Origin of the sequence: Psychrobacter sp. DD43 (assembly GCF_904846555.1) — a bacterium.
Lineage (GTDB): Bacteria > Pseudomonadota > Gammaproteobacteria > Pseudomonadales > Moraxellaceae > Psychrobacter > Psychrobacter cryohalolentis.
This window is the reverse complement of record NZ_CAJHBE010000008.1, coordinates 1-55,854: the sequence shown is the minus strand read 5'-3', so window position 1 is coordinate 55,854 and position 55,854 is coordinate 1. Positions and strand designations below refer to the sequence as shown.

Genomic DNA, 55,854 nt, shown 5'->3' with positions numbered 1-55,854 from the left:
AGGTAGGGGAATAAGTTATGGGACAAAAAGTACATCCAATCGGAATTCGTCTTGGTGTTGTAAAAAAGCATAACGCAAACTGGTATGCTAGCCCTAAACAATACTCAGAATACCTAATTAACGACATTCAGGTTCGTGAATATCTGCGCAAGAAACTTGATAGTGCTATGATTAGCAAAATCATGATTGAGCGTCCTACTGGTGCTGCTAAGATTACCATCGCCACTGCGCGTCCTGGTATTGTTATCGGTAAGAAAGGCGAAGATATTGAAAGACTTCAAAAAGAATTGACCAAAATTATGGGCGTACCTGCTCAGGTCAACATTGAAGAAATCACCTCGCCTGATCTTGATGCTCATTTAGTAGCGGAAGGCATCGCAAGTCAGCTTGAGCGTCGTGTTATGTTCCGCCGTGCTATGAAGCGTGCGGTACAGAACAGCATGCGTTCTGGTGCTAAAGGTATTAAAGTTGAGCTGTCTGGCCGTCTTGGCGGTGCTGAGATTGCTCGTACTGAATGGTACCGTGAAGGTCGTGTGCCACTGCATACACTACGCGCTGATATCGACTATTCGTCAGTACGTGCGGAAACCACTTACGGCACCATCGGTGTAAAAGTTTGGATCTTCCGTGGCGAAATCCTTGACGGTATGAACAGTGTATACAATCCCGTTAAAGAAGAGCAGACTCGTGCGCCAAAACGCCGTGGTCGTGGAAACGGAAACCGTCGAAACACAGACAGAGGTTAAACTATGTTACAGCCAAAACGTACCAAGTTTCGTAAAATGCACAAAGGTCGTAACACTGGGCTAGCTCATCGTGGAAGCACCGTTGCATTCGGACAAATTGGTCTAAAATCTTTGACTCGTGGTCGTATGACTGCCCGTCAAATTGAAGCAGCACGCCGTACCATCACTCGTAAAATTAAGCGTGGCGGTAAGATTTGGATTCGCGTTTTCCCAGACAAACCAATTACCAATAAACCATTAGAAGTACGTATGGGTAAAGGTAAAGGTCCTGTAGAATATTGGGTATGCGAAATCAAACCTGGTAAAATACTATATGAACTTGAAGGGATTTCAGAAGAGCTTGCTCGCGAAGCGTTAACGCTTGCTGCAGCTAAACTGCCCTTTAAAACTACCATTGTTAAGCGGACGATAATGTAATGAAGATCAGTGAATTACGTGATAAATCATTAGAAGAACTGACCCAGTTACTTGATGAAAAGCAACTTGATGCTTTCCGTATTCGTATGGCTAAAGCAACTGGTCAGTTGGGGAATACCCATGAAGTACGTGTCAATCGTCGTGCGATTGCTCAGCTTCAGACTTTGATTAACGAGAAACAACGAGGCGACTCATGAGCGATAACAATCAAGCAACGACCAATGCTAGTGTTCTGACAGGACGAGTTGTCAGTGACAAGATGGACAAGTCCATCACGGTTTTGATTGAGCGTCTGGTTCGTCATCCTTTATATGGCAAGCAGCTTCGTCGTTCTACTAAAATCAAAGCACATGATGAGAATAATGTTTGCCAACAAGGCGATCTTGTCCGCATCAAAGAAACGCGTCCAATCTCAAAAACCAAGTCTTGGACTTTGGTTGATGTGGTTGAAAAAGTAGAAAAAATCTAAGTAAATTGCATTAAAAGCCAGAAGCTGTTAAAATAGCTGCCTTTTTAAGGATACTGATTGCGCCGAGCGTATATCACTCACATTAAGAGTAGCAGCGGTTATTAATATTAAAATGCCGACTACTCATACTGTGCTAGCGGCAGCAACTGGTTTTTATTGCTCATACGTGTGGAGTAACGCTATGATTCAGGTTGAATCTATGCTGGAAGTTGCAGATAATAGCGGTGCAAGACGAGTTCAGTGCATTAAAGTACTGGGTGGCTCTCATCGTCGTTATGCATCAGTTGGCGACATTATTAAAGTAACGGTTAAAGAAGCCATTCCTCGCGGTCGTGTTAAAAAAGGCGACGTGATGAATGCGGTAGTTGTACGTACCAAAAAAGGCGTTCGTCGTCCTGATGGTTCGGTATTACGTTTTGACGACAATGCTGCGGTATTGTTGAACCAAAACAAAGCGCCGATTGCAACTCGTATTTTTGGACCGGTAACTCGTGAACTACGTGGTGATCAGTTTATGAAAATTGTATCACTAGCACCAGAAGTATTGTGAGGTAATCCATGTCAAAATTACGTAAAGGCGATACAGTTATCGTGATTGCTGGGAAAGACAAAGGCAAGCAAGGTACTGTACAAGCTGTAAAAAACGATCGTATTAAAGTTGAAGGCATTAACATTGTCACTAAACATCAGAAGCCAAATCAGGCAACTGGCGTTGAAGGCGGCATTCTTAAGCAAGAAGCTTTTCTGCATATCTCAAATGTCGCAATCTTAAATGCGCAAACCCAAAAAGCTGATCGTATTACTTATCAGTTCGGCGAAGACGGCAAGAAACAACGCCTGTATCGTTCGAACGGTGAAGTAGTGGCGACTGCGTAAGACACTAAGGGTGTAATGGTAATGGCAAGATTAAAATCTTTATATAACGAAGAATTAAAACAGCAAATCAAAGAAGAACTTGGTTTGGCGAATGTGATGCAAGTGCCAAAAATCACTAAAATCACACTAAATATGGGTGTAGGCGGCGCGTCTCAAGACAAGAAATTGCTTGAAGGTGCTGTGGCTGATATGACTGCTATTGCTGGTCAAAAACCTGTAGTCACCAAAGCGCGTAAATCAGTTGCTGGCTTTAAAATTCGTGAAGAATGGCCAATTGGCTGTAAAGTAACGCTACGCGGTGAGCAAATGTACGAATTTTTAGATCGTCTCATTGCCATTGCAATTCCTCGTATTCGTGATTTCCGTGGTTTTTCTCCTAAAGCCTTTGACGGACGTGGTAACTACTCATTGGGTATCAAAGAACAAATCGTATTCCCAGAAGTAGACTTTGACAAGATTGATCGTATCCGTGGTATGGATGTGACAATTACTACGTCAGCTCAATCTGATGAAGAAGGTCGTGCGTTGCTTAAAGCTTTCGGCTTCCCATTTAAATAAGGTAAAGACGTTATGGCAAAGAAGAGCATGATTAACCGCGAATTAAAGCGCGAAAAAATGGTTGCTAAGTACGCTGATAAGCGTATCAAGCTAAAAGAAACTATCAGTGATATGACTGCAAGTGACGAAACTCGTATGGAAGCGATGCTAGAGCTACAAGCTTTACCACGTAACGCATCACCAGTACGTCTGCGCAATCGTTGTGCTATCACGGGTCGTCCTCACGGTTACTTCCGCAAGTTTGGCTTATCACGCAATATGCTGCGTGAGCGTGTCATGCAAGGCGATGTGCCTGGTGTTCGTAAAGCAAGCTGGTAAGGGGTAACTATATGAGTATGCAAGATACCGTTGGGGATATGCTAACCCGTATTCGTAACGCACAAATGGCTAATAAAGTATCGGTAGCAATGCCGAACTCTAAGCTACGCAAATCAATCGCTGATTTGTTGGTTAACGAAGGTTATGTTGCTAGCGCTGTTGTTACTGAAGAAAACAACAACAAAGCAACTTTAACCATCGTATTAAAATACTTCGAAGGCAAAGCTGTCATCGAAACGATTCAACGTTTTAGCCGTCCTGGTTTACGCCAGCATCGCGGTAAAGACGCTATCCCTACTGTTAAGCAAGGTATGGGTGTTGCTATTGTATCAACTAGCCAAGGCATCATGACTGATCGTGCTGCACGCGCTGCTGGTATCGGTGGTGAAGTCGTCGCATTTGTAGCGTAAGCTACACGACGATAAAGTCTATTTGACGCTGTTAGGCTTCTTTCAATGTGGTAATGATAAATTATTTAACATTGTTAGGTGTCTAACGCGGTCAACTATGCTAAACTAACACGCTTTTTAGCCTGTTAGTTTTTTCGCTAATATAAAGAAGTTAATTTTCTAAGGAATATTCCTATGTCTCGTGTGGCTAAAGCCCCAGTGACGCTGCCAAACGGTGTAAGCGTTACTTTGAACGATCGGCAGGTCGAAGTTAAAGGCAAGAACGGCAATATGTCTTTACGCCTGCATGAATTGGTCGAGCTGAAACAGGAAGATGATGCAATCATTTTCTCACCTACAGTCGATTCAAAAGAAGCGATGATGCATACTGGCACCATGCGCTCTTTACTAAACAATTTAGTAATAGGCGTTAACGAAGGCTTTGAAAAACGTCTTCAGTTGATTGGTGTTGGTTACCGTGCTCAAGCTGCTGGTAATAAAGTAACGCTAAACGTTGGTTACTCACATCCAGTAGAATATACGTTACCTGAAGGTGTATCAGCTGAAACTCCAACGCAAACTGAAATCGTTTTAAAATCAAACGATAAGCAGCAGCTTGGTCAAGCAGCAGCCGATATCCGCGGTTTCCGCCCACCTGAGCCTTACAAAGGTAAAGGTATTCGTTATAGTGACGAGCATGTGATTCGCAAAGAAGCCAAGAAAAAATAAGGTGAGTTGAAATGTTTGATAAAAAAGCAGCTCGTCTACGTCGAGCTAAGAAAACCCGCGCACATATCCGTTTTTTGGGCGTTCATCGTCTAACGGTTAATCGTACGCCAAGACACATCTATGCCCAGATTATCTCTCCGAACGGTGGTGAAGTGATTGCTCAGGCATCTACCTTAGACAGCAGCTTGCGTTCAGGCGCGACTGGTAACGCTGATGCAGCGACGTCTGTAGGCCAAATGATCGCAGAACGCGCAAAAGCAGCTGGTATTACTAAAGTTGCATTTGACCGTAGTGGTTTTAAATATCATGGTCGAGTAAAAGCTTTAGCTGAAGCTGCTCGCGAAAACGGATTGGAGTTTTAATCATGGCTAGAAATGATAAAAATGATAAAAATGAACAGACTGACGGTCTAGTAGAACGCTTAGTTACCGTTGATCGCGTTGCAAAAGTTGTTAAAGGTGGTCGTATTTTCTCTTTTACTGCACTAACTGTAGTTGGTGATGGTAATGGTCGTGTTGGTTTTGGTCGCGGTAAAGCACGTGAAGTGCCAGCTGCTATTCAAAAAGCACTAGAAGCTGCCAAACGTAATATGATTACTGTTGAGCTAAATGATGCAACTTTGTATCATCCGATCAAAGCACGTCATGGTGCTAGTAAAGTCTATATGCAACCTGCATCTGAAGGTACTGGCGTAATCGCTGGTGGCGCAATGCGTGCTGTATTAGAAGTTGCTGGTGTCAAAGATGTTTTGACTAAATGTTATGGTTCTACCAACACTGCTAACGTTGTTCGTGCAACGTTTAACGGTTTACGTGATATGTCAACTCCAGAAAAGATGGCAGCAAAACGTGGTAAATCTGTAGACGAAATCTTGGGTTAACTTAGACTAGGTGAGTTACGATGAAAAAAATGAAAGTCACTCAATTCAAATCGGGTGCCCATCGCCTCAAGAGCCACAAAGCATGCTTGAAAGGATTGGGTTTACGCCGTATTAATCATTCTGTTGTAGTAGAAGATACTCCTTCAACTCGTGGTATGGTCAATCGCGTTAACTACTTGGTAAAAGTGGAGGAAGCGTAATGGGTCTTAGATTAAATGAATTATCACCAGGTGTTGGCGCAAAGAAAACTGCCCAACGTCGTGGTCGTGGTATCGGTTCAGGCCTTGGTAAAACTGGTGGTCGTGGTGTAAAAGGTCAGAAATCTCGTTCAGGTTCTAGCATACGCTCAGGATTTGAAGGTGGTCAAATGCCTTTATATCGTCGTCTACCAAAATTTGGTTTTACTAGTAAAATGGCTATGACGACTGCTGAAGTTCGTCTGTCTGAACTGAGCCAAATTGAAGGCGATGTCGTTAGTATTGAAACTTTGAAAGCTGCTAACCTTATCCGTCGTGACATGAAGCGTGCGCGCGTTATGTTGTCGGGTGAAGTCACTAAAGCTTATACTTTTAAAGGTATCAAAGTGACTAAAGGCGCTAAGCAAGCAATCGAAGCTGCTGGTGGTAGCATCGAGGAGTAGTAACGTGTCAAAGCAATCAATGTCATCGACTGGTATACCGCTTAATCCTTTTGCCTTTATACGTAAGTATGATGAGCTATGGACGCGTTTGTTATTCTTAATCGGCGCATTGATTGTTTATCGTTTTGGGTCGCATATCCCAGTACCGGGTATCAATCCGGTTAACTTGGCTGATCTGTTTTCGCGCAACGAAAATACCATCCTGAGCATGTTTAATATGTTCTCAGGTGGTGCACTAGAGCGTATGTCCATCATGGCACTTGGTATTATGCCATATATCTCAGCATCGATTATTGTACAGATGATGTCTGCGGTATTGCCATCGCTTGAAGCTCTCAAAAAAGAGGGTGAAGCGGGACGACGTAAGCTAAACAAGTATACCCGTCAAGGGACACTTGCATTAGCTCTAGTACAGTCATTAGGGATGTGTGCTGGCTTAATCAGCCAAAATCTTACTTTATCTTCTGGTCTGACTTTCTATATTCCAGCGGTTACTTCATTGGTAGCTGGTGCTATGTTCTTAATGTGGCTTGGTGAGCAGATTACAGAGCGCGGCGTAGGTAATGGTATCTCAATGCTCATTTTTGCGAGTATTGTGGCTGGTACGCCAGGTATGATTTCGCAGTCTATTGAACAGGTCAACCAAGGTCAAATGAACTTGATTGTCCTCTTTATCTTTGCATTGTTAGGTGTCGCGGTTACTGCGGGTATCGTCTATATTGAACGTGCTCAGCGCCGTGTTCCTGTCAATTATGCGCAAAAACAACAGCAAGGTCGCAAGATTTACGCTCAGCAGCAATCACATTTGCCGTTGAAACTAAATATGGCAGGGGTTATTCCTGCTATTTTTGCTAGCTCATTGCTATTGTTTCCTGCAAGTTTAGGGCAGTGGGTTGGTCAATCGCCTGATCCTACCTTGACGCAAAAGATATTGCAAAATATGGCATTGGTGTTGTCCCCAGGACAGCCGCTGTATCTCGTTCTATTTGGTGCAATGATTATCTTTTTCTGTTACTTCTACACGGCATTGGTATTTAGTCCGCGTGAAGTGGCTGAAAACCTTAAACGTAGTGGTGCGTATATCCCAGGTATTCGCCCAGGACAACAAACTCAGCGTTACCTCGATCATGTATTAAACCGATTGACCTTCATTGGCGCGATATATATGACGGTTATTTGTTTAATGCCAATGGTCGTGCAGTCATCGTTTGGTGTGCCGTTTCAACTTGGTGGTACGTCGTTACTGATTATGGTGGTTGTGGTAATGGACTTCATCTCGCAGATTCAAGCGCATTTGATGACCCATCAATATCATGATCAGACGTTAATTCAATCGCCCACTCAATCTTAAATGAGCGGTACGATATCTCAAAGGAGTATGCTATGAAAGTTCAAGCATCAGTTAAAAAGATTTGTGGTAGCTGTAAAGTTGTGCGCCGTAAAGGCCGTGTACATATCATTTGTACCGCAGAACCTCGCCACAAGCAACGCCAAGGTTAATAATTTAAGCAAGTCAGTTTTAAGTGATTGGTTTGCTTATTAAATTAATACTTGAAAAATGACGGCGGATGCGATATCATCCGCCACTTGCCGTAGTTTATGCAAAATCTTTTATGAAATGATCAATGAATAGATTGGTTTACCAACTCGAAGCAGCGATAATAATTATAAAAGCTTTAGTATTGACAGCAACAAATCTGAAAAATAACACTTTATTTTAATCAATAAGGGTATTTTTCTTTAATGGAGAGAAATCAATGGCTCGTATTGCCGGCGTAAACATTCCGGATAATAAGCATGCTGTTATTTCACTAACTTACATCTTTGGTGTAGGTCGTACCACTGCTCAGAAAATCTTAGAAGCAGTTGGCATTGCCCCTAGTACTAAAGTCAGTCAGTTAGATGATACACAGTTAGATGCTATCCGTGCACAAGTTGCAGAATACATGACTGAAGGTGATCTTCGTCGTGAAGTGTCAATGAATATCAAGCGCTTGGTTGATCTTGGTTGTTACCGTGGCATCCGCCATCGTCGTAACTTACCAGTCAGAGGTCAAAACACCAAGAACAACGCTCGTACTCGTAAGGGTCCGACACGCCCTCTCAAAAGATAATTAACTTAGGAAGCTAAAAGATGGCAAAAGACACTCGCAGTCGCAAAAAGGTGGCTCGTCGTTCAGTATCGGAGGGCATTGCCCATATCCATGCGTCTTTTAATAACACCATTGTTACGATTACCGATCGTCAAGGTAATGCATTGGCTTGGGCCACTTCAGGTGGACAAGGCTTCCGTGGTTCACGTAAATCTACACCATTTGCAGCTCAGGTTGCAGCTGAAGTCGCTGGTAAAGCGGCTCAAGAATATGGTGTTAAGAACATCGATGTTTTGGTCAAAGGACCAGGACCGGGTCGTGAGTCTGCGGTAAGAGCACTAGGTGCATTGGGTTATAAAGTCAACAGCATCTCTGATGTAACCCCAATCCCACACAATGGTTGCCGTGCGCCGAAAAAGCGCCGCGTCTAATATTAAAGACGAAGCTTTTTATAATAGAAGCTTATAGGAGACATAACAATGGCCCGTTATATTGGACCAAAACTCAAATTATCACGTCGTGAAGGCACTGACTTAGGTCTTAAGTCTGGTGTTAAACCATACGACGTAAAAACGAAAAAATCGGCTCGTCCACCTGGTCAACATGGTGTTAGCCGTAACAAAAGCTCAGAGTACTCTCTACAGTTACGTGAAAAACAAAAAGTTAAGCGTATCTACGGTGTATTAGAGCGTCAGTTTGCAAACTACTACAAAGAAGCTGCTCGTAAGCGTGGCGCTACTGGTGAAAACTTGTTAGCAATGCTTGAGAGTCGTCTTGATAACGTAGTATATCGTATGGGCTTTGGCTCTACGCGCGCTGAAGCACGTCAGCTAGTTAGCCATCGTACTGTTATGGTGAAAAAAGCTGGCCGTGATGAGTTTATTCGTGTGAATATTCCATCAATTCAGTTGCAAGATGGTGATGTCATCGCTATCCAAGAGAAGTCTCGCGAGCAATTACGTATTAAAAACGCAATTGAGCTGGCTACCCAACGTGGTATTCCAGAATGGCTAGATGTTGATCACAGCAAGCTACAGGGCACGTTCAAAAAAGCGCCTGATCGTATTGATCTACCTGCTGAAATCAACGAAAGCTTAATCGTTGAGCTATACTCTAAGTAAGTAACGTACTGCTCGATGCTGTTCACATGGCATTGAGCAATTAACGTTAATTAAACCAGTTTAATAAATCGAGGTGACATCATGATGCTAAATGCAACTGAGTTTCTAACGCCGAACGCCATCAACGTGGATACGGTTAATGAAACGATTGCGAAAGTCACGCTCGAACCGTTAGAACGCGGCTTTGGGCATACCTTGGGTAATGCCTTACGTCGCATCTTGTTATCTTCATTACCTGGTGCTGCAGTCATTGAAGCTGAGATTGATGGTGTTGACCATGAATACTCAACGCTTGAAGGACTACAAGAAGATGTGCTTGATTTGCTTTTGAACTTAAAAGGCTTAGCAATCACCCTTCATGACCAAAATGAAGTATTTTTGACCTTGGATAAACAAGGTCCAGGCACTATTACTGCTGCAGACATCACGTTACCGCACAATGTGGACATCATCAATCCAGAATTGGTATTGGGTACATTGAGTGATCGTGGTCATCTAAAGATGCGTTTGCGCGTAGTAATGGGTCGTGGATATGAGCCAGCAAACCAGCGCCGTGAAGATGGTGATACTAAAGCGATTGGACGCTTAAAACTTGATGCAAGTTTTAGTCCTGTGCTTCGTGTTGCTTATCAGGTTGAGAACGCACGTGTAGAACAACGTACCGATCTTGATCGTCTTATCATTGAGCTTGAAACAAATGGCACTATAGATCCAGAAGAAGCAATTCGTAAAGCAGCCACTATATTACAACAACAGATTTCTATCTTTGTTGACCTAGAAGCTGAAGAAGCGCCTGAGCCTGTGAAAGAAAAAGAAGAGGTTGATCCGGTGCTATTACGCCCTGTGGACGATCTTGAACTAACGGTTCGCTCAGCCAACTGCTTAAAAGCTGAAAACATTTACTATATCGGTGATTTGGTACAGCGTTCAGAGACTGAACTTCTAAAAACCCCAAATCTTGGTAAGAAATCATTGACAGAAATCAAAGACGTACTAGCGTCTAAAGATTTGGAGCTTGGTATGCGCCTAGATAACTGGCCACCAGCTGATTTACGTGTTGATGATCGCTTTTCTTATCGTAGCCGTTAAACTTTAAGGATTTTTGACTATGCGCCATCGTAAGAGTGGAGTCAAGCTGGGTCGTACCGGCAGTCATCGTAAGGCAATGTTTCAGAACATGACCAACTCATTATTTGAGCATGAACTGATCAAAACAACTTTACCAAAAGCAAAAGAGTTACGTCGCGTTGCTGAGCCATTGATCACTATGGCTAAAGAAGACAGCGTTGCTAACCGTCGCTTGGCATTTAGCCGTATGCGTAGCAAAGCTATGGTAGGCAAATTATTTGGTACTCTTGGTCCTCGTTACCAAGCTCGTCCAGGTGGTTATTTGCGTATCGTAAAATGTGGTTACCGTGATGGTGACAATGCGCCTATGGCTTATGTAGAATTGGTTGATCGCGACTAATTTTACAATAACCAAAATATGTACATAAAAAAGCTCCAATTCAATTGGAGCTTTTTTTCGTTTAAATTTTTGTATGATCGTTAGGGAAGTGCATATTTACTCAATTGCAGTAAATATCTATCTACAGCAATGAGTTCACATCAGCAGCACCTTGCCGAATGATTTCTGGCTGGCTACTGGTCATATCGACGATGGTCGTGAGTTTGGTGGTTTTAATGCCAGCATTAATGAGCCCATCTATCTTATTGCCTAATAATTCTTCGATCTCGAAAGGGTCATCTAATATATCATCACGATTCGGTAGTATTAATGAGCTGGTCAAAATAGGTTCATCCATCGCTTCTAATAAAGCTTGGGCAATAGCATTACTTGGAACACGAATACCAATGGTTTTTTTCTTTGCATGTGCCAGCTTCTTAGGGACATCTTTAGTCGCGTTTAAAATAAAGGTAATCGGTGCTGGTGTATGCGCTTTGAGCTGTTTAAATTGGACATTGTCTACTGCAGCATAATTCGCAATCTCACTTAGATCACGGCAAAGTAGGGTGAATTGATGTTTATCATCAAGTGCGCGTATTTGTTTTAGTTTCTCCAAGGCATCTTTTGCGCCCAAGCGACAGCCGAAAGCGTAACTGGTATCAGTCGGATAAATAATCAATTGATCTTTACGTAATAAATCTGCTACTTGCTCAATCAGCCGTGGCTGTGGATTTTCTGGATGAATATAAAATACTTGCATAATAATTCCTTATTTTATAATTATTAGAATTTGATTGATGAACTTTGCTTTTTGTACTAAAGATTAAAATACGGCTTTATCAAGTAGTATAGCGTAAAGTAAATATAAGTTTATGGGCAAGGCGTTAACGTGAGTATAAAATCGTTAACAATAGCCAGTCGTGTAATGAGTTTTGATGACGATAATAAAAAATCTTACATTGTAGGTTTTAGCTAAGATACGGCGCAGATAGTGAGTAAAGCTTGTAGCAAGGTTTTAGCATCAGATGGTAAGGTATCTGGTTTAGTAATATATGCTTGAACTTGTTGATAAACATCTTGAGCAAAAGTACTACCACTGGTATCAAAATCTGCAGATAAATTATCTTGTGATACTTGAAAAGGTCGTCCACAAGCTAACGTAAACAAACACTCTATAGCTTGTGGCTTAACCTCAACACGTTCAAATGCCTGTTGTTGAGCCGGTGAGCGTCCGTCAGGTGCATACCAGTAGCCAAAGTCAGGTAGTTGTCTACGTCGTTCACCTGCCATACAAAAATGGCTGATTTCATGCAATGCACTAGCAAAAAATCCATGAGCAAACTCAATTCTTGCGGGTTGATTGTTCTGGGCAGGAAAGTATTCGGGCTCGCCAGTGCTACGAACCAAGATAACCTGTTTGCTGATAAATAAATGATTAAATAGATTAATAAGCCAATCAGTCAGTGCTTGCTCAATACCTTCAAACGATAATTCATTTTGAAAATTAAGATCGGTTAAACTGTTTTGAATAAATTCGCATACTTTGATAGGCTCAATGATCTTGATCTCTTTAGCAGAATGAATCAAATAGTTATTAGCCAAATATTGCCACTGTAATGCCAGTTTTTTTAATGAGGAATCTGCCTCAAGATTGATACTGTGTTCAGTAAGATTTGTTTTCTGACTTTGCAATTCATTCAAACGGTGTAATAAATTTTTGGCATCAATAGTAGATAATGAATTGGAAAAATCAGGAGAAAAGGTAGGCGATATCATAAATAAAACTTTAACCAAGTAAAGGATGATAGAGCAGGATGTCCTATCTCTTTAGGTAAACAATGACAAGGAAATTGCCAAAAAATATTAACATACTAGCGCTAGCGCAACAGGGCGCTTTCCGTTAGTATGGCAGGCAATATTATACACCGTTTTTGATCAATGAGGCCGCGTATGTCAAGCACCCAAGATAACAAGCCGTCAGCGCTTCATGCTAGTAAAGTACAAGTGCCTACGTCAACCAGCATGCCTGATAACATCTCTTTAAATAAGTGGGAAGACACTGGCTTTGAATGGGCAGGTGAAGAAGCTCCCAGCTCTTTTGAGCGTCTTGCGACTATTTTAGCTAGCGAGCATGAACAATCAAATATTGTGCTAAATACCACTCTGTATCGTCGCAACAATGTACTGCATTTGGCTTTCACATTGACTGGTGAAGTCTGGCTGACTTGCCAGCGCTGTCTGCAGCCGATTGCTATTGATTTGAGTGATGAGTATGATATTGCGCTTCTTGATAATGAAAGCCAAATACGCCTAGTTAATGAAGAGCAAGATTATTTATTGTTAGACGAAATTGTCACTGAGCAATCGCCAGAGCGACTATTACCATTCAAAAAATTGGTAGAAGATGAAATTTTGCTCAAAACGCCAATGGCGCCAAAGCATGATGACTGTGAAATGAGTGTTGAGCAGTTTGGTGAAATACCTGAAGAAGAAGAAACTGAAAATCCTTTTGCTGCTTTAGCATCTTTGAAAGGTAACTTATAACGCTATAAACGGCATTGATAAAAGATATGTTCTATTATATTTTTGCCAGCTTTATGCAGAAGAGTGAAAAGCAGGGCTTTATTAATCCGTTGAACATGCGTATAATGTCCCGTTTATTGCATTCTAGCAATCTGCCATTGGCAGAGAGAAGCTAACCTTGCAGACTAACTATAGATTTTAGACGTAATCAACACTTTAATACGTGGCAATCTATTTAACTAATGATGCGTAAGACTTAGGTTGTTGTGATTATATAGCCTCTGTCAGTGTCGATTAAAGCTGAATTTCAAGCTTATCCCTTTTAAGTATAGGAGCTATATCATGGCCGTTCAAAAAAGTCGTAAAAGTCGTTCACGTCGTGACATGCGCCGTTCACATCATCGCATGGAAATCGCTGAAATAAGCGTTGATGCTACTACTGGTGAAAAACATCGTCGTCATCACATGACCAAAGATGGTTTTTATCGTGGTCGTCAGTTGTTTAAAGTAAGTCAAGACGCTTAATTTATTGTTATTTGATGGCTGCTAAAGATGATGATGGTTTTTATGACTGTCGATGTTCTTTATCAGGCTATTATTCAGCAATTGGTTTGAGCTAATGAAAGCCAAGTTATTTCGCTATCATATATTATGTGGCTAGATAACTTGGCTTTTTGCTATGGGTTTTTTAGTAATAGTTTTCATTATTAGTTTTTAATACTGTTTATTGACTGTTTATTGACTGTTTATTGACTGTTTATTGACTGTTTATTGACTGTTTATTGACCGCTAGCTGTTGACGGCCGTTTTAACGCATCAGTTATGAAGAATTAGCTATTCTAGCTATCTAGTATAAGTCACATCATAGGATTTATCGAAGCGAGATAAATAATTAACTTTTTAGCAGCTTTGTTAATTACTGATGTCAGTGTATAGTTTCATAAGAGTATGCTGTCTTAAAGGACTAGTGACAGTAACGGCTCTATAAAATTAATATCCTATTATAGTCTTTAACTCTACGATTAGCCCCATTCACGCTAGGGGTGTTTCCAATCAAATAAGGAATATTGGTTATGGGCTCTGTACCCGATATGATAAAAAAACAACCAACCCGTATTGCAATACTGTTTCCTGGGCAAGGCTCACAAGTAGTCGGTATGACAAGCGAGCTTGCTGATACCTATCCTGAAATTCTTGAAACCTTTACTGAAGCAAGTGTGGCATTAGGCGAAGATTTGTGGGCAATCTGTCAAGATGAAGAAAAACTTAATCAAACGCAATATACACAGCCTGCGTTATTGACCGCTAGTATCGCTATTTGGCGCATCTTACAACAAAAAATAAAGGATAAGCCTTGTTACCTAGCTGGTCATTCCCTTGGCGAATATAGCGCCCTTTGCGCAGCTAACGTGCTGTCACTTGCTGATGCCGTGAAACTGGTACATAAGCGTGGTCAATTGATGCAAGACGCTGTAGTGGGTATTGATACGGCTATGGCAGCAGTACTAGGTTTGGAAGATCACCGAGTCGAAAATTTGTGTGAGCAAGCAACTGAGCATGTAGATGATGCGATTGTTGGTGCAGCAAATTTTAATAGCCCAGGGCAAGTTGTGGTTTCTGGTAATGCTGCAGGCGTTAATGCAGTCATTGATAAAGTACAAAATACTGGCAAAAAAGCCATTCCATTAAAGGTAAGTGTGCCGTCACACTGTGCTTTAATGGAGCCGGCCAGTAAAGCGTTGGCAGCAGAACTTGCCGCAATTAAGTTTGATCAAGCAACGATTCCTGTGATTCAAAATCGTCATGCACGTGTTGAAACCAGTGCGGCAGGTATCAAAGAGGCATTAACCGAACAACTAAGTCAGCCAGTACTATGGTCAAAAACCATGCAAGAGCTGGCAGATAAACAAATTAACATTTTAATTGAGTGTGGTAGTGGTAACGTCTTGAGTAATTTGGCGAAGCGTCAAGCGCATCCAATTATGAGCTATCCGACTGACAAGCCCGCTCGTCTAGATAAATTGCTGGAGGTATTATCATGAGCCGTACGATCACATTAGTCACAGGCGCAAGCCGCGGTATCGGCAAAGCCGTCGCCAAACGCTTTGCTAAAGAAGGACATTTCGTCATCGGGACAGCCACCACCGAAAAAGGTGCTGCACAAATTGATGACTATCTAAATGATAGTGGCGGTATTGGTCGTGTTTTAGATGTACGCGATACTGCGCAGATTGACAAGCTATTTGAAGAGATAGAAAGCGTCTATGGTGCTGTTCAAGTATTGGTAAATAATGCTGGTATCACTCAAGATGGCTTATTGATGCGTATGAAAGATGAAGATTGGGACAATGTCATAGATACCAATTTAACCTCTGTTTATCGTATGAGCAAACGTGCTATCCGTGGCATGATGAAAGCACGCCGTGGTCGTATTATCAACATCACCTCTGTGGTTGCCCAAATGGGTAATGCAGGTCAATCTAACTATGCGGCGACTAAAGCTGGCGTCGAAGGTTTTAGCCGTACGCTAGCGCGCGAAATTGGCTCACGTCAAGTTACCATTAATTGTGTGGCGCCAGGTTTGATTGAAACCGATATGACGGACGAGCTTGATGAGCGTTTATTGAACTCAATGTTAGATGCTGTACCTATCAGCCGTCTTGGTCAGCCAGAGGATATCGCTGCTGCTGTACTGTTTTTAGCAAGCGATGAAGCCAGTTATATCACAGGTGCTGTTTTGCCGGTCAATGGCGGCATGTATATGTAGCAGTTTGCTGTCGGATTTTTCCTACATGCGATAGCAATTAGTGCTGAATCCCAAGCGTTACATACTTATAATAAAAAACTGTGTGAACGAGTGTAAACTATAATAAAGGGTGCTATAATGTCGAATACTTTTAAGTCAAAGCCATGTATGATAGCAAGGCTTTACTAGATATTAGTACAGAATGTATAACTTGTTATAGTACACTCAGATGGCTATATGGATCTGATAATCCCATTTATATACAATGCTATAGTGGCTAACCACGTGATTATAGTAGTTTGTCAAAATAATAGATCAAAAAGGAGAAATCTACATGAGTAATGATACCGAGCAAAGAGTTAAAGCTGCCGTAGCTGAGCAACTAGGTATGAATGTTGAAGACATCAACAACGATGCTTCATTTATGGAAGACTTAGGCGCTGATTCACTGGATTTAGTTGAGTTGGTTATGTCATTTGAAAGCGATTTTGGCATCACAATTCCTGACGAAGATTCAGCAGAATTAACGACTGTTCAAAAAGCAATCGACTACGTACAAGCACAGCTATAATTAGCGACTTGCTCAATAAGTTCGATATGACCGCTTATCTTGATAGATAGGCGGTTTTTTTATGTTTATCATTTCTCTTTATTGTTATTACACTTATAACAACTGATTTAATATTAGCGTTAACATTGGCTACGCCAAATCAACATTACTCAACATACTCTTACTATTTATCGCTCATGGCTTTGCTTATACTCATAATGGTAAGCAAAAAAGGGTGATAACCGATATGCGTTATCATCGAAACAACAATGATGCATAATAATTAATAATATTTTAAGGAGCAGTTATATGGGTATGTTCAGTTTTGCAAAAGACATTGGTGATAAAATCTTTAATCGTGATGACGCCAAGCATGACGCTAAAGTAGAAACCAAAGCAGACGCTAATACACCAGTACAGAGTACTGAGCCTTCAGCGCAATCAGTAGCCAATATTTTACTTCGTCGTATTCAGCAGCAAAATCTAAATATTAGTGATTTAAAGATTAAGTATAATGGGTCAACCGATACTGCAGAAATTAGCGGTAAAGCTAAGACTCAAGCTGATCGCGAAAAAGCTATTATTGCCATCGGTAATGTACAAAACGTGGCTAAAGTCATTGATAATATCGATATTGAAGAGCAGTCACCTGAGTCGACTATGTACACTGTAAAATCTGGTGATAGCTTATCTAAAATTGCAAAAGATGTTTATGGTTCAACTGGTGATTATATGAAGATATTTGAAGCCAATAAGCCGATGTTGTCTGACCCAGACAAGATTTATCCTGGTCAAGTACTACGTATTCCTAAATAGTTATCATTTTTTAAGTCGTTATAAGTATCGAAACACTCATAGTATTTTGGATACTTAGAATATGGCTGTATAAAGACACCTCAAAATATGAGGTGTTTTTTTATGTATAAAATATAGAGTTAAAAATTAGGCTTCTAATTATTAATAAGTAAGATATCCAATTTATGACGCTGTTCAGCGATCGCCCAATCTATATGTTCGTCAAGCATAGTGTTATGTAGCCCCAGTTTTGCTTGTAATGCTTCGATGATTTCTTGATTACCAGTGGCATTGCCAAGACCGATAGCGATATTACGCAGAAAATTCACATAACCGGTGCGTCTAAGTGGGCTACCTTCGGTCTTTTTCATAAACTCTGCTTCTTGCCATTGCCACAATTCCAGCAAACTGCTGCTATCAAGGCGATGCCTTGGCGCAAAATCCTCTACGGGCGTCAGATTGGCATAACGGTTCCATGGGCAAATCAGCTGACAATCATCACAGCCAAAGATACGATTACCAATAGCGCGGCGGTATTTTTCATCGATAATACCGTCATGTTCAATCGTAAGATAAGAGATGCAAGCTGACGCATTAAGCTCATAAGGGGCGACAATGGCTTGAGTGGGACAGATATCAATACAGGCGCTGCAACTGCCGCAATGCTCTTTAACTGGCTCATCGTCAGGTAGTTCAAGGCTCATAAACAGCTCTCCGAGCACAAAGAACGAGCCGGCTTGTTTGTTTATGAGTAATGTATGCTTGCCAGTCCAGCCAAGACCCGCAGCATCAGCAATCGGTCGCTCAAAGATAGGAGCTGAGTCACTAAAAGGTCTAAAAATAAAATCTGTGTCAGCGCCAATATCTAGATGTCGCCATTCAGGAAGCATCGCCTCGATTTTTAACGCCAGCTGCTTAAGGCGACTGCGCATGGTTTTATGATAGTCGCGCCCTCTTGCATAGCGAGCAATGATACCTTGGTTAGGATAATTATTGTCAGTCACAGTACGTGGTGTTGGGGTTTGAGTGAGATAATCCATACGCACACTAATAATGGTTTTTGCGCCTTCTACCAGTTGCTCAGGGTGTGCACGCAGATGATGATTGCTGTGCATAAACTGTAATTGTGCTTCATAGCCTTTGGCCAACCACTGCTTTAACTGTTCAGTCTGCTTAACAAACAAAGGGTGATGTACCGATAAAAAGCCGCAATCTGCAAACCCTAACGATTGCGCTGTCTCTTTAATCCAGTGTTTAATATCTGCTGTAGTAGTAAAATCATGCGTATTATTGATAGCAATCTTTTTAGCAGTGACGCTAGTAGGTAATGATGGCATCTGCGTTTGAGAGTTTGTTTGAGATTTATTGCTCATATCTGACGATCAATGATAATGTGAATATGGATATGATAAGCCAGTGAGCGAAGAGCGCAAGTATCAAAGTGAATAAATCCATATAAATATAGATTTATATAGATTAAACCTAATTAATTGACCTTAAAGTCAATAGCAGCAAATACATACATCAATTTTGGTTTGTACTGATAATAAGTCAGAAGCTTAGCCAAATCTTATAAGAATAATCGAGGGTTAGTCATGCCAACGTCAAATGAATTGTCATCGAAAACTACCATGCCTATCGCTCTATATAGCAGCAAGCAGCTCTATGCGATGGAACAAGCATGGTTTGCACAAGGCAATAACAGCTTTGCTCTAATGCAACAAGCGGCTTGGCAAATGGTGAAGCATATTGAGATACTTTATGAAGAAAAATGTTTGAATGAGCAATTAGCAAAGCAGGGCATTGCCTCTCGTCCTGTTAATCGTCCGTGCCGTGTCAGTGTTTGGGTCGGAAAAGGTAATAATGGTGGCGATGGGTGGCTTGTTGCGTATTATTTACAGCAGAGAGGCTGGCAAGTACAAATCATTACGGTTGGCTTTGAGAAACAAGATTTTGTTATAAAAGATAATATAGAAAGTTTTAATGAAGATAGTAAAAATCCAATTGCTGATGCGACAAAGGCGTTACAGCTGGCACTATCTGCTGATTGTAAATATCGATGTTTTGAAAATATCGATGATAGAAGCATGAGCGCTTTGCCGGCGGATGTTTATATCGATGCGATATTTGGTATTGGATTCAATCGTGCAGCGAGCGATATTTATCAGCAAGCAATTTGCGCTTTTAACAAAGCAGCAGAGCATGCTAAAGCATTGGTCATCGCGGTTGATATCTCAAGTGGCTTGGTTGCCTCTACTGGTCAGGTATTTGAGCGTGTTGCGATAGCCGCAGATGTGACCTTATGTCTGATCGCACGTAAATTTGGTCTGCATACCAAAGCCGGGCTCGATTATAGCGGCGCCGTGATTGATATACCGCTGATACCCCATCTAGCAAATGATAACGCGCTTATTCCTATCGCCACCCTTATTAATTCGCCTTATCGATTAAAGCCACGCCGACAAAACAGCCATAAAGGCAGCTATGGGCATGTATTAATCATTGGCGGCAATCGTATTGATAACTCACAAGGCATGGGCGGAGCAGCCATATTATCGGCATCGAGCGCGATGGCGACGGGCAGTGGTAAAATAACAGTTGCCTGCCATAAGGCTTACCATGGGGCGTTATTAACCTCGCTAGCAGATGCAATGAGCATGGATTTGCATGATACCAAAGGAGTAAAACGCCTAATTAAAGAGGCCAGTGTGGTTGCTATTGGTATGGGCCTAGGGCGTGATGAAAAAGCAAAATTGCTATTTACTGAATATCTGCAGACTGCGGTAGCAGCAGGTAAGCCCGTAATCATTGATGCTGACGGTCTCTATCATTTGGCATCATTGCATCGGGAAAACCATATGCTGATAGCCGAGCTAAAAACACATAGTAAAAATTATCAAGTGTGTTTAACGCCACATAGTGGGGAAGCTGCTAGATTATTGAATAAAAAGGTAAATGAGATAGAAAATGATAGATTGGCTGCAATAACAGAGTGCGCAGCAATTTATGGCGGTGATTGGGTGTTAAAGGGAGCAGGGTCGTTAATTCTGGAGCAGCAATCAGCGCAACCGCATGTTTATGTGTGCGGTGTGGGCAATGCTGGCATGGCGACCGCTGGTATGGGTGATGTACTTACAGGTGTCATTACTGGACTATGGGCACAGGATGATTTAAAACATGAACTACGCAGTTTGCACCAAGCAGTCGTTATCCATGGATTAGCAGGCGATGTTTTAGTCAACCAGACGAGAAATAACGATGATAATTTATTATTGGTGGGGCAGCGAGGTCTGCAAGCTCAAGATATGCCAGCAGCTATCCGTCATGTGATGCATCTCATAACAGATAGCCTTTAACGATTTAATGTCACCTCAGCTAAATGTGTTTAAACACCAAATTGAAGATTAGCCACAATACTGGGTAATGGCTTGTTGAACACGTTCACGCTTAAGCTCAATCTCACGACCATCTAGATATTGACGTTTGCCATTGGCATCCATCTCATAAATACGTCCGCCCACATTTAGATTGGTTAAATTATTGCGTAACGATTGACAACGCTGGGCATTCGCTTGGGCTTCTTGCTCTTTGATGCGTGCTTCTAATTGGGCAACGCGCTGTTCTTCTGCGCTTTGCGGCGCACTTTGATAGGCTTCGGTTTTACCTGCCAGCTGTCCAGCATTGCTCTGTCTACCGTCACTACGAAACTCGATAACTTCGATATTCCTACCATTTTGCGGCGCATATTGGCTGTACTTGACTTCGCCATGTGCGCCAATAGATTTGTATACCTGAATGGCATGAGTGGCGCTCATTGGTAGTATGAACATACACGCAGTGCTGACACTGATAAGTAGTTTGGTAGCAGTGCTTATCGTAGACGCTTGTGCCATAGTAACAGCCCTCTTAATGGGTAAAAAATACAGCTATCGTTCAGTTAAGCATAAGGGTTAATAGAATCGATAACAATATAAATACATAATGGCTTGATTCTAGCAAATAATACTTATGAATGTACATTGTTTAATAACCAATAGTTGGGGATAGGGTTTAGAAGTTTTTCTTGACAATAGCTCACAAACCATCGAATATAATAGCAGTTGATTGGTCAGTGAGCGGCTTTTATGATATTGCCGTGGCACTTGAAAATAAGGACTACGGGTTGCTTATCGGTAGCTTGCTTAGCCTTATTATCTTTGTGACAATGATATAAAATAAATAGCGCTTGTAATAATGCTATTCAAATCTATATTTATTGTCTCCGGACTTATCTGTCTACAATGACTAAGATAAACTTATTATTACTGTGTCTCGTAAGATTTTGCTGTTGTAAAAATAGAGTGTCATGTGTGTTTTTAACATCTCCTCATCAAACAGGTTATAAGATTTCGTAATCATATAACATGATATAAGCTATAAAATATAAGCTTTGAGATTTGTTCTATCATTCTGTATCCGTCTATTTGTCATTAGCGCAACCTTGTATGCACTACAAATAATAAGCTTCTTTTATAGATGCACTCGCATCTTGTCACTGTATATCGATAAAACCCTGTCGCAAAGCTGACCTTAAATATATTGCTATGTTTGAGTAATATGCTGTCCTATAACACAGCGTAACTTAGACGTAGCGGGCACATATTCTTGCCACAAAAAAAGGTGACGACAGTGACGCAAACCACGCAAAGTCCGAATATGACTGGACATACCCAAACGGGTCATGCTGCCAAGAATTTCCCTGAAAAGCAGCAACGCCTTGCCGAAGGAAGCAATGAGCCTGTCATGCTATCTGGTGCTGAGATGTTGGTGCAAGCACTAACGGATGAGGGCGTCAAATACATTTTTGGTTATCCAGGCGGTGCGGTCCTTCATATCTATGACGCCTTATTTCAACAAGACAATGTTGAGCATATTCTGGTACGTCATGAACAAGCCGCAGGTCACATGGCAGATGCTTATTCACGAGTAACTGGCAACACGGGTGTGGTGCTAGCGACTTCAGGTCCTGGTGCGACCAATACAGTGACAGCTATTGCCACTGCTTTTATGGATTCTGTACCGATGGTGATCATCGCAGGTCAGGTGCCTAGTAGTCTGATCGGTGAAGATGCTTTCCAAGAAACCGATATGATTGGTGTATCACGCCCAATCGTGAAGCATAGCTTTCAAGTTCGCCATGCTAGCGAAATCCCAATGATTGTCAAAAAAGCCTTTTATATTGCCCAGTCTGGACGTCCGGGTCCTGTTGTCATCGATGTGCCAAAAGACATGACTGCGCCTAGCGAAAAATTTGCTTATGAATATCCAAAAGAGGTATTTATACGCTCATATCAGCCGTCATTAAAAGGTCATAGTGGTCAAATCAAAAAGGCGGTTGAAACCTTACTTGCGGCTAAGCGCCCGATTATTTACTCTGGTGGCGGTGTAGTTTTAGGTAATGCCTATAAAGAATTAACGGCGCTTGCTCATCGTTTAAACCTACCAGTCACCAATACCTTAATGGGTTTGGGTGCTTTCCCTGGCTCTGATGAGCAGTTCTTGGGTATGCTTGGTATGCATGGCACTTATGAAGCCAATATGACCATGCATCATTCTGACGTTATATTGGCAGTTGGGGCACGCTTTGATGATCGCGTGACCAATAACGTCAAAAAATTCTGTCCAAATGCGACGATTATTCATATTGATATTGACCCAACCTCTATCTCAAAAACGATCTTTGCTCATATTCCTATCGTTGGCGATGTGAAATCAGTGCTTACTGACATGATAGACATTATTGGCGAAGATAAAGAGTTAGACCAACCGGCGTTGTTGGATTGGTGGTCACAGATTAATGAGTGGCGCAAGCGTCATGGTTTGCGCTATGACACCAGTACCGATAATGGTATTAAGCCACAAGCGGTCGTTCAAGCTTTAGATAAAGTGACTAATAGTAATGCGATTATCACGAGTGACGTGGGTCAACATCAGATGTTTGCCGCGCTTTACTATACCTATAATGAGCCACGTCAATGGCTGAACTCAGGTGGTCTTGGTACTATGGGCGTTGGCTTGCCGTATGCGATGGCAGCCAAACTTGCTAATCCTGAGCGTGATGTGGTTTGTATTACTGGCGAAGGCTCTATTCAGATGAATATCCAAGAACTGTCTACCTGTTTGCAGTATGATTTGCCAGTTAAAATCCTAAACTTGAATAATGCACAGTTGGGTATGGTAAAACAGTGGCAAGACATGCTGTATGAAGGTCGTCACGCACATTCTTACATGAATTCTTTACCAGACTTTGTCAAGCTTGCTGAAAGCTATGGTCACGTCGGTATCAAGATTACTGATCCTGCGACCATGGAAGCACAATTGGCTGAAGCCATGGCAATAAAAGACAGGTTGGTATTTATCGATGTTTACGTCGATCGTAATGAGCATGTATATCCGATGCAAATCGCTGGGCAAACGATGCGTGATATGTGGTTAACAAAAGGGGAGCGTACCTAATGCAACAACAACATCTGATTTCGGTATTGATGGAAAACGAAGCGGGTTCGTTGTCGCGTTTAGTCGGCTTGTTCTCACAACGTGGCTACAATATCGAAACGCTAAACGTCGCCCCTACTGATGATCCAAGTATTTCACGTCTGACAGTAACGACAATCACGTCACCTGAAAAGATAGAACAAATCACCAAGCAATTGCATAAATTGATCGAAGTGGTTAAAGTGCTTAATCTCTCAGATACCGTACACGTCGAACGTGAGCTGATGCTAATAAAAGTACGTGCGACGGGCGGTGTACGTGAAGAGATCAAACGCAGTGCCGATATTTTTCGTGCACAGATCGTTGACGTCAATGCCAACTTATATACGATTCAAATCGTCGGCGATAAAGCTAAGCTCGATGGTTTTATTGATGTTATTGGTCGCGAACGTATCATGGAAGTAGTGCGTTCAGGCGTCATTGGTATTGCTCGTGGTGACAAAACGCTAAGCCTATAATCAGCGTTTATGATCTTCAAAATACAGTATTTCAAACTTATTTATTCAACATCAACATAGCGCTTATCTCACCAATCACTTCGATAAGGTGACTATAATTTAAGTGTTTATTTATCCATGGTACGCCATGATTTAGGAAAAGGACTCTGTTTATGAACGTTTATTATGATAAAGATTGTGATCTATCAATCGTACAAGGTAAAAAAGTTGCCATTATTGGTTATGGTTCACAAGGTCATGCGCACGCGCTTAACCTACAAGATTCAAACGTCGATGTGACGGTTGGTCTACGTGCTAACTCTGGCTCATGGAAGAAAGCAGAAAATGCTGGCTTAAAAGTTGCTGAAGTAGAAGAGGCGGTAAAAGCTGCTGACATCATCATGATTTTGACGCCTGATGAATTCCAAAAAGAGCTTTATAATGACGTGATTGAGCCAAACATCAAGCAGGGCGCGACACTAGCCTTTGCTCATGGTTTTGCGATTCATTACAACCAAGTCGTTCCACGTAGCGATCTTGATGTCATCATGGTGGCACCAAAAGCACCAGGTCATACCGTTCGTTCAGAATTCGCCAAAGGCGGTGGTATCCCAGATCTTATCGCTATCTATCAAGATGCGTCAGGTCAAGCCAAGCAATTAGCATTATCTTATGCTGCTGGTGTTGGTGGTGGACGTTCAGGTATTATCGAAACGACCTTTAAAGATGAAACTGAAACTGACCTATTTGGTGAGCAAGCGGTTCTTTGTGGTGGCGCAGTAGAGCTAGTAAAAATGGGCTTTGAAACCTTAACTGAAGCTGGCTATGCACCAGAAATGGCTTACTTTGAGTGCTTACATGAGCTAAAGCTTATTGTCGACTTGATGTATGAAGGCGGTATCGCTGACATGAACTACTCAATCAGTAATAACGCTGAATATGGCGAATATGTGACTGGTCCTGAAGTCATTAATGAGCAATCACGTGAAGCCATGCGTAATGCGCTAAAACGCATCCAATCTGGCGAATACGCAAAAATGTTCATCAGTGAAGGCGCAACCAACTATCCATCAATGACGGCTCGTCGTCGTAACAATGCAGAGCATCAAATCGAAATCACGGGCGCTAAGCTACGTGGTATGATGCCTTGGATCGGCGGCAATAAAATCATCGATAAAGACAAAAACTAATTTGCTATTGATGAATTAGTAAAGAAATCAGTCTAAAGAAGCCCATGTTATCAGTGATAGCATGGGCTTCTTATTTTTAGTAGGCGGTGTTTTATAAAATATTTTTATCATCGCCAGTCTGTGTTGGTTGAAAATCTGACTTCGCTGCCTAATATAGGCAAGCATTATCATATCTATTAACGGCTTAGTCGGTTAAATAGGTATCTCTATTTTTATCCTTGTTATTTTTATTCTTGCAATATAAATGCCAAGGATTCTTTTATTCTATAGATTATAGGTTGTCTGTTGTGCAAATATCTTATCCTGATTGGCTAACACCGCAATTCATATACGTTACTCTGAGCGCTGTCGTTGCCGTTTTGATTTGGATCGAAGGGGAGATGCTCAAAAAAACTGGTGGCAAACTACCTAACTCTAAGTTCTTTCAAATCAGCTCAATTCTAGATACCTCATGGTTTTTCATCTCAGTAGTGATGTTATATACGATTGATTTGACACCACTAGCCGTTGCTGTACCAGCGGCTTACGGTCTTTATACGACCTTTGGCTGGATCTATGGCGCACGTTTATTGAAGCGTAAAGGCATTCCTGACTCTCCGAAAGACTTGGTCATACCTGCTAAATATATCGCTTATAGTCAGTCATTTTCGCTGATATTTTTTGCGCTATGTTTATTGGTATTGAGCTCACCGTGGTTGCCGATTGCTGTATAGTTTTTTTCAATATAGTAGCAAATATAATTCTTATCATTGTTATTTGTCGAAAGCGATATCTAAGTCCTTTGTAAATCTCGAAAGGTAAGTGGTAAAAAAGCATTCTATATCAACATATTAAGTCTCAAGTAGTTAATAGTAATAGTTATTTAAAATTGACTTGAATAGGTTACAAAAATCATCAATTTAAGCTGTTGCGCTTAAAAAAAGCTGTTATAATCAGCTTGTACTCAAAGGATTTCGGGTAAAAATATTAAGATCTCTATTAGAGGTTTCAATGATTTTACCCACGCATTCTGCAAGAAAAACTTAGGTATATATCAATTAATCGGTGATGACACACGTCTCGCCAACAGTTAAAGAGTTAGGAAAATTTATGTCAGATAAAGTTGAAGGCACTGTAAAGTGGTTTAATGAAGCTAAAGGTTTTGGTTTTATCGCGCAAGACAACGGCGGACAAGACGTATTCGCTCACTACAGCGCTATCCAAGGCGGTGGTTTCAAAACTCTAGCCGAAGGCCAAAAAGTGTCTTTCATCTTAGGTGATGGCAAGAAAGGCCCACAAGCTGAGCAAATCGAAGCTATCTAATCTCATTTGACATTGAGTAAGCTGTTCTTCAGCGCGCTTAATGACAGTAAGATTATCAATATGCATTGATGCCTTTGTTTGTTAAAACAATAAAAATACTGTTTAGACTTTAAAAAAGAGCAACCTCTGATCAGGTTGCTTTTTTTATGATCTTTTTTTGATTCAATTCTTATAATAACGAGATGGTATTGGTTTATATTAACAGTTATAAACGACTTAGATAGCTTGTAGAAATCAGAAAAGAATAAGAATAATGATAAGAAAATGGTGTGACTAGGCGCTTATAAACTGTTTATTGTAGAATGGTGACAAATTTATGACGCATTATTCACGGCGTTGTCTTGACCTTAAGGCTGAGCTCACGCAAGATACATAGGTCTGATAATAACGGTTGGCTTAGCTTTGGCAGATTTTATAGATAGAGAGTGTGATGCCAGTATATTGTTTATGGTCTGATATTTTTTATTACATTATAGATGCTGACGCAGCAATCAACCTTGAGTACTATTTCGAACGACGATTTTAAAAAAATGAACCTTTGGTTCTTAACTGGTAATTTTAATTCATAACATTAATAAACGAGGAACGTATGAAAGCATTAGTAGCGGTCAAGCGTGTCATTGATTACAACGTAAAAGTTCGTGTAAAAGCTGATAATTCTGGCGTAGATTTATCTAACACTAAAATGTCAATCAACCCTTTTGATGAAATTGCAGTAGAAGAAGCGGTTCGTCTTAAAGAAGCGGGTGTGATTGATGAAATCATCGTTGCCTCAATTGGTCCAAAAGAGTCACAAGAGCAGATTCGTGCCGCTTTAGCACTGGGTGCTGATCGTGGTATCTTGGTAGTAACTGATGCAAAACCTTATCCTCTACAAATCGCTAAAATCCTGAAAAATATCGCTGAATCTGAAGCTACCGATATCATTCTACTAGGTAAACAAGCGATTGATGATGATAATAACCAAACGGGTCAAATGCTAGCGGCATTGATGGGTATCGGTCAGGGTACATTTGCATCAGAAGTAAAGGTTGAAGGCGATAAAGTTAATGTAACGCGTGAAATCGATGGTGGTTTGCAAACGGTTGCGCTTGATTTGCCAGCGGTTATTACCACTGATTTACGTTTGAATGAGCCACGTTATGCAAAATTGCCTAACATCATGAAAGCGAAGAAAAAGCAGCTTGATGAAAAAACACCTGCTGATTTTGGTGTTGATATGGCATCTAAGCAAGAAATCATTAAAGTTGTACCACCTGCTGAGCGTAAAGCTGGTATCAAAGTGGGTTCAGTTGATGAGTTGGTCGATAAGCTAAGAAACGAAGCAAAAGTCATTTAATACTTTGCTAGTGCCTATCTACTGCAAAGCCATGACGTCCTAAATAAGTTTTATTGAACTTGGACATAATAGGGCTTTGTGTACCAACAACCTCATGAATAGATGATACGAATAAATAAAGGACAAAAACAATGGCAATTTTGGTATATGCAGAACACGACAATGCCAGTCTAAAAAAGGCAACTTTGAATACGATCGCTGCTGCTCAGCAAATTGGCGGTGATATTCATGTATTGATCGCTGGTAGTGGTGCGCAAGCAGCAGCTGACGAAGCAGCAAAAGCAGCAGGCGTTAGCAAAGTATTGCTAGCCGACAACGCAGCTTATGAGCATCAATTGGCAGGTAACTTAGCGCTATTGGTCGCTGATATTGCTGGTGAGTACAGTCATATTCTTGCACCTGCTACAACAACTGGTAAAAACTTCCTACCACGCGTTGCCGCATTACTTGATGTCAGCATGTTATCAGAAATCTCTGCTGTGGTAGATGCACAAACGTTTGAGCGTCCTATCTATGCTGGTAACGCGACTGCAACGGTTAAGACGACAGAAGATAAAGTGGTATTAACCGTACGTACCACTGCTTTTGATCCAGTAGCAAGTGAAGGTGGTTCAGCCGCTGTTGAAACTCTTGACAATGTACAAGAGCTTGGCAAATCAAGCTTTGTTAATGAAGAGATGGCTAAGTCTGACCGTCCAGAATTGACGTCAGCCAGCATCGTGGTTTCTGGTGGTCGTGCCCTAGCAAATGGTGAAAACTTCACTAAATATATCGAGCCATTGGCTGATAAACTTGGCGCTGCTGTTGGTGCATCACGTGCCGCTGTCGACGCAGGCTATGTACCAAACGATATGCAGGTTGGTCAAACGGGTAAAATCGTTGCACCAGACTTATATATCGCAGCTGGTATTTCAGGCGCTATTCAGCATTTAGCGGGTATGAAAGATTCTAAAGTCATCGTTGCTATCAACAATGACCCAGAATCACCTATCGCTAGCGTTGCCGATTACTTCTTAGAAGCTGATTTATTTGCAGCTTTACCTGAACTGACCAGTAAAATCTAAGTACTTGTTAGTGAAAGTTGAATACAAAAAACCCGCTGTCATTGATTGCGGGTTTTTTTATATTCAACTTAAAAATCGTCTTGCTGATTCAGTTAAATGATATTAGCTATAACTTCTTTGACGCAAGGTCTCATACAAACATAGCGAGCCTGCAATCGCAACATTGAGGCTTTCTTGCCCATTGGGCTGTGGTAGAGCGATAGGGGTTGCGCACTGCATCAGCTCGTCACAAACCCCTTGACCTTCATGTCCCATAATCCAAGCGATTGGTTTTTTTAAATCATGCTGATAGATGACGGTATCAGTGTGCGAGCTGGTGGCAAATAGAGGGGTTTGCACATGGTCTAAAACTTCTTGTACACTTAATCCCTCATATATATTTAGGGCAAACTGGGCACCCATTCCTGCCCGTAATGTTTTTGGTGACCAAGCTTGCGCAGTAGCGCTGGTGCAAAGTATGTTTTTGATTCCAACAGCTGCTGCGGTACGCAGTAATGTGCCGACATTACCACTATCTTGAACGTCATTGAGAATCAAGCAGTCATCATGAATCATAGATAGGCTAGGGGTTGGCATCTTAATCACTGCCATAATATCAATCCCAGTACCTAAGCTACGAATACTTTCATAAAGCGCATCCGACAAGGTTAAGATAGGCGTATAAGTGGGCAAGCGAGTGAGAACTTGCTGCACCTCAGGATGGTGGTGTGCAGACTCTGCTAGCAATATTTGCACAAATGGATAATCACTACGAAGGGCAGCATCAATAAGATGAATACCTTCAATGACAGTTTGTCCATGTTTGTTACGTTGGCGAGCTTGCGTCAATAACGCCTTTACTAGCTTGACCGTTGTATTCTTATCTGAGGTAATAAGCTCGGTGGGGTTTGCTACCATAATAGATCGCTTAGAGAAAAAGTATAAAATATAGACAGCGCCTATAAAATGATGAGTGATATGGCTTTATAGGTGCTGTCAAAATGTTCTTGATTAGCTTACTTATCACTGTAGTTTAAATGCAACTCTTTAATATAGTCGACTTCATTTTTACTGCCAAGCACTACAGGCACGCGTTGATGAATGTCAATCGGCTCTATATCTAAAATGCGATTGACTGCATCCGTTGCCCCGCCGCTAGCACGTTCAATTAATAAACTCATGGGATTGGCTTCATACATGAGACGTAATTTGCCTGCTTTATTGGCGTATTTGGTATCAAAGGGATATGTGAATAAACCACCGCGGCATAGAATGCGATGAACATCACCAACCATAGCGGCAACCCAGCGCGTATTAAAATCGCGACCACGTACGCCTGTCTCGCCAGCGATAAGCTCATCGATATATTGCTGCATTGGCGCGCGCCAATAACGGTAGTTTGAGGCATTGATAGCATATTCGCTAGTATCGGCATCGATGGTGACATTTTCTTCTATCAATACATAGTCATTGGTATCTGGATCTAGGCTAAACATGACTACATTATCTGTGATGGTCAGCGTGAGAACGGTAGACGTGCCATATAGTAAGTAACCGGCTGCTAGCTGCTGATTACCCGCTTGTAAAAAGTCGCTATTTTCACTAACTTGACCTTGACGCTGGTACGGTAAAATCGAGAATATGGTGCCGACAGCCATATTGATGTCGATATTAGACGAGCCATCGAGTGGGTCAAACAAGACCAATAAACTGCCATCAACATTGGCAGGAGTAGCGTCATCAAGCTCTTCTGAAGCAACACCAGCACAATGGCTGTTTTGTGCCAATGCATCTAATAATAAATCGTTGGCCAATACATCTAACTTCTTCTGGTCTTCACCTTGCACGTTTTGATTACCCGCTTCACCAAGGATGTCTGCTAAAGCGCCTTTTCTTAAGAGCTGTGAGATGGTCTTGCCGACGTCAGTAACGGTAGTGATAACGTCATTGAGGGCAGGAGTGGTGGCATTAGTGTTCAAGTACTGTGCTAAGGTTGTCATAGTGTTTCCTAATGAATAATTCTGATAAAGAGTGGTATAAGCTAAGTAAGGAATGCGTGTTTAAGAATTGATTACGTTATATTGATATGAGAGATATTGTTAAATACTGACTAAGGCGTCTTTGTCCTGACCTGAAAATCAGCTACACTAACACTATTATTATTCAATTATGGTTTAAGAGGCTGTCTTTTGATACGGTTGCCAAATGATGTGCTGCTATTCTCTAAAATGAGAGCCGCATCTATTTTAGTATTGTCTATATCACTGCGGTAAATTGTAGCAAATAAGCAGCAAAATGTCCTTGTCTGTATGCATGTCTGCCGTATTATCGAGTCAAAACCGTTAAAAAAACGAATGATAACTTATTATAAAATCATACAAACCCTTAATGAAGACGTGTCCTTATGTCAAATTCTATCGATAGCCAATCACTACCTACCGTCTCGCCGACAGACTACGCAAGATTTGATCCTGATACGATTCATGAAAAACTTGATGCGTCATTGAGTCGTCCGCAGCTCAATACTGATGGTAGTATTCGTCATTTTTTAGGTATCGAAGGTCTTGATAAAGCCCAGCTGCAGGCGATTATCGCTAAAGCTGAGTCATTTTTTGATGATAAGGGACAGCTGATTAACCGTCCTGAGCTTGAAGGCTATACGGTGATGAATCTGTTTTTTGAGCCATCGACGCGCACGCGTACCACGTTTGAAGTAGCAGAAAAACGTTTAGGTGCTAATGTATTAAATATCGATATCGAACGCTCTAGTACCAAGAAGGGAGAGAGCTTACGCGATACGTTATGGAATCTGCAAGCGATGACGGCAGATATCTTTGTGGTACGTCATTCAGCATCAGGTGCGGCACATTTTATGGCGACTGAAGTGACGCCAGATATTGCCATTATCAATGGTGGTGATGGCTGGCATGCGCATCCAACGCAAGGCATGCTTGATATGCTGACTATTCACCGTGAGGCGCCGCGTCCTTTTGAAGAGCTGTCGGTTGCAATCGTTGGCGATATCAAACACTCGCGAGTAGCACGCTCTGACATCAGTGCGCTACAAACATTGGGTGTAAAAGACATTCGCGTCTGCGCACCTCGTACGTTATTACCAAAAGGGATTGAGCGTTTTGGTGTGCAAGTATATGAGAATATGAATGAATGCGTGACGGACTGTGATGTCATTATGGGCTTGAGAATTCAAAATGAGCGTATTGGCTCTCCACTATTGGCATCATCGAGTGAATACTATAAGCACTATGGTATTACTCCTGAGCGCGTGGCACTGGCTAAGCCTGATGCTCTAGTTATGCACCCAGGACCGATGAACCGCGGTGTTGAGATTGCCTCAAGCGTTGCCGATGGTGCGCAATCTGTAATTTTAAAACAGGTTAATAACGGCATTGCTATTCGTATGGCGGTACTGTCGCTTGCGATGGAAGGTCAGCGCGCGCATCAAGCGACTGGTCATTAATATTTAGCTCGCCTGTTTTATTCTTATTTATTCCATTTTATTGATACGGTAATAACGCTCATGGTTCACATTACGAATTCAGATGTTCATATGCACGACTTACTTCCAAAAGTATTTAAAGAATCACTGTCACAAATCGCCACTGCTCAGTTAGCAAAGCTGACGAGCGAGCGCGAGACATGGATATTACCACCGCTGGTGGATTTGTGCGCCCGCTTACGTGAGCCGGGTCAACAGCAGCATGGCACGTTAGAGTCAGAAGGGCGTGCAGCACGTGGTAATGGTTTTTTGCATGTGGTGATTCCCCCTGATACCAATCCTATTTTAGAGAACGGTTCATTGTTAAAAGGCTTACGTGAGCGTGCGCTCGATGATGGCGGCATCTATTTGCATATTTTGGGCGCGTTGACTGCTGGCTTAGAAGGTGAACGTCCGTCTAATATTGCAGGACTTAAAAAAGGCGGCTGTATTGCCGTCTCCAATGCTCGCAGACCCTTTCAAAACGACTTAGTGCTCTTACGTACACTTGAGTATGCGGCGACGTTTGGCATGAAGGTATTCTTTTATCCTGATGAGCCTAGTCTATCTGGTGATGGCGTTGCACATGAAGGCTATATCGCTTCTTATCATGGTCTGCAGGGTATTCCTTGGATTGCAGAAACCGTCGCTTTATCAACGCAGTTACTTATGGTGGAAGAAACGGGCATAGCTGCTCACTTTAGCCAATTATCTTGTAAGTCGTCAATTGAGCTGATGCGCTGGGCGAAAGATAAAGGTTTACCAGTTACTTGTGACGTGGCAATGCATCAGTTGTATTTAACCGATGATAATCTGGAAGGCTTTAATGCTCAAGCATATGTATTACCCCCTTTGCGTAGTAATACTGATCAGCAAGCGATTCGCCGTGGTCTAAAAGATGGCACAATTGATGCAATTTGTAGTCATCATGAGCCATTAAACAGTACCGCGAAGAAAGCTCCATTTGCTGAAAGTACGCCCGGTATCTCAAATTTTGATACCTTTATGGCGCTGGCGTGCCAGTTAGTAAAAGATGAGGTGTTAACACTTGAGCAGCTAGTTGATAAAATCTGTCTAAACCCTGCAAAAATTGCGGGTATTAGCGAGCAATATGAGACTATCGGTGGCGCAGTACTGGTTGATCCCAATCTTGAATGGCAGGTGACTAGCGAATCCATGTTATCAAACGGCAAAAATACGCCATTCTTTAACCAAACACTGCAAGGGCGCGTTGTGGAGACTTTCTTTGGCTAATTTGCCTAGGCAGGATGATAGTCTAGAGTCTTCGTCAGAGGGCAATTCATCAAAAGATAACCATCCGTCTTCAGACCCACGACACAATGAGCCTCGCACGACGTCAAGCGAATCTATCAAAGCAGTAGCAATCTATGAAGTCGTAAAGGGTATTGGCGCACTACTAGGTGCATTGGCTTTATCGTCGTGGCATACCGACCTTGAGCATTGGCTCATTACGGCGACGGCTTCTTGGCAACAAGTATTTGGTCAGTTATTAGCGCCACAAGTTGACAGTGCGGTGCGTATTGCACAGATGGCAAGCAAAAACTGGTCGGTATTCTTATTATTGATTTTTGCTTATGCCAGTTTGCGTTTTGTCGAGGCATATGGCTTATGGCAAGATAAAACATGGGCTTACTGGTTTGGGGTACTGGGTTATGGAATATTTATTCCTATTGAACTCTACTATTTGATTGTGAGTCCGTTTGATTGGTTCAAACTTACCATATTGGTGTCGAATATTATTATTGTGATTGTGGTTTATCGTAATATGAAACGAAAGGGTTTAATCTAATCAGGTTTCCTTAGGCTCAAATGATAATTTAGAAAGCCAGCTTAAGATATTTATCTTAAACTGGCTTTTTTATAAATAACGTAATCTAAGATTTATATGTTGGCTGTTTTTTCATCAGTACGAATGCTTTTGGCGACCTTGCCTACACTTAACCCTTGTATCAGTATAGAGAATATAACCACTGCATAAGTTAGGGCCAATAGTATATCGCGTTCAGATCCTGTTGGGAGTTGTAATACTAAAGCAACTGAAATACCACCTCGTAGTCCACCCCATGTTAGCACCTTCCAAGCCCCTGCTGGCAAGTCAAGCTGTCGATGAAAGGTTTTGGTGGTCATGCCGACTACAATAAATCGAGCAAGTAAGGCAATCACAATCGTTAAAGCGCCAGCGATAAATAAATTGGCTGAATAAGCAATCATCACCACTTCAAGACCGATTAATACAAATAAAATTGCGTTCAAAATCTCATCGATCAATTCCCAAAACAAATCCACATAATGGCGCGTTTTATCACTCATCGCTAGTGCTCGTCCGCGATTACCAAGCATCAGCCCCATCATTACCATTGCTAGTGGTCCCGATAAATGCCAATGACTGGCCAGCGCATATCCGCCTATGACACCGGCAAGGGTCAGTAGAACCTCTTCTTGATAGCTATCGATGCTTTTGAGCATGTAATATAAAATCGCGCCAAGTACTAAGCCAAAAATAATACCGCCACCAGCCTCGACTGCCAAGGTGTGCACCACATAATTGGCGGTTGGGATATCACCGCTCGATAAAATACCGAGCAGCAGTACAAAGATGACGACGCCGATACCATCGTTAAATAGCGATTCGCCCGCGATGACCGTCTCTATGCTTTTTGGGGCGCCAGCAGAGGCTAAAATACCCATCACTGCAATAGGGTCGGTTGGAGATATCAAAGCGCCAAACAGTAAGCACCATAAAAAAGACAGCTCGAAACCAAACAGCGGCAACATTAGATATAGAGCACCTGCAATCAGCAGCGCTGATACTAAGGTACCTATGAAAGCTAGAATACCAATAGGCAGCTTATAACGTTTTAGATCACCAATATTGACGTGCAAAGCGGCAGCAAATAAAAGCATAGAAAGCATGCCATCAAGTAAGACTTCAGTGAAATCAAGCTGGCCTAATAAACTGACTTCATAATCAATAAGCTGATCAAACCCTAAAAACCCTAAAAATATCGCCCCGATCGACAATAATATCGAGATAACCATTACACCGATAGTTGTGGGTAGGCCAATAAATCGATGGTTAACGTAAGTTAATAGGGCAGTGATAGATAAAAATATCGCGCTAATTTCGAGTATGGTCAGGCTGCTCGTAGGGTCCATAAAAAAGTCTCAAGTGGGTAATAAAAGGTGTCAACTATGCTCTGACTTGTTTCGATTGGGCTTGTAGTGCCTGACGAATATGGGCATCAAAATCACTGACATAATGGAAATAGTGATGCTGGGCGTTTTCACTCATAATAAATTTCTCTGCTTGTTGGCACATTGCGGTCAAATCATCAGCGAGTTGATGGTAATTTAAATTATCCGCGCCGGCACGCTCAATCAATTTTATCTCATGTATGAGCGTTTGCTGCTGCGCCTCATTAACCCTAGCATAATTCAAGTCAATCATTGCCTGACATAGCGCCTTTAATACCATCAAATCTGCTGCCGCATAACGCCGTATCTCACCAAGTGAGCTATCAATAAAATCTGATATTTTAGGGATACGGGTAACAACGGCAAGGATGGCTGACGGCTGATGGCTGATAGTATCTGATGTATCTGTCTCATCTAACGGTTTATAAAAATGATACGGCGTCGGCGGCTGACAGCGCATCATAATGCTCAGACAACTGGTCAGCGATTGAACACAGTTAACCGCTGTTTTTGGGTCATTGATACCTGGTGACAATGCGCGTACGGCAATTTCAGTCATTTGCCCTAAGCTATAAGCAATATCATTAGATTGCGTCAAGCGCTGTTCAAGACGTATACAACCAGCAAAACGTTGCCAAAATAGCCCATCAGGCGAACGTGGCACAAGCGCCAAATGCGGCGTTTTTGTTTTTTGTAGGTTAGTTGGATGGTCTGCCGGACGCTGATAAAAATAGCCAATCACATTTTTATCGGTGACAAAGTGACCGAGACTGCTATTTATTTCTACCACGCCGCCATAATCTTGCGATAGGGTAATGAGCGATTCAAAATAAATCTGCTGCAAATAGCCCGAGTACGGTGGATAAATAGGCGTCGCAGACCAGTGATGAAATTGTTCGATATCATGATGCTCGATATTACGTTGGTGCTCGATATCGCAGCGGTCACTGTACCAATAATGAATGTTTTTAATTGCCTCATTGCTGGCACCTTCAATCACATGCGATGCCTGAATGGCATGTACCATATGCTGTACAAAATAGACCAGTAGAAGGGCACAAATAATCGCCATAATAATGGCAAAGGTCACCGACAATTGCGGCACACCAAAACCAACATCGTATTTATGAATGGCTTTTAACACCAGCAAGCTATAGCTAAATGTACCGATGAACGCGCCCAAAACGAACTGATTGGGCGTATCAGTCAAAAAGTTACGGAGTAATCGGGGTCCAAATTGTGAAGATGCCATTGATAATACTGCAATGGTAATCGAGAAAGTCGTGCCTGCCACGCCAAGTACCGCACCAGCAATAGTGGTCATAATAGCGCGCGCGGCGTCATCATCGCCAGTGAAGGCAAAGGTAATCTCTCTGACCATGTCGCGATCAAAATGCTCATCGATCGTTACAAGGATAGGAGCGAGCAAGATGCCTACCAGCACACAGGCAGTCGGTATAAACCAGTAAGAGCCAATCAGCTGTTGCCACAAATTCGTTAGGCGATCGGGTAAATTGGTAAGCGTTTTTAGCGACCATAACTGAAAAAACTGCCGCAGTCTTTTGAGACTTGACGTTGATAGACGGTTGAATAAGTTGTCTTCAGCATGTTTAGTCAACGTGAGGAGCTCCAAAAATGATCGTAGTATTTCTTTTATTACCAGCAGTTCTATAGAATCAGACTGCTGACAACAAAAGCTCTTAAAAACAAATTACCTGATTCACTGCAAATAATCCATTAAAAACAGGATAAAAAATAAGCTCCATTTGGAACTTGTTTTTTATAGAGAGGTCTTGTTATTTAAACACTCAAATCGATCTTGGGTTATCGGCTTCAGTAATAATATCGCGTTTAGCATTAGAAAAATTAGCGTTTATTTGATTTTTATCGTCAATGCTGTCTTGTGGAATAAGAATTTCACGATTGTGCTCGTCACGCTCTATGTCGCTATCCTTATCATAAGCGACTGGTTCAAACTTCGGCATGTCATCCTTACTATCTAGAGGCTCTTGTAATAAATGACTGGAGGTAGCTGCGCTAGATTTCCTAAAAAACTCATTTTTCTCTTTTTGAAGCTTTTCGTTTTTATGGTTAGTGGATTTGTCATCAGAGGTTTTCTTACGTGGTTCACTATGGGCAAAAATAGCACCGAGCGGCACATTCAATTGTGCTTTGGCATAGGCTTCGGTATTTTCAAAGCGATTAACCAATAAGCTAAGCCAAGGTTTTTGGTCTTCTAGGCTCATCTCATCAAGTTCATCTTTGATAGGCAATGGATAAGGCAGGGTACGATAAAAATCCCACAAGGTCATTTTGCTCAAATCTCTTTTGAGTACATAGTGCTCATCTTCTGTCATGGTAATCAAGTTGCTGTCTTGCAGATAATTGATATAGGTATACCATTTTGGCAGCTCTTTACGTCCGAGGACATTGCGTAGCGCTTGTTCGCTCACCGCTTCGCCTTTTAAGTGATGGGTATAAACAAGATTTAACATATCAAGCAAGCTTAAAAATGGATGGCGCGGATAAACCTCTTTCGTCTCAAATATCGTTAGGGTATAGCTGATCTCAACCCCTAATAAAATCAAATTCCATGACAGATATATCCATAATAAGAAAATCGGCAACGCAGCAAATGCGCCATAGATCGCTTCATAACTGGTAAAGTTCGCCATCACTGTACCAAATAGATGTTTCATCAGCTCAAAGACAATCGCTACAAAAATACCTGCAATCGCAGCATTTTTTGCTGGTACTCGCGCTTTTGGAATAAACCAATACATACTGATAAAACCAGCGATCGTAACTGCAATCGATACTATCTGTACCCAAAACGACCAATCAATACCATAGCCGCCAATTTGTCTATTTAACAAACTCAGGCTTTGGACAGCACTTGAGGCGATGAATGCCGTACCCAATACTAAGGGTCCCAACGTGACGATGGTCCAATAGCGCAACATACTTCTCATGCCGCCAGAACGATCTTCTACGCGCCATATTTGGTTGAAAGCGCGCTCAATGGTGGTCAAAGTCATGATGGTAGTAAAAAGTAAGAACATCGCCCCAATGATGGTGAGGTTTGATGATTTTTCAGCAAAGTTATTGATATATTTACTGACTTGCAAGCTCGATTGTGGCAGCAAGTTGCTATAAATGACTTCATAAATCTGCGCCCTAACTGAAGCAAGTGCTGGCACTGAAGACAAAATCATCAGCAGTACGGTTAATATGGGCACAATCGACAACAAAGTCGTATAGGTTAATGATGCAGCTTTTTGCTGACAGTTATCCTCAAAAAAGTGCCGCGTCAAAAAACGTAGGAACTGAAACCAACGTTGGTGTAAAAAAGGTATTTTTTTTAATAGATTTTCCATAACGACCATCTAACAAGGATAATAGAGTGCGGATAGTGTAACAAACATGCTCTGTCTGAATCTGCGCGTTAATTGTGTCAATATGCATTAGATTGTATTGAGTAGTTAAGTAAAGTACTGCAAATAATTTGCTTGGCTGCTAGGTTAAGTGTGCTGCCAAGTAGCAGGGTTTGTTTGCATGTCAGTGAATGACTCGGGCATAATGGGCATATATCTATATTACTGTTAACGATTTTATAAGGAAGTTTTGCTAATGAGTCAGACCGCCCCTTATGTTTTGGTACTCTATTATTCAAATTATGGTACGACTAAGACATTAGCCTATGCTATCGCTCAGGGTATCGAAGAGGCGGGCATGACCGTGCGCATCCGTACGGTACCAACAGTCGCGCCTGAAACCACGGCAAGCAAGCCTGCGATACCGGACGACGGCGATTTATATTGCACGATGGAAGATCTAAAAAATTGCAGCGGTCTGGCACTTGGTAGCCCCACCCATTTTGGTAATATGGCCGCGCCCATGAAGTATTTTTGGGACAATACCGTCACCATTTGGCTGGCAGGCAATCTACAGAACAAGCCAGCGTCAGTATTTACGGCAACAGGCTCTATGCATGGCGGTCAAGAGACGACCTTACTGACGATGATGTTACCACTGTTGCATCATGGCATGATGATTGTGGGCGTGCCTTATGCTGAGCCTGCTTTAAACCGTACCATGCGTGGCGGTTCACCCTATGGTGCCAGTCATGTGAGTGGCGCCTCCCATGATCAGCCTGTATCTGCTGATGAGCGCGAGCTTGGCATCGCTCAAGGGCGTCGTTTAGCGATTACGGCATCTGCATTAGCGCAAGCTAACTGGAGCCGTTAATGCGCTCATCTATTACTGTTTGGCATGAACAATTAGGAAATACATACCTCTAATGGCTACTAACCTTTCTCATGATGACAGTCAACAGCAAATATCCGAAATAAGCAGTCAATCAACCCAGCTGTTGAAACCGATTATGCCTGTTCGTCAGCGCCTGATGGTGACATGGCTGGTTTGGTTAACCTTTCGATTGCTCGCTTTGCCTCTTTTGATCAATATCTTTAATCCTAGTCACCCTGATATTATCGGCGGTATTGCATGGCAAGCGCTATGGTTAGTACCAGCATTTGTCTTAACACCATCGATACTACGCGGGCGCTCGCCTTATGCGCTATTAATAGACAGCATGTTTACTTTGGTATATTTAGGGGCAAGTGGGGTTGTATTGTTCACACGTGCTTATGGCAGTAGTTGGGCAGAAATCGCTGTTTATTTCGTTGATTTCGTCCTACTATTTGCGATTAATATCTGGCTGTTTATCTTATTAAAGCGCCTACCTTCGATGAATAATGTGGTTAAACAGCCACGCTCATAAGTTATTGATATCTATTCAAATGCTATTTTTCTGTAGTGCTTAATAAAAAATTTATATTAAAAAAGCGGCACGCTATTTAGTTTGCCGCTTTTTTAATGTTTTAAGCTTGAGGGTAAATATTATTGGTTCACTTTAGACAATTCTAAATCCATCTTCTTACCATCATTAATCTGGCTTACTTTTACCGGTAAGTAATCTAAGCTTGGTGCCAACCAAAAACTGGTCGAACGGCTATTGTCATCATGGATACGGTCGACACGCACCGTATCAAAGGTACCAGCAGGGACCGTTATCTTGGTATTACCAGATTTTTTAAACGGCGTTTTTTCGATTTTATCGTGTTTTGCCATGTAGTAATTGCCAGAGAATTTACCATTTAACAAGTCTTGGCGAATTTGCACCTCAAGGCTCAAATCATCAAATGCTTGCTGCGCCATATTTAACGTGGTCGATTTGCCTCTATAATTACTCACGACTTTTTTACCACGGGGATTAAAATCGAGTTTATGCGTACGACCGATACCCAGTAGTTTATAAGTGGTACTGGCTTGGGTTGGAATAACCGCATTACCGTTGATAGTAAAGGTACTATGTTGCGCAGCACTTGCGATACCGGCAACCCGTGCATCGACATTATATTTCCACGTGTTACCTGACTTATCTAAAGCACGAGTAGCGGTACCTTTATACTTGTCTTCAATCGTAAACGTATAATCGGCGCTCGACGGTTGAATGTCTTTTGCACTGGCAATCGTTGGTGCAGCCATACTTAAAGCGCTGATAGCCGCTATGCTCGCTCCAGTGGTCAACGCGGTTAAGAATTTAACCTTACCGTTATTCTTGTCATTATAATCGGTTATGGATGGTTCTTTAGTGGTAGATAAAAAACTCATGGACAGTCCTTAATAGATTGATATCACCTTAATAGATTGGTATCAAATAACTTATTTAAGTCGATTCGACCTTACTGTTAACTAATATTATATTTTCAATGCTTATAATGGTCATACTCTGTTACATTATCAAGAGGGAGAACTTACGCTGACGTTTGGCTCTTGTAGTTGATGTTACTATCTTAAGTAACGATTAGCATATGAGTAACTTGCTGTAAATTTAGTAAGAATAGGCGTATAGAATACTGGTCTTTTCTACTGGATTATTAATCACTTAATGCCTTTATTGCATAATACTCCCAGAGATTTAGTATTGCTTATCGACAAACACCCCTCTAATTAAGAAATTCTTGTAAATTTTTGGTCTTTACACTTGAAGCTACCTCGCTATGCCCCCACTTTTTGAAACAAGCTCAAGGCTTATATTAATAAAAGCGTTTTTATAAGATGGCTTTTGAAGATAAGGTGTTGAGATTAACAAACCAAATAAATTTTTAACTTAAATAACCAATTATTGGAGACATATTGATGAATATTCGTCCTTTACATGATCGTATTGTTGTCCGCCGCATAGAAGAAGAAACAAAAACGGCTGGTGGTATCTTGCTTCCTGGTTCTGCTCAAGAAAAGCCTTCACAAGGTGAAGTGCTAGCAACTGGTAACGGTCAGATTCGTGACAACGGTGAAACTCGCGCGTTAGATGTAAAAGCTGGCGACAAAGTATTGTTCGGTCAATATGCTGGTCAAACTGTCAAGGTTGACGGCGAAGAACTACTTATCATGAAAGAATCTGACGTATTGGGTGTGCTAGAAGGCTAGTCCTTTTGAGTATTAATTTATACTCAGCGCATTTTTGACAATATCATTGAAATATTTAATTGCATTCTCATACTTATAATAGTGGAGTAATTTAACATGGCAAAAGACGTAAAATTCGGCATTGATGCCCGTAAACAAATGATGGACGGCGTAAACGTTCTAGCAAACGCAGTACGAGTAACACTAGGCCCTAAAGGTCGTAACGTGGTTATCGATAAGTCATTTGGCGCGCCTACCATCACTAAAGATGGTGTATCGGTTGCCAAAGAAATCGAGCTTGAAAACAAATTTGAAAACATGGGCGCGCAATTGGTTCGTGAAGTCGCTAGCCGTACCAACGATGTCGCTGGTGATGGTACAACGACTGCGACGGTATTGGCTCAGTCAATCTTGCAAGAAGGCATGAAATCAGTTGCCGCTGGCATGAACCCAATGGATCTAAAACGCGGTATCGATAAAGCGGTACGTGCGGCTGTTGAGCAAATTCATTTGCTATCTACTCCAGCTGATGATTCAAAAGCGATTGCCCAAGTTGGTTCTATCTCTGCCAACTCAGACACCAAAATCGGTGAATTAATTGCGCAAGCGATGGAAAAAGTCGGTAAGCAAGGTGTTATCACGGTTGAAGAAGGTTCAAGCTTTGAGGATACCCTAGAAGTTGTCGAAGGTATGCAGTTTGACCGTGGTTATATCAGCCCATACTTTGCGAACAAGCAAGACAGCCTGACTGCTGAATTTGAAAATCCATATATCTTGCTTGTTGACAAAAAAATCAGCAACATCCGTGAGATCGTGCCATTACTTGAGCAAGTCATGCAGCAGAGCAAGCCATTGCTAATCATCGCTGAAGACGTAGAAAACGAAGCATTGGCAACTCTAGTTGTGAACAACATGCGTGGCGGCTTAAAAACTTGTGCCGTTAAAGCACCAGGTTTCGGCGATCGTCGTAAAGCCATGCTAGAAGATATCGCAACGCTAACTGGCGGTACGGTTATCTCTGAAGAGATTGGTCTAAGTTTAGAGACTGCTACTCTAGAGCAACTTGGTACTGCTAAGAAAGTCACTGTCGGTAAAGAAAACACCGTTATCGTTGATGGCGCTGGCAACTCTGCTGATATCGAAAACCGTGTTGAATCTATCAAACGTCAAGTTGAAGAATCAACGTCTGACTACGATAAAGAAAAGCTTCAAGAGCGTATGGCTAAACTGGCTGGCGGCGTTGCCGTTATCAAAGTTGGCGCTGCGACTGAAACTGAAATGAAAGAGAAGAAAGATCGCGTTGATGATGCGCTACATGCGACTCGTGCAGCGGTTGAAGAAGGCGTTGTCCCTGGTGGTGGTGTTGCTCTAGTTCGTGCGATGAATGCATTGTCTGAGCTACGTGGCGATAACGATGACCAAAACGCTGGTATCAATATCTTACGTCGCGCAATGGAAGCACCATTACGTCAAATCGTAACCAACTCAGGCGAAGAAGCTTCAGTGGTGGTTAACGAAGTGAAGAGTGGTAGTGGTAACTACGGTTACAACGCAGCTTCTGGCGAATATGGCGATATGCTAGAGATGGGTATCCTTGATCCAGCTAAAGTCGCTCGTTCAGCGCTAGAAAACGCAGCTTCTGTTGCCGGTCTAATGCTAACCACTGAAGTCATGATTACTGATTTACCGCAAGGTGATGACGGTATGGCTGGCATGGGCGGTGGCGGTGGAATGGGCGGTATGGGTGGAATGGGCGGTATGATGTAACTCTACTTCTACTACAAAGCGAGTTTTCTTTGTCAGACGTGCTCAATGTACAATAGGTACTATTTTCGAGCGTCTTCCTCGACAAATCGATTTTTGCTAGAAGTATGACTTTGTCATAACGTACTTGTTAAACCTAGTTCAAATAAAACCCCGATAGGCTGAGCTTATCGGGGTTTTTCATGTGTATCATAAAAGCATTAAATATTACTGATTCGCTGCATCCCGTCTAAACACCCACGTCTTATCATCCGACACATCTGCACAGTAATAATAACCTGCCAAATCAAATTGCTTAAGCTGCTCAGCATTGGTCAGTTTATTATCCGCAGCATATTTCACCATCAGTCCACGTGCTTTTTTAGCATAGAAGCTAATCACTTTATATTGACCATTCTTTTCATCTTCAAATCGTGGCGTGATAATCTCCGCATTCAAGGCTTTTTTCTTTACCGCTTTAAAGTATTCATTAGAAGCTAAGTTGATCAATACTTTGTCATCGCTATCAGCCATGCGCTTATTAATAATCTTAGTGATTTCTTCGCCCCAAAACTCGTATAAATTATCGCCACGCTCATTTTTAAGCTTGGTACCCATTTCAAGTCGATACGGCTGAATCAAATCCAGTGGCTTTAGCACGCCATAAAGACCGGACAAGATACCCAGATGTTCATTGACGTAAATGGCGGTGTCTTTATCCATGTGATACATATCAAGTCCAGTATAAACATCGCCATCGAACAAATAACCAGCTGGTTTGGCATTGTCATCCGTAAACAGTTCGTTATCACTCCAAGCCCAGTCTTGATTGCGTTTAGCATTTAGCTGCGACAAATCATCAGAGATACTCATAAGCTCTTGTAAGTCAATCGGCTCCTTCGACTTCAATATCTTCATCAATGCTTGCGAGTGTTCAATCAACTCAGGCTGACTATAGTAGCTGCTAATATCCATTGGGGCAGTATCTGTTTCGTTCAAAGATTTGGCAGGAGAGAGTAAAAAATACATAATTATTCCTTATTATAGTGAAGTGATAAACACTCCATTAATGTTTCGAGCTTTCTCATTATACGATACCTACAGGTTTAACTTGACTTACGCGTGGCTGTTTTGTACTTTTAAGCCTCATCATGGACATATATCAACTATTATAGGCATTGTGATAACTCGTGTAAGCCAATAGCCTAAAGGCTTCAAGCTACTTAAGAATAAATAAAATTTTTTAATATAACAATAAAAGTTATGATAATGTTATAAATAGCTAACTTTTATTTTACTTGCGGGTCATCATTAGACAATGAAAGTTGGCAGACGATATATCTATAATAAAACGGCATGATGGCAAACGAGCTATCATTTATTAAATTGATAATCTTTGGTCTTAAGTATTAAGCTAACCCTGACCAAAGATTTTTTTGTCCCCTGTGCTTTTTAGAGGTGCGTTAAGGGTGTTAAAAATTAGTTATTAGACATAAGCATAGTCATTAGACGTAAGGAGACGGTATGAAAATTGGTGTTATTAGTGCAGAGAGCGCAAGTGAGAGTCGGGTGGCATTAACCCCAGACGCGGTAAAAAAGTTACGCAAACTTGGGTTTGAGGTTGTCATCCAGTCAGGTGCAGGTCAAGCGTCTTATTATGCGGATGAATTATATCAGGCTGCGGGTGCTGATATCGCCAATAGTAGCATTGACGTCGTCACACAGTCTCAGATTATTACTACCGTCAATGATTTGCCGACGTCAACGACTGCTAGTTTAACGTCTGGTCAAATCGTTATCGGCATGCTTGATCCCTATCGCAATACCCAACTGGATACTTATGCTGTCAAAGGGGCTACCGCCTTTGCCATGGAGCTATTGCCACGCACCTTATCACGCGCACAGAATATGGACGTCTTGTCTTCACAAGCCAACCTTGCCGGTTACAAAGCAGTGTTGCTCGCTGCCAATGAATATTCGCGTCCGTTTCCGATGTTTATGACCTCAGCTGGTACGGTTAAGCCTGCCAAAGTCGTTATTCTAGGTGTTGGGGTTGCGGGTTTACAAGCGATTGCGACGGCGAAGCGTTTAGGTGCTGTCGTTGAAGCCAGTGATTTGCGTCCGACAGCTCGCGAGCAAGTGGAGTCATTAGGTGGTAAATGGCTTGATGTCCCGATGAGTGCGGAGGAGGCTGAGACAGCTAAATCTACAGGCGGCTATGCGTGGACGCCATCTGAGCAATATATCAAAGACCAAGCTGCTATTGTTGATAAAGCCTTGAGCAATGCTGACATCGTCATTACGACTGCACAGATTCCGGGTCGTCAAGCGCCGCGTTTGGTACACCAATCAACCATTGCTAAGATGAAAGCTGGTTCGGTACTGATCGATATGGCGGCTGGCACTGGCGGAAACGTTGAAGGCAGTGTCCCTGATGAAACGATTACGACGTCAAATGGCGTACGTATTGTCGGTGCAGCTAATATTCCCTCACAGTTGGCGGCGCAATCATCAGACTTGTATGCCAATAACCTCGTTAATTTTATCACCACTTTAATTGCGCCTGCCGCTACAGATGACGCTACAGCAAACACAATGGCACTCAACTTAGACATGGAAGATGAGATTCAAGGCGCATTAGCGGTAACGCATAACAATCAAGTACGTCTTGCTAAACGCTAAGTGCTAAATTTCAGGTCTTGATAATTTCATTATCGTACATTTGCCAGACACGAACAAATTTTAGGAGGATAAGATGATTGCCACTATTTTAGCGGCAGCGCCAGCCGGTGCGGCCATGAGTAGCACGCCATTCGTAGCGATTTTTACCGTATTTGTACTGGCTATCTTTGTCGGATACTACGTTGTTTGGGGTGTAACCCCTGCACTGCATACGCCTTTAATGGCTGTAACCAACGCTTTATCAAGTATTGTTATTGTCGGTGCAATGCTACAGACCGTCACTATCGATGGTTCGATATTTACGCCGACCAGTTTACTTGGGGCTTTTGCGGTATTTTTAGCTAGTATCAATATTTTTGGTGGTTTCGCCGTGACTGAGCGTATGCTGTCGATGTTTAAGCCAAAAGTGAAAAAAGCAGTAGTAACAACGGATACTGGGGGTGACGCATGAGTGACTTATCAAATATGATTGCGGCTAATGCGGACTGGTTTTATCTGGTCGGTGCCATTCTTTTTGTTTTGACGTTACGGGGTTTATCTAGCCCAAAAACGGCGATTCGTGGTAATCGATTGGGTATGGTTGCCATGGCGATTGCCGTTGTAACAACGTTCTTCCTAGCAGAAGGTCCAGTGCTTTGGTTAATCATCGGTGCGATGGTATTGGGTGCTATCGTCGGTATGTGGAAAGCAAAGACGGTCGCCATGACCCAAATGCCAGAAACCGTGGCTTTGATGCACTCGTTTGTCGGTTTGGCAGCGGTTGCGATTGCATTAGCAACGGTACTGCATACTGAACAACAGCATGGCGCGGTTGCTCGTGTTGAATTGTTTATTGGTTGTTTTATCGGTGCGATTACTTTCTCAGCATCGGTCTTTGCCTTTGGTAAATTGGCAGCGAAGAGCTGGGCTAAGACCTTAGTTGGTAGTTGGGTAAAACCTGTCCAAGCGCTATTGTTCATTGCGATGATTGCGTTCGGTGGTGTGTACTTCGTCACTGATTCATTACCCGCCTTCTATGCGATGGCAGTGATTGCAGTGATTTTTGGTTGGATGTGGATTGCGCCAATTGGTGGTGGCGATATGCCAGTGGTCGTGTCGCTATTGAACTCATTTTCAGGGTGGGCAGCAGCAGGTATTGGTTTTACTCTTGGCAACTCGATGCTCATTATCGCAGGTTCTCTAGTCGGTTCGTCAGGTGCGATTCTATCTTATATCATGTGTAAAGCCATGAACCGCTCATTACTTAATGTATTGTTTGGCGGTATGGGTACATCAGCGGTCGCAGCTGGCGGCGATGATGGCGCGCCAAAGAATTACAAAGCAGGATCAGCAGAAGATGCTGGCTTCCTTATGGCAAATGCCAGTAGTGTGGTGATTGTCCCAGGTTACGGCATGGCGCAAGGTCGTGCACAAAACGCTGTAAAAGAATTGTATGAGCTGTTAAAAGAAGAAGGCGTTAATGTTCGTTTTGCCATTCATCCAGTTGCAGGTCGTATGCCAGGACATATGAACGTACTATTGGCAGAAGCCGATGTGCCTTATGATGATATTTTAGAGATGGATGAGATTAACTCGGACTTCGCGAGTACGGATGTGGTATTAGTTATCGGTGCCAATGATGTTGTCAACCCATCTGCGAAAGATGATCCGACATCACCAATCTTTGGTATGCCAATTCTAGAAGTGACCAAAGCGCAAACGGTGATGGTTATTAAGCGTTCTATGAGTACAGGTTATGCTGGTCTAGATAACAGCTTGTTCTATATGGACAAAACCATGATGATCTTTGGTGATGCGAAGAAGATGGTCGAAGAGATGGTACGTAGTATCAATGGCGCTGGTCATTAACCTTTAAAATAGATCTGACACATCATTTTTTAAACAGAAGCTTTCACATAAAAAAGTCACTGAGGTGGCTTTTTTTGCGTTAGAGTATTGCCCATCTAAAGCTATCTACAATGTATTTTCTCATTATCAATATTATAAAATAAGAAGGTTTCTTATGAATATGCTGCTGCGTTTCTTTATTATGGTAAGCCTACTCAAACAACAACTTAAGCAGCAATCGATAAGCAATCACCTGAGTATTGAAACATTGACAGCACCAACTGTGCGTCAGTATCGGGTATTACCACATGACATGGGTTTTCGCGATCATCTGCCTAATTATCGCTATCTGTCTTTTATTGAGCTAAATATCACCAAATGGCTTATGAACTGCTGTCATCAAAAAGGGATTAAAAATCTCGGCTGGATTATCGCTATGCAGGAGATGGTCTATCTTAAACAAATTAAGTTTCTAGATAAGATAACAGTCAATAGTATGCTTGTCGGTTGGGATAAAAAATATGTCTATTTTGAGCATCGATTTTTTGTTAAAAACCAGCTGATGGCAGTGGGTATGACCAAGTTTGTTTTAACCAATAAGCAAGGTAAGTGCGCAACTGAGGTGCTAGATATGACGGGTAAGCAGCTGACAGAAGTTATTGAGTCATGGAATCAGCATCAAGTGGCGATTAAAGCTGCTCAATCTACTGAGTTGACTAAATCAACAAAGGCTGCGTAACCAACTTGCCTATAATCCTATGATGAATTTTGGTAGGATAGCGCATATATATTTTATAATGCTATTTTATAAAAATAATTGAAAACATAAGGAGCTACTATGACCCCGCAGAAGTTAAAATGGACAGACAGCTTAGATATCGCTATTGAGCTTTATGAAAAATTCCCAGAGACCGATCCGCAGTATATTCGCTTTACGGATTTGCATCGCTGGGTGACGGAGCTTGAAGGCTTTGACGATGATCCGCAACGCTCCAATGAAGGTATCTTAGAAGCGATTCAGATGAATTGGATCGACGAAGCGGACTAGATTGACCTTTTGACTATTTTTTAATAACAAACATAGCTTTAATAAACATAATCTCAAATGAAAACAGGACAAACCGTCTCATGACTGCACCAATCCAAGAGCTAACCGACGTACAAACTTGCACAGGCATCAGCGTACGCACCACCAACACCGATGAAATAAGCCATGAAACGGCAAAGTTAGGCAAGCTATGGCAAAGTTTTTACAAAAATCACGTGAGCCAACTTGAAAAGGGTCAGGATATCTATGGTATCTATCATAACTATGAGAGTGATGATGTAGGCGCTTTTGATGTGGTTGCGAGTTGGAAGGTGGAAAGTCAGCAAAAACAGTCAGACAATGACGATACGACCAATACTGTCAAAGCTACTAAGAATAAAAATGCAAGCAACCTAACAACGGTCACTATTCCTGCAGGAAAATACATGGTGTTTTCTGAATACGGTAACATGCCTAATACCGTGATGAATGCATGGGAAAAAGCGTGGACGTATTTCAATGATCCAAGCTGTGAGCATACTCGAACTTATAACGTTGACTTTGAGCGTTACGTTGAGGGTAAGTTAGAATATGGTCAAGTCGAGCTATATATTGGTATTGAGTAAGTAATTAATATCTATAATAAAAAAGCGCCATCTGTATGAGATGGCGCTTTTTTTACTAGTGCTTATTAATCTAATAGGGCGTGTCCTCATTTCAAAAATGGTGATAAAAATGAGATAAATTGCAGTCAAACAAGGAAAATAGCGCAGATAATATCGGGATATTAACCAGCTATTTAACGATGTTTGGCAAAATTTAGCCATTTTTAGCCCGTTTAGATATGATCAATTGAATTGAGGACACGCCCTAGTAAATTCTCTAAAATCCCTTCATAAATCTGCGCCAATTTCCCTAAGTCATCTACTTCAACTTTTTCATCAACCTGATGAATAGTGGCATTACGCACGCCAAGTTCGACCACTTGCGCACCGGTTGGTGCAATAAAGCGTCCATCTGATGTGCCGCCAGAAGTTGATAATGTCGTATCGGTTCCAGTCACAGATTTAATCGCTTGCTGGCATGCTGAGACCAATTTACCTTCAGGCGTCAAAAAAGGCTGACCAGATAATTTCCAATGAATATCATAAGCTGCTTTGCTATCAGCGAAATATCTATCAAAAATAGCATGTGTCTTCGCTTTTAGTTCATCTTCAGTCGTTTCTGTCGAAAAGCGGAAGTTAAATACAGCCTCTAAGGTTTCAGGAATGACGTTGGTCGCCCCCGTTCCACTATTGATATTAGATATTTGTAGTGAAGTCGCAGGGAAGTAATCATTGCCATTATCCCAAGTAGCATTGGTCAGTTCTGCGAGTGCCGACATAGCCGCATGAATAGGATTTGATGCAAGGTGCGGGTAGGCAACGTGACCTTGTTTACCAGTGACAGTGAGCACTGCGCCGAGTGAGCCACGACGACCATTCTTAATAATATCACCTAGGGTATCAGTACTAGATGGTTCACCCACTAAGCAGTACGTAATTTTCTCATTACGTGCTTCTAGCGTTTCTACTACCTTGACTGTGCCGTTAATAGACGGACCTTCTTCATCTGAAGTGATTAAAAAGGCAATTGAGCCATTGTGCTCAGGATGATTGGCAACGAAACGTTCAGCAGCGACGGTAAAAGCGGCAATGCCAGTTTTCATATCAGCGGCACCACGCGCCCATAAATAGCCATCTGCAATGGTTGGGGTAAAGGGCGGATAGGTCCAATTTTTTTCATCGCCTATTGGGACGACGTCAGTATGACCGGCAAAGCAAATGACTGGATTGGTATTACCGCGGCGCGCCCATAAGTTTTTAACCTCAGCATGTTCGCCTTTTGCTTGTCTATTACCGTAATACATAAACTCGCAGTCGAAGCCTGCTTGCGTTAGCCGCTCAGATAATATGTCTTGGCAGCCATCATCATCTGGCGTCACTGACGGACGTTCAAGTAAGGCGATACTTAAATCCAATGTTGCTTGTTGATGAGTTGCTTGCATCTGAGACTGAGTATTTCGGTTTTTATCAAAATCTGACATGGGAAGCCTTTTTTATTATAGAGGGATAGATAGTATGGTTAGATGTAGCTGGTAAGAGAGTCTTTATGAATATTACAGTACTTAAATAACGTCTTCTACGAATGGTACTAAGCCATCACGGCGCATCCAAGTCGCGATAGAATAACGCTGACGATGGGCGATTTGTACTTGATGCCGTAAGTCACTATCAAATATTACAAGCCTATTAGCGACAGGCATTACATTATGATGGACACCATGTTTATCAACGATTTCTAGCGCGCCGCCGTCATTCGCTGTCCATTCATCATTAAGATAAAACACTGCCGAGATAACGCGTTCATTACGTCCAGCTGGATTATCACTATGCCATAGATAGCCAAAACCTACTGGATAACACGCATAATGCGCTTCACTGTGGCGAATACCAGCGTACAAGCTTTGATTGAATAAGTTGGCAAGCGCATTGATACTGTGTAGATAATAAAATCCTGCAAAAAAGTCTTTGGTAATCCAGCGTATTTTATCACCGCGAATATCACTGATACGAATACCCGCCGTTAGCTGAGCATCACGATAGTCAATAAAGCCACTTTCCGCTTGCAGTGCTAATAAGGCTTTTCGTTCAAAGACATCATCAATAATCAGCCAACCATCATCAACAAACGTATCCAACTGTTTATCTGTCAGCTTGTGTTCCCAGTTAACCTCAAAATCAGAGGATTGTAATAAATGCTGGGTCGGCAGCGCCTGATTATTATAGTTAGTAGAATGTAAAGATAACAGTGGCGGATTCTCCTTACCTATTGGATTATCAACCACCAACGTCGTTACATCAAGATTGCTAATAATCTTCGTCATTTTGTCTCGCTATCGTCCATTATCTGTCATTACACCGTCAATCTATACCTTTACCCGACCAATCTATGCCTTTTTACCAAAACCATCGTTATCTTTTAGCCATCCTATGCTACCATAGATGCAATTTTTCTTATTTAAACTTTTGAACTTATGAATTATAAACACGCCTATCATGCTGGTAACTTTGCCGATGTTGTTAAACACATTCTATTGGTACAACTACTGAACCAAATGGGGCAAAAAAACAAACCTTTTTATGTGCTTGATGCTTATGGCGGTCGTGGACTGTATTCGCTCGGCAGTGAAGAGGCGCGCAAGACTGGTGAAGCCAAAGGTGGTATCCAAGCCTTAGTAAAAGCCGATGTCGAAAAAGCACCAGCTGCCATCAAAGACTATATGGAAGGTATTAACCAAGCCCGTTTTACCTATGATAAAAAAGTCTATCCGGGTTCGCCGTGGTGGATTGCTCATCATGTTGAAAAAAATCCAGATGCTGGCGTGCGCGGTGAAGCGTTTGAAGCCAAAGCCAGTGAATATGATGCACTGAACTATCAGCTACATAAATTGCCAATCGGTATTCATCATCGCAATGCTTTTGAAGGTATCGCTGCCGTGATTCCGCCAAAAGAAAAGCGCGGCTTGATATTTTTAGATCCTCCTTACGAGCAGGAGCATAAAGACTTCACGCGTCTAATCGATTTGTTGGTGCATTCTTATAACAAGTGGCCACAAGGCACTTATGCATTATGGTTCCCAATCAAGAACATCGACGCGGTTGAGCTGTTCTATAAAAAGCTCAAGCGTACTGAGATGAGACGTCAGCTGGTTTGTGAGCTAAATATTTATCCTAAAGATATCGCTGTCGGTCTAAACGGTACAGGGCTACTTGTGATCAATCCGCCATGGCAGTTCGATAACCAAGCGCGTGAGATACTACGTTTCTTACAGCCTGTATTAAAAGTTGCTGATGCACCAGATTTAACACCTGATAGTGCAACCACCGTCCGCTGGTTGGTTGGCGAATAAGGATATTGTTATGACGACTGATCAATCATCACGTAGCCTTGAAAAAAACAATCTTGCAAAGGGTAGTCTGGTCACTGATAAAGTGATGAATGACGGTTTGATTAAAGAGCCCTTATTACAAGATAGCGCTGCCACTCAACCGCCTTTTGTGGATGAGCATGATTTCGATATTCGCTTGGCGGATAATGAGAACTATGATGGGCTGACGTTCGAGGTGATTGAAGCGGAAGTCGCTGAAGGTAAGCGGGTGGTCAGTCGCGGTGTTTATTTAGCGCCCAACTTGATCACCACTTTATCGCTGCTTTCAGGCTTTTATTCTATTTTAGCCAGTACCCAAGGTGAGTTCTATAAAGCCTCTTTAGCGATTTTCTTATCGGCTATTTTGGATGGTGCAGATGGTCGGGTAGCGCGTATGTTAAATGCGCAAAGCCCATTTGGTGAGCAGTACGATTCGCTTGCCGATATGCTAGCTTTTGGTGTCGCACCAGCAATCCTAATTTACAGCTTTGCTTTGCAGCCATTAGGTCGCATTGGGCTTGGCTGTGCGTTTGTCTTTACTGCCTGTGCCGCCTTCCGTCTAGCGCGTTTTAACGTTCAGATTGGTGAGGTCGATAAAAAATACTTTGTTGGTTTGGCCAGTCCGCTTGCCGCTATTTTGGTCACAGCGGCTGTTATGGTTGCCGTTGATCACAATCAATGGATCGGACAATACGATACGCTTGTGATGTTTTTATTTGCTGCTTGGGTCGTTATTTGCGGTTTGCTGATGGTTAGCAACGTCAAATACTATAGTTTTAAAGAGTTTGATAAGAAGAAAGTCCCTTTCGTGGTGCTTATCGTTGGTGTATTGGTCATGAGTATCGTGTTATATGATATTCCAGTCGGCATTTTAGCGATTGGTGTTATTTATGCCTTGTCAGGTATTTTTAGCACCTTACAAGCCAAAGCGACCAGTTAATACTATAGCTTTTTATAGTGAATATTAACTTAAGACACGCAAACAAAAACCGCTTATTTTTTAATAGGCGGTTTTTGTTTGCGTATTAGTTTTCGAATCTATTGGGCACTAATTTATAGCTTTGATAGAGATAACCATAACAAGTGAAAAATTAAAATAAAACAACACAAATAGCTATTGATTGGGTTCAATATTAAAGCCTTATACAATGTTATTGTATGCAGTCTATATAAAGTTTATACGGTTAGCCTTCCTATAACGCCATTTGATAACTAAGCCGAGGTTATTATGCTGAACTTACCTATTTTTAATCGCCTATTACCTGTTTCAAGGACCTCAAACAATTTGTTAAGAGGTTTGATGGCAAGCGCTTTGTTTTCATTGTCATTTGTTTCAGTCTCTACACATGCTACTACTAGTAATTCAGTAAGTACGATATCTCGTGCTGAAGCTGCCAATCCAGCTAATTTTAAGCATCTAAATATTAATGGTAGTGCAGTAACTTCCGCATCAGCACCGTGCTCTATCAAAAAAGGGCTGATTGCTTGTGGTCTTGAAAAGCTTAAGCTAATCAATAGTAGTATTAACGAAGTAGATGCGGATTATGATTTGGCACAAGCTTTTTACTATCCATCAAAATCGCAGCCTAAGACAGCGGTTGTTGTCATTACCCGTTCTGGTCTCATGGATGATAGTGTGAGTGCAGAACGTTACCGTATTAGTTTTACCTTAAAAGGCAAGCCGTCTGATTTAAATTGGCAATGGGTGCAGTATGGGGTGCAATATCAATGTGTTCGCGGTAATAGAATGGGGAAATGGACGAAAAATCTTTGTCCTTGATGAAATCCTACATTGAAAGGTAAACCTAGTGTTTTCAACCAAATAAAAATAAACCTTAATAATCTCTTGACCCCCTACTAAAACAGCGTATACTGCCACCCAGTCGGAGAGGAAGGCGGGTTGGAGTGGTTTATCGCTTAGACAATTTAGCCAACCGGAAAAATTACTTTTAAGTTAACTCAAATTAAAATAATTTACTTCTTGACTTACTAATTAAAGCGTCTATAATACGCACCTCATTAAGACGAACTGGAATCAGCTACTGTGTGATTACACAATAACTAACCAGTTAACTTAAAGAAACAAATTAAGAAAAGAAGTTGACAGACTATTAAAACATGATATGATGGTCAGCTCGCTAAATAGGATAAGCCAGATTGGTTTAGCGGATTTAGTTAGAACACTCTTACTGGACGACAGTAGAGACATTATTTAAAAGCATAACTAAAGAACAACTTGTGTGGATTTTTGCTGATTCAGAATGCTAAAAAATAAAG

At 41.8% G+C, this 55,854-nt stretch carries 65 protein-coding genes (1 of these 65 only partly in view); 52 read left to right on the top strand and 13 right to left on the bottom strand.

Annotation, left to right across the window (positions count from 1 at the left end):
- From rplV to rplQ, 22 genes are all read left to right on the top strand, one after another.
- Nucleotides 1-14 carry the final stretch of a 50S ribosomal protein L22 gene (gene rplV / locus JMX89_RS06125; protein WP_010196689.1) on the top strand. It extends 316 nt beyond the left edge of the window, so the window shows 14 of its 330 coding nt (coding positions 317-330); its start codon lies beyond the left edge, outside the window; it ends in the stop codon at nt 12-14.
- 3 nt (nt 15-17) lie between these two features.
- Nucleotides 18-746, top strand: coding sequence for a 30S ribosomal protein S3 (gene rpsC, locus JMX89_RS06120; protein WP_011512854.1), 729 nt, complete (start codon nt 18-20; stop codon nt 744-746).
- A gap of 3 nt (nt 747-749) precedes the next feature.
- The gene (gene rplP / locus JMX89_RS06115) at nt 750-1,163 is read left to right on the top strand and encodes a 50S ribosomal protein L16 (RefSeq protein ID WP_011512855.1); all 414 of its coding nucleotides are present in this window, start codon (nt 750-752) and stop codon (nt 1,161-1,163) included.
- Nucleotides 1,163-1,360, top strand: coding sequence for a 50S ribosomal protein L29 (gene rpmC / locus JMX89_RS06110; protein ID WP_011279794.1), 198 nt, complete (start codon nt 1,163-1,165; stop codon nt 1,358-1,360). Before rplP ends, rpmC begins: the two co-directional genes overlap by 1 nt.
- Complete coding sequence (rpsQ, locus tag JMX89_RS06105; protein ID WP_011512856.1) at nt 1,357-1,632, top strand: 30S ribosomal protein S17; 276 nt, start codon at nt 1,357-1,359, stop codon at nt 1,630-1,632. Before rpmC ends, rpsQ begins: the two co-directional genes overlap by 4 nt.
- A gap of 181 nt (nt 1,633-1,813) precedes the next feature.
- Nucleotides 1,814-2,182 carry a 50S ribosomal protein L14 gene (gene rplN / locus JMX89_RS06100; protein ID WP_010196702.1) on the top strand — a complete coding sequence of 123 codons (369 nt, stop codon included), beginning with the start codon at nt 1,814-1,816 and terminating at the stop codon, nt 2,180-2,182.
- An 8-nt stretch (nt 2,183-2,190) separates the two neighbouring features.
- On the top strand, nt 2,191-2,508 hold the full coding sequence (rplX, locus tag JMX89_RS06095; RefSeq protein ID WP_011512857.1) for a 50S ribosomal protein L24: 318 nt from the start codon (nt 2,191-2,193) through the stop codon (nt 2,506-2,508).
- Between the two features lie 21 nt (nt 2,509-2,529).
- On the top strand, nt 2,530-3,066 hold the full coding sequence (gene rplE / locus JMX89_RS06090) for a 50S ribosomal protein L5 (RefSeq protein ID WP_011512858.1): 537 nt from the start codon (nt 2,530-2,532) through the stop codon (nt 3,064-3,066).
- A gap of 12 nt (nt 3,067-3,078) precedes the next feature.
- Nucleotides 3,079-3,384 carry a 30S ribosomal protein S14 gene (gene rpsN, locus JMX89_RS06085; protein WP_011279798.1) on the top strand — a complete coding sequence of 102 codons (306 nt, stop codon included), beginning with the start codon at nt 3,079-3,081 and terminating at the stop codon, nt 3,382-3,384.
- An 11-nt stretch (nt 3,385-3,395) separates the two neighbouring features.
- Nucleotides 3,396-3,794, top strand: a complete 399-nt coding sequence (gene rpsH / locus JMX89_RS06080) for a 30S ribosomal protein S8 (protein ID WP_011512859.1) — start codon at nt 3,396-3,398, stop codon at nt 3,792-3,794.
- 174 nt (nt 3,795-3,968) lie between these two features.
- Nucleotides 3,969-4,502 carry a 50S ribosomal protein L6 gene (rplF, locus tag JMX89_RS06075; RefSeq protein WP_011512860.1) on the top strand — a complete coding sequence of 178 codons (534 nt, stop codon included), beginning with the start codon at nt 3,969-3,971 and terminating at the stop codon, nt 4,500-4,502.
- 11 nt (nt 4,503-4,513) lie between these two features.
- Nucleotides 4,514-4,864, top strand: a complete 351-nt coding sequence (gene rplR, locus JMX89_RS06070; protein ID WP_011279801.1) for a 50S ribosomal protein L18 — start codon at nt 4,514-4,516, stop codon at nt 4,862-4,864.
- 2 nt (nt 4,865-4,866) lie between these two features.
- Nucleotides 4,867-5,382 carry a 30S ribosomal protein S5 gene (gene rpsE, locus JMX89_RS06065; RefSeq protein ID WP_010196711.1) on the top strand — a complete coding sequence of 172 codons (516 nt, stop codon included), beginning with the start codon at nt 4,867-4,869 and terminating at the stop codon, nt 5,380-5,382.
- Between the two features lie 20 nt (nt 5,383-5,402).
- On the top strand, nt 5,403-5,582 hold the full coding sequence (gene rpmD / locus JMX89_RS06060; protein ID WP_011512861.1) for a 50S ribosomal protein L30: 180 nt from the start codon (nt 5,403-5,405) through the stop codon (nt 5,580-5,582).
- The gene (rplO, locus tag JMX89_RS06055) at nt 5,582-6,022 is read left to right on the top strand and encodes a 50S ribosomal protein L15 (RefSeq protein ID WP_011512862.1); all 441 of its coding nucleotides are present in this window, start codon (nt 5,582-5,584) and stop codon (nt 6,020-6,022) included. The genes rpmD and rplO overlap by 1 nt, the downstream gene beginning before the upstream one ends.
- A gap of 19 nt (nt 6,023-6,041) precedes the next feature.
- Nucleotides 6,042-7,373 (top strand): preprotein translocase subunit SecY, encoded by a 1,332-nt coding sequence (gene secY / locus JMX89_RS06050; RefSeq protein ID WP_201530902.1) that lies wholly within the window; start codon nt 6,042-6,044, stop codon nt 7,371-7,373.
- Nucleotides 7,374-7,405: 32 nt separating this feature from the next.
- Complete coding sequence (gene rpmJ / locus JMX89_RS06045; protein ID WP_010196721.1) at nt 7,406-7,522, top strand: 50S ribosomal protein L36; 117 nt, start codon at nt 7,406-7,408, stop codon at nt 7,520-7,522.
- 257 nt (nt 7,523-7,779) lie between these two features.
- On the top strand, nt 7,780-8,136 hold the full coding sequence (gene rpsM / locus JMX89_RS06040) for a 30S ribosomal protein S13 (protein WP_011512864.1): 357 nt from the start codon (nt 7,780-7,782) through the stop codon (nt 8,134-8,136).
- Nucleotides 8,137-8,156: 20 nt separating this feature from the next.
- Nucleotides 8,157-8,546, top strand: coding sequence for a 30S ribosomal protein S11 (gene rpsK, locus JMX89_RS06035; protein ID WP_010196728.1), 390 nt, complete (start codon nt 8,157-8,159; stop codon nt 8,544-8,546).
- 48 nt (nt 8,547-8,594) lie between these two features.
- Nucleotides 8,595-9,236, top strand: coding sequence for a 30S ribosomal protein S4 (gene rpsD, locus JMX89_RS06030; RefSeq protein ID WP_011512865.1), 642 nt, complete (start codon nt 8,595-8,597; stop codon nt 9,234-9,236).
- An 81-nt stretch (nt 9,237-9,317) separates the two neighbouring features.
- The gene (locus tag JMX89_RS06025; RefSeq protein ID WP_011279808.1) at nt 9,318-10,325 is read left to right on the top strand and encodes a DNA-directed RNA polymerase subunit alpha; all 1,008 of its coding nucleotides are present in this window, start codon (nt 9,318-9,320) and stop codon (nt 10,323-10,325) included.
- A gap of 19 nt (nt 10,326-10,344) precedes the next feature.
- Nucleotides 10,345-10,704 carry a 50S ribosomal protein L17 gene (gene rplQ / locus JMX89_RS06020; RefSeq protein ID WP_011279809.1) on the top strand — a complete coding sequence of 120 codons (360 nt, stop codon included), beginning with the start codon at nt 10,345-10,347 and terminating at the stop codon, nt 10,702-10,704.
- A 121-nt stretch (nt 10,705-10,825) separates the two neighbouring features.
- Here rplQ and JMX89_RS06015 read toward each other — a convergent pair whose 3' ends face one another.
- Together JMX89_RS06015 and JMX89_RS06010 are read right to left on the bottom strand one after the other, a co-directional pair.
- A complete protein-coding gene (locus JMX89_RS06015; RefSeq protein ID WP_201530694.1) occupies nt 10,826-11,443 on the bottom strand; it encodes an L-threonylcarbamoyladenylate synthase in 618 nt (205 codons plus the stop codon).
- A gap of 212 nt (nt 11,444-11,655) precedes the next feature.
- The gene (locus tag JMX89_RS06010) at nt 11,656-12,459 is read right to left on the bottom strand and encodes an elongation factor P hydroxylase (RefSeq protein ID WP_201530693.1); all 804 of its coding nucleotides are present in this window, start codon (nt 12,457-12,459) and stop codon (nt 11,656-11,658) included.
- A 174-nt stretch (nt 12,460-12,633) separates the two neighbouring features.
- Between JMX89_RS06010 and JMX89_RS06005 the strand changes: the two genes are divergently transcribed.
- The 6 genes from JMX89_RS06005 (at nt 12,634) to lysM (ending at nt 17,318) form a co-directional block, all read left to right on the top strand.
- Nucleotides 12,634-13,227 carry a YceD family protein gene (locus JMX89_RS06005; RefSeq protein ID WP_201530692.1) on the top strand — a complete coding sequence of 198 codons (594 nt, stop codon included), beginning with the start codon at nt 12,634-12,636 and terminating at the stop codon, nt 13,225-13,227.
- A gap of 321 nt (nt 13,228-13,548) precedes the next feature.
- Nucleotides 13,549-13,731 (top strand): 50S ribosomal protein L32, encoded by a 183-nt coding sequence (gene rpmF, locus JMX89_RS06000; protein WP_011512869.1) that lies wholly within the window; start codon nt 13,549-13,551, stop codon nt 13,729-13,731.
- 548 nt (nt 13,732-14,279) lie between these two features.
- Entirely contained in the window at nt 14,280-15,248 is a 969-nt protein-coding gene (gene fabD, locus JMX89_RS05995; protein ID WP_201530691.1) for an ACP S-malonyltransferase, read from the top strand.
- A complete protein-coding gene (fabG, locus tag JMX89_RS05990; RefSeq protein ID WP_226939375.1) occupies nt 15,239-15,973 on the top strand; it encodes a 3-oxoacyl-ACP reductase FabG in 735 nt (244 codons plus the stop codon). Before fabD ends, fabG begins: the two co-directional genes overlap by 10 nt.
- Nucleotides 15,974-16,286: 313 nt before the next feature.
- Nucleotides 16,287-16,523 carry an acyl carrier protein gene (gene acpP, locus JMX89_RS05985; RefSeq protein WP_011279816.1) on the top strand — a complete coding sequence of 79 codons (237 nt, stop codon included), beginning with the start codon at nt 16,287-16,289 and terminating at the stop codon, nt 16,521-16,523.
- 288 nt (nt 16,524-16,811) lie between these two features.
- Nucleotides 16,812-17,318, top strand: coding sequence for a peptidoglycan-binding protein LysM (gene lysM / locus JMX89_RS05980; protein ID WP_011512872.1), 507 nt, complete (start codon nt 16,812-16,814; stop codon nt 17,316-17,318).
- Between the two features lie 134 nt (nt 17,319-17,452).
- Here the strand turns inward: lysM and queG are convergent, their stop codons facing one another.
- Nucleotides 17,453-18,670, bottom strand: a complete 1,218-nt coding sequence (gene queG / locus JMX89_RS05975) for a tRNA epoxyqueuosine(34) reductase QueG (protein WP_201530690.1) — start codon at nt 18,668-18,670, stop codon at nt 17,453-17,455.
- 222 nt (nt 18,671-18,892) lie between these two features.
- Here queG and JMX89_RS05970 point away from each other — a divergent pair, with 222 nt between their 5' ends.
- Complete coding sequence (locus JMX89_RS05970) at nt 18,893-20,653, top strand: NAD(P)H-hydrate dehydratase (protein ID WP_201530689.1); 1,761 nt, start codon at nt 18,893-18,895, stop codon at nt 20,651-20,653.
- 48 nt (nt 20,654-20,701) lie between these two features.
- Here the strand turns inward: JMX89_RS05970 and JMX89_RS05965 are convergent, their stop codons facing one another.
- Nucleotides 20,702-21,190, bottom strand: coding sequence for a DUF4124 domain-containing protein (locus JMX89_RS05965; RefSeq protein ID WP_201530688.1), 489 nt, complete (start codon nt 21,188-21,190; stop codon nt 20,702-20,704).
- 889 nt (nt 21,191-22,079) lie between these two features.
- On the opposite strand from JMX89_RS05965, the gene JMX89_RS05960 reads away from it, so the two are divergent.
- The 7 genes from JMX89_RS05960 (at nt 22,080) to JMX89_RS05930 (ending at nt 29,163) form a co-directional block, all read left to right on the top strand.
- Nucleotides 22,080-23,792, top strand: coding sequence for an acetolactate synthase 3 large subunit (locus tag JMX89_RS05960; RefSeq protein WP_011512876.1), 1,713 nt, complete (start codon nt 22,080-22,082; stop codon nt 23,790-23,792).
- Nucleotides 23,792-24,289 carry an acetolactate synthase small subunit gene (gene ilvN / locus JMX89_RS05955; RefSeq protein WP_011512877.1) on the top strand — a complete coding sequence of 166 codons (498 nt, stop codon included), beginning with the start codon at nt 23,792-23,794 and terminating at the stop codon, nt 24,287-24,289. Before JMX89_RS05960 ends, ilvN begins: the two co-directional genes overlap by 1 nt.
- Nucleotides 24,290-24,441: 152 nt before the next feature.
- Nucleotides 24,442-25,458, top strand: a complete 1,017-nt coding sequence (gene ilvC, locus JMX89_RS05950; protein WP_201530687.1) for a ketol-acid reductoisomerase — start codon at nt 24,442-24,444, stop codon at nt 25,456-25,458.
- Nucleotides 25,459-25,745: 287 nt separating this feature from the next.
- Entirely contained in the window at nt 25,746-26,171 is a 426-nt protein-coding gene (locus JMX89_RS05945; RefSeq protein ID WP_201530686.1) for a hypothetical protein, read from the top strand.
- Between the two features lie 376 nt (nt 26,172-26,547).
- The gene (locus JMX89_RS05940) at nt 26,548-26,760 is read left to right on the top strand and encodes a cold-shock protein (RefSeq protein ID WP_010196799.1); all 213 of its coding nucleotides are present in this window, start codon (nt 26,548-26,550) and stop codon (nt 26,758-26,760) included.
- 589 nt (nt 26,761-27,349) lie between these two features.
- The gene (locus JMX89_RS05935) at nt 27,350-28,099 is read left to right on the top strand and encodes an electron transfer flavoprotein subunit beta/FixA family protein (RefSeq protein ID WP_011512880.1); all 750 of its coding nucleotides are present in this window, start codon (nt 27,350-27,352) and stop codon (nt 28,097-28,099) included.
- Between the two features lie 131 nt (nt 28,100-28,230).
- The gene (locus tag JMX89_RS05930) at nt 28,231-29,163 is read left to right on the top strand and encodes an electron transfer flavoprotein subunit alpha/FixB family protein (protein ID WP_011512881.1); all 933 of its coding nucleotides are present in this window, start codon (nt 28,231-28,233) and stop codon (nt 29,161-29,163) included.
- A 102-nt stretch (nt 29,164-29,265) separates the two neighbouring features.
- On the opposite strand, the gene JMX89_RS05925 is transcribed toward JMX89_RS05930, so the two are convergent.
- Both JMX89_RS05925 and JMX89_RS05920 read right to left on the bottom strand, forming a co-directional pair.
- Nucleotides 29,266-30,060 carry a TrmH family RNA methyltransferase gene (locus tag JMX89_RS05925; RefSeq protein WP_149409893.1) on the bottom strand — a complete coding sequence of 265 codons (795 nt, stop codon included), beginning with the start codon at nt 30,058-30,060 and terminating at the stop codon, nt 29,266-29,268.
- 98 nt (nt 30,061-30,158) lie between these two features.
- Nucleotides 30,159-31,142, bottom strand: a complete 984-nt coding sequence (locus JMX89_RS05920; RefSeq protein ID WP_201530685.1) for a class 1 fructose-bisphosphatase — start codon at nt 31,140-31,142, stop codon at nt 30,159-30,161.
- Between the two features lie 404 nt (nt 31,143-31,546).
- On the opposite strand from JMX89_RS05920, the gene JMX89_RS05915 reads away from it, so the two are divergent.
- The 3 genes from JMX89_RS05915 to JMX89_RS05905 all read left to right on the top strand — a co-directional run bounded on the left by JMX89_RS05915 (nt 31,547) and on the right by JMX89_RS05905 (nt 34,448).
- A complete protein-coding gene (locus JMX89_RS05915) occupies nt 31,547-32,620 on the top strand; it encodes an aspartate carbamoyltransferase catalytic subunit (RefSeq protein ID WP_201530684.1) in 1,074 nt (357 codons plus the stop codon).
- Between the two features lie 90 nt (nt 32,621-32,710).
- Nucleotides 32,711-33,892, top strand: coding sequence for a dihydroorotase (locus tag JMX89_RS05910; protein ID WP_201530683.1), 1,182 nt, complete (start codon nt 32,711-32,713; stop codon nt 33,890-33,892).
- Nucleotides 33,885-34,448, top strand: coding sequence for a DUF2127 domain-containing protein (locus JMX89_RS05905; RefSeq protein WP_201530682.1), 564 nt, complete (start codon nt 33,885-33,887; stop codon nt 34,446-34,448). Before JMX89_RS05910 ends, JMX89_RS05905 begins: the two co-directional genes overlap by 8 nt.
- A gap of 92 nt (nt 34,449-34,540) precedes the next feature.
- Here JMX89_RS05905 and JMX89_RS05900 read toward each other — a convergent pair whose 3' ends face one another.
- The 3 genes from JMX89_RS05900 to JMX89_RS05890 form a co-directional block, all read right to left on the bottom strand.
- On the bottom strand, nt 34,541-35,815 hold the full coding sequence (locus tag JMX89_RS05900) for a cation:proton antiporter (protein WP_201530681.1): 1,275 nt from the start codon (nt 35,813-35,815) through the stop codon (nt 34,541-34,543).
- 34 nt (nt 35,816-35,849) lie between these two features.
- On the bottom strand, nt 35,850-37,472 hold the full coding sequence (locus JMX89_RS05895) for a DUF2254 domain-containing protein (protein ID WP_227673026.1): 1,623 nt from the start codon (nt 37,470-37,472) through the stop codon (nt 35,850-35,852).
- 190 nt (nt 37,473-37,662) lie between these two features.
- Nucleotides 37,663-39,231: a YihY family inner membrane protein gene (locus tag JMX89_RS05890; protein ID WP_201530679.1), complete on the bottom strand. Its 1,569-nt coding sequence runs from the start codon at nt 39,229-39,231 to the stop codon at nt 37,663-37,665.
- Between the two features lie 253 nt (nt 39,232-39,484).
- Between JMX89_RS05890 and wrbA the strand changes: the two genes are divergently transcribed.
- Together wrbA and JMX89_RS05880 are read left to right on the top strand one after the other, a co-directional pair.
- Nucleotides 39,485-40,102 (top strand): NAD(P)H:quinone oxidoreductase, encoded by a 618-nt coding sequence (gene wrbA / locus JMX89_RS05885; protein WP_201530678.1) that lies wholly within the window; start codon nt 39,485-39,487, stop codon nt 40,100-40,102.
- A gap of 52 nt (nt 40,103-40,154) precedes the next feature.
- Nucleotides 40,155-40,637 carry a hypothetical protein gene (locus JMX89_RS05880; protein WP_201530677.1) on the top strand — a complete coding sequence of 161 codons (483 nt, stop codon included), beginning with the start codon at nt 40,155-40,157 and terminating at the stop codon, nt 40,635-40,637.
- 119 nt (nt 40,638-40,756) lie between these two features.
- On the opposite strand, the gene JMX89_RS05875 is transcribed toward JMX89_RS05880, so the two are convergent.
- A complete protein-coding gene (locus JMX89_RS05875) occupies nt 40,757-41,530 on the bottom strand; it encodes a DUF3108 domain-containing protein (protein WP_201530676.1) in 774 nt (257 codons plus the stop codon).
- 525 nt (nt 41,531-42,055) lie between these two features.
- Here JMX89_RS05875 and JMX89_RS05870 point away from each other — a divergent pair.
- Together JMX89_RS05870 and groL are read left to right on the top strand one after the other, a co-directional pair.
- Complete coding sequence (locus JMX89_RS05870; RefSeq protein WP_025652227.1) at nt 42,056-42,349, top strand: co-chaperone GroES; 294 nt, start codon at nt 42,056-42,058, stop codon at nt 42,347-42,349.
- 96 nt (nt 42,350-42,445) lie between these two features.
- Nucleotides 42,446-44,095, top strand: coding sequence for a chaperonin GroEL (gene groL / locus JMX89_RS05865; RefSeq protein WP_201530675.1), 1,650 nt, complete (start codon nt 42,446-42,448; stop codon nt 44,093-44,095).
- 204 nt (nt 44,096-44,299) lie between these two features.
- Here the strand turns inward: groL and yaaA are convergent, their stop codons facing one another.
- Nucleotides 44,300-45,100, bottom strand: a complete 801-nt coding sequence (gene yaaA / locus JMX89_RS05860; RefSeq protein WP_149492949.1) for a peroxide stress protein YaaA — start codon at nt 45,098-45,100, stop codon at nt 44,300-44,302.
- Nucleotides 45,101-45,595: 495 nt separating this feature from the next.
- On the opposite strand from yaaA, the gene JMX89_RS05855 reads away from it, so the two are divergent.
- From JMX89_RS05855 to JMX89_RS05830, 6 genes are all read left to right on the top strand, one after another.
- Entirely contained in the window at nt 45,596-46,753 is a 1,158-nt protein-coding gene (locus JMX89_RS05855; protein ID WP_201530674.1) for an NAD(P) transhydrogenase subunit alpha, read from the top strand.
- 115 nt (nt 46,754-46,868) lie between these two features.
- On the top strand, nt 46,869-47,204 hold the full coding sequence (locus tag JMX89_RS05850) for a proton-translocating transhydrogenase family protein (RefSeq protein WP_198010341.1): 336 nt from the start codon (nt 46,869-46,871) through the stop codon (nt 47,202-47,204).
- Nucleotides 47,201-48,601 carry an NAD(P)(+) transhydrogenase (Re/Si-specific) subunit beta gene (locus JMX89_RS05845; RefSeq protein ID WP_413786612.1) on the top strand — a complete coding sequence of 467 codons (1,401 nt, stop codon included), beginning with the start codon at nt 47,201-47,203 and terminating at the stop codon, nt 48,599-48,601. The genes JMX89_RS05850 and JMX89_RS05845 overlap by 4 nt, the downstream gene beginning before the upstream one ends.
- A 154-nt stretch (nt 48,602-48,755) precedes the next feature.
- A complete protein-coding gene (locus tag JMX89_RS05840) occupies nt 48,756-49,319 on the top strand; it encodes an acyl-CoA thioesterase (RefSeq protein WP_201530673.1) in 564 nt (187 codons plus the stop codon).
- A 99-nt stretch (nt 49,320-49,418) separates the two neighbouring features.
- A complete protein-coding gene (gene iscX, locus JMX89_RS05835; protein WP_011279849.1) occupies nt 49,419-49,628 on the top strand; it encodes a Fe-S cluster assembly protein IscX in 210 nt (69 codons plus the stop codon).
- Nucleotides 49,629-49,708: 80 nt separating this feature from the next.
- A complete protein-coding gene (locus JMX89_RS05830; protein ID WP_149409878.1) occupies nt 49,709-50,233 on the top strand; it encodes a GyrI-like domain-containing protein in 525 nt (174 codons plus the stop codon).
- A 212-nt stretch (nt 50,234-50,445) separates the two neighbouring features.
- Here JMX89_RS05830 and dapE read toward each other — a convergent pair whose 3' ends face one another.
- Nucleotides 50,446-51,693 carry a succinyl-diaminopimelate desuccinylase gene (gene dapE, locus JMX89_RS05825; protein ID WP_227673025.1) on the bottom strand — a complete coding sequence of 416 codons (1,248 nt, stop codon included), beginning with the start codon at nt 51,691-51,693 and terminating at the stop codon, nt 50,446-50,448.
- 81 nt (nt 51,694-51,774) lie between these two features.
- Nucleotides 51,775-52,533 (bottom strand): 2OG-Fe(II) oxygenase, encoded by a 759-nt coding sequence (locus JMX89_RS05820; RefSeq protein ID WP_201530672.1) that lies wholly within the window; start codon nt 52,531-52,533, stop codon nt 51,775-51,777.
- Nucleotides 52,534-52,683: 150 nt separating this feature from the next.
- Between JMX89_RS05820 and JMX89_RS05815 the strand changes: the two genes are divergently transcribed.
- From JMX89_RS05815 to JMX89_RS05805, 3 genes are all read left to right on the top strand, one after another.
- Complete coding sequence (locus JMX89_RS05815) at nt 52,684-53,559, top strand: 23S rRNA (adenine(2030)-N(6))-methyltransferase RlmJ (RefSeq protein WP_020442843.1); 876 nt, start codon at nt 52,684-52,686, stop codon at nt 53,557-53,559.
- A gap of 10 nt (nt 53,560-53,569) precedes the next feature.
- Complete coding sequence (gene pssA, locus JMX89_RS05810; RefSeq protein ID WP_201530671.1) at nt 53,570-54,517, top strand: CDP-diacylglycerol--serine O-phosphatidyltransferase; 948 nt, start codon at nt 53,570-53,572, stop codon at nt 54,515-54,517.
- Nucleotides 54,518-54,877: 360 nt separating this feature from the next.
- Nucleotides 54,878-55,357, top strand: a complete 480-nt coding sequence (locus tag JMX89_RS05805; RefSeq protein ID WP_201530670.1) for a hypothetical protein — start codon at nt 54,878-54,880, stop codon at nt 55,355-55,357.
- The last annotated feature ends 497 nt before the right edge of the window (nt 55,358-55,854 follow it).

Excerpts from the sequence above, each read along its gene's own strand:
- queG (WP_201530690.1), bottom strand. The coding sequence starts at position 18,670 with ATGAGCAATAAATCTCAAACAAACTCTCAAACGCAGATGCCATCATTA.
- JMX89_RS06025 (WP_011279808.1), top strand. The coding sequence starts at position 9,318 with ATGATGCTAAATGCAACTGAGTTTCTAACGCCGAACGCCATCAACGTG.
- JMX89_RS05965 (WP_201530688.1), bottom strand. The coding sequence starts at position 21,190 with ATGGCACAAGCGTCTACGATAAGCACTGCTACCAAACTACTTATCAGT.
- JMX89_RS05925 (WP_149409893.1), bottom strand. The coding sequence starts at position 30,060 with ATGGTAGCAAACCCCACCGAGCTTATTACCTCAGATAAGAATACAACG.
- JMX89_RS05890 (WP_201530679.1), bottom strand. The coding sequence starts at position 39,231 with ATGGAAAATCTATTAAAAAAAATACCTTTTTTACACCAACGTTGGTTT.
- rplE (WP_011512858.1), top strand. The coding sequence starts at position 2,530 with ATGGCAAGATTAAAATCTTTATATAACGAAGAATTAAAACAGCAAATC.
- rpsH (WP_011512859.1), top strand. The coding sequence starts at position 3,396 with ATGAGTATGCAAGATACCGTTGGGGATATGCTAACCCGTATTCGTAAC.
- JMX89_RS06005 (WP_201530692.1), top strand. The coding sequence starts at position 12,634 with ATGTCAAGCACCCAAGATAACAAGCCGTCAGCGCTTCATGCTAGTAAA.
- yaaA (WP_149492949.1), bottom strand. The coding sequence starts at position 45,100 with ATGTATTTTTTACTCTCTCCTGCCAAATCTTTGAACGAAACAGATACT.
- JMX89_RS05855 (WP_201530674.1), top strand. The coding sequence starts at position 45,596 with ATGAAAATTGGTGTTATTAGTGCAGAGAGCGCAAGTGAGAGTCGGGTG.
- JMX89_RS06010 (WP_201530693.1), bottom strand. The coding sequence starts at position 12,459 with ATGATATCGCCTACCTTTTCTCCTGATTTTTCCAATTCATTATCTACT.
- rpsK (WP_010196728.1), top strand. The coding sequence starts at position 8,157 with ATGGCAAAAGACACTCGCAGTCGCAAAAAGGTGGCTCGTCGTTCAGTA.
- wrbA (WP_201530678.1), top strand. The coding sequence starts at position 39,485 with ATGAGTCAGACCGCCCCTTATGTTTTGGTACTCTATTATTCAAATTAT.
- rpmD (WP_011512861.1), top strand. The coding sequence starts at position 5,403 with ATGAAAAAAATGAAAGTCACTCAATTCAAATCGGGTGCCCATCGCCTC.
- rplF (WP_011512860.1), top strand. The coding sequence starts at position 3,969 with ATGTCTCGTGTGGCTAAAGCCCCAGTGACGCTGCCAAACGGTGTAAGC.
- rplX (WP_011512857.1), top strand. The coding sequence starts at position 2,191 with ATGTCAAAATTACGTAAAGGCGATACAGTTATCGTGATTGCTGGGAAA.
- JMX89_RS05900 (WP_201530681.1), bottom strand. The coding sequence starts at position 35,815 with ATGGACCCTACGAGCAGCCTGACCATACTCGAAATTAGCGCGATATTT.
- rpmJ (WP_010196721.1), top strand. The coding sequence starts at position 7,406 with ATGAAAGTTCAAGCATCAGTTAAAAAGATTTGTGGTAGCTGTAAAGTT.
- JMX89_RS05935 (WP_011512880.1), top strand. The coding sequence starts at position 27,350 with ATGAAAGCATTAGTAGCGGTCAAGCGTGTCATTGATTACAACGTAAAA.
- JMX89_RS05920 (WP_201530685.1), bottom strand. The coding sequence starts at position 31,142 with ATGACAACCTTAGCACAGTACTTGAACACTAATGCCACCACTCCTGCC.
- JMX89_RS05960 (WP_011512876.1), top strand. The coding sequence starts at position 22,080 with ATGCTATCTGGTGCTGAGATGTTGGTGCAAGCACTAACGGATGAGGGC.
- JMX89_RS05840 (WP_201530673.1), top strand. The coding sequence starts at position 48,756 with ATGAATATGCTGCTGCGTTTCTTTATTATGGTAAGCCTACTCAAACAA.
- iscX (WP_011279849.1), top strand. The coding sequence starts at position 49,419 with ATGACCCCGCAGAAGTTAAAATGGACAGACAGCTTAGATATCGCTATT.
- rpsN (WP_011279798.1), top strand. The coding sequence starts at position 3,079 with ATGGCAAAGAAGAGCATGATTAACCGCGAATTAAAGCGCGAAAAAATG.
- acpP (WP_011279816.1), top strand. The coding sequence starts at position 16,287 with ATGAGTAATGATACCGAGCAAAGAGTTAAAGCTGCCGTAGCTGAGCAA.
- rpsQ (WP_011512856.1), top strand. The coding sequence starts at position 1,357 with ATGAGCGATAACAATCAAGCAACGACCAATGCTAGTGTTCTGACAGGA.
- ilvN (WP_011512877.1), top strand. The coding sequence starts at position 23,792 with ATGCAACAACAACATCTGATTTCGGTATTGATGGAAAACGAAGCGGGT.
- rplP (WP_011512855.1), top strand. The coding sequence starts at position 750 with ATGTTACAGCCAAAACGTACCAAGTTTCGTAAAATGCACAAAGGTCGT.
- fabD (WP_201530691.1), top strand. The coding sequence starts at position 14,280 with ATGGGCTCTGTACCCGATATGATAAAAAAACAACCAACCCGTATTGCA.
- JMX89_RS05830 (WP_149409878.1), top strand. The coding sequence starts at position 49,709 with ATGACTGCACCAATCCAAGAGCTAACCGACGTACAAACTTGCACAGGC.
- JMX89_RS05970 (WP_201530689.1), top strand. The coding sequence starts at position 18,893 with ATGCCAACGTCAAATGAATTGTCATCGAAAACTACCATGCCTATCGCT.
- rplN (WP_010196702.1), top strand. The coding sequence starts at position 1,814 with ATGATTCAGGTTGAATCTATGCTGGAAGTTGCAGATAATAGCGGTGCA.
- JMX89_RS05880 (WP_201530677.1), top strand. The coding sequence starts at position 40,155 with ATGGCTACTAACCTTTCTCATGATGACAGTCAACAGCAAATATCCGAA.
- rpsC (WP_011512854.1), top strand. The coding sequence starts at position 18 with ATGGGACAAAAAGTACATCCAATCGGAATTCGTCTTGGTGTTGTAAAA.
- JMX89_RS05850 (WP_198010341.1), top strand. The coding sequence starts at position 46,869 with ATGAGTAGCACGCCATTCGTAGCGATTTTTACCGTATTTGTACTGGCT.
- JMX89_RS05815 (WP_020442843.1), top strand. The coding sequence starts at position 52,684 with ATGAATTATAAACACGCCTATCATGCTGGTAACTTTGCCGATGTTGTT.
- lysM (WP_011512872.1), top strand. The coding sequence starts at position 16,812 with ATGGGTATGTTCAGTTTTGCAAAAGACATTGGTGATAAAATCTTTAAT.
- rpsM (WP_011512864.1), top strand. The coding sequence starts at position 7,780 with ATGGCTCGTATTGCCGGCGTAAACATTCCGGATAATAAGCATGCTGTT.
- secY (WP_201530902.1), top strand. The coding sequence starts at position 6,042 with ATGTCATCGACTGGTATACCGCTTAATCCTTTTGCCTTTATACGTAAG.
- rpsE (WP_010196711.1), top strand. The coding sequence starts at position 4,867 with ATGGCTAGAAATGATAAAAATGATAAAAATGAACAGACTGACGGTCTA.
- rpsD (WP_011512865.1), top strand. The coding sequence starts at position 8,595 with ATGGCCCGTTATATTGGACCAAAACTCAAATTATCACGTCGTGAAGGC.
- dapE (WP_227673025.1), bottom strand. The coding sequence starts at position 51,693 with ATGTCAGATTTTGATAAAAACCGAAATACTCAGTCTCAGATGCAAGCA.
- rpmF (WP_011512869.1), top strand. The coding sequence starts at position 13,549 with ATGGCCGTTCAAAAAAGTCGTAAAAGTCGTTCACGTCGTGACATGCGC.
- pssA (WP_201530671.1), top strand. The coding sequence starts at position 53,570 with ATGACGACTGATCAATCATCACGTAGCCTTGAAAAAAACAATCTTGCA.
- JMX89_RS05805 (WP_201530670.1), top strand. The coding sequence starts at position 54,878 with ATGGCAAGCGCTTTGTTTTCATTGTCATTTGTTTCAGTCTCTACACAT.
- JMX89_RS05915 (WP_201530684.1), top strand. The coding sequence starts at position 31,547 with ATGTCAAATTCTATCGATAGCCAATCACTACCTACCGTCTCGCCGACA.
- rplO (WP_011512862.1), top strand. The coding sequence starts at position 5,582 with ATGGGTCTTAGATTAAATGAATTATCACCAGGTGTTGGCGCAAAGAAA.
- JMX89_RS05845 (WP_413786612.1), top strand. The coding sequence starts at position 47,201 with ATGAGTGACTTATCAAATATGATTGCGGCTAATGCGGACTGGTTTTAT.
- rpmC (WP_011279794.1), top strand. The coding sequence starts at position 1,163 with ATGAAGATCAGTGAATTACGTGATAAATCATTAGAAGAACTGACCCAG.
- JMX89_RS06015 (WP_201530694.1), bottom strand. The coding sequence starts at position 11,443 with ATGCAAGTATTTTATATTCATCCAGAAAATCCACAGCCACGGCTGATT.
- JMX89_RS05820 (WP_201530672.1), bottom strand. The coding sequence starts at position 52,533 with ATGACGAAGATTATTAGCAATCTTGATGTAACGACGTTGGTGGTTGAT.
- JMX89_RS05930 (WP_011512881.1), top strand. The coding sequence starts at position 28,231 with ATGGCAATTTTGGTATATGCAGAACACGACAATGCCAGTCTAAAAAAG.
- ilvC (WP_201530687.1), top strand. The coding sequence starts at position 24,442 with ATGAACGTTTATTATGATAAAGATTGTGATCTATCAATCGTACAAGGT.
- JMX89_RS05910 (WP_201530683.1), top strand. The coding sequence starts at position 32,711 with ATGCACGACTTACTTCCAAAAGTATTTAAAGAATCACTGTCACAAATC.
- JMX89_RS05875 (WP_201530676.1), bottom strand. The coding sequence starts at position 41,530 with ATGAGTTTTTTATCTACCACTAAAGAACCATCCATAACCGATTATAAT.
- rplQ (WP_011279809.1), top strand. The coding sequence starts at position 10,345 with ATGCGCCATCGTAAGAGTGGAGTCAAGCTGGGTCGTACCGGCAGTCAT.
- JMX89_RS05940 (WP_010196799.1), top strand. The coding sequence starts at position 26,548 with ATGTCAGATAAAGTTGAAGGCACTGTAAAGTGGTTTAATGAAGCTAAA.
- rplR (WP_011279801.1), top strand. The coding sequence starts at position 4,514 with ATGTTTGATAAAAAAGCAGCTCGTCTACGTCGAGCTAAGAAAACCCGC.
- groL (WP_201530675.1), top strand. The coding sequence starts at position 42,446 with ATGGCAAAAGACGTAAAATTCGGCATTGATGCCCGTAAACAAATGATG.